Genomic DNA, 57,671 nt, shown 5'->3' on the forward strand with positions numbered 1-57,671 from the left:
ACTGACTTATTAAACCGCCTACGGACCCTTTAAACCCAATGATTCCGGATAACGCTTGGATCCTCCGTATTACCGCGGCTGCTGGCACGGAGTTAGCCGATCCTTATTCTTACGATACCGTCAAGCTCCTTCACGAAGGAGTGTTTCTTCTCGTATAAAAGCAGTTTACAATCCATAGGACCGTCATCCTGCACGCGGCATGGCTGGATCAGGCTTGCGCCCATTGTCCAATATTCCTCACTGCTGCCTCCCGTAGGAGTCTGGTCCGTGTCTCAGTACCAGTGTGGGGGATCTCCCTCTCAGGACCCCTACCCATCGTAGCCTTGGTAAGCCGTTACCTTACCAACTAGCTAATGGGACGCATGCTCATCTTTTACCGTTGTGACTTTAATTGCTGAATGATGCCATTCTGCAATGCTATGAGGTATTAATCCAAATTTCTCTGGGCTATCCCGCTGTAAAAGGTAGATTGCATACGCGTTACGCACCCGTGCGCCGGTCTCTCTACCCGAAGATAAATACCCCTCGACTTGCATGTGTTAAGCCTGCCGCTAGCGTTCATCCTGAGCCAGGATCAAACTCTTCATCGTATATTGTGTGCTTGATTGCTCAAGCTATTGTTATTCGAATCAGTCTCTATCGGTTCTTTTAAATCTCTCGATTATCTTACTCTTTATTCTTTTGTTTTAACATCTCTGCTAAAACGGCTGTCAATTCAATATGTCTACGAACGTGTTTCAATTTTTGTTTCGCTTGTTTCTCAAAGCGGGTGCAAAACTAGAAAAATTATTTCTAACTGGCAAATGTTTTTTGAAGTTTTTTTTAAGAAATTTTCTTTTCTTTTCACTTCTAAAACCTACCAATCTCTCAATGAACTTTCCGTGTTTTGCGGGGTGCAAATGTAACTTCTTCTTTCAAATCCCACAAGCTTTTTTAAATCTTTTTTGAAAATAAATTTTCTCCTTGATTTCGTTTGCTTGTCAGTATTTCAGGGAACGTCTGTCGCTCTTGCGGGTGCAAAAGTAGACCCTTTACTTACATTTACAAGACTTTTTATTCTATAATTTCAATGTTTTGCTAAACTTTTTCTTAACACTCTGATAACACAAAGCTTAGCTTTTCACCAATTTTGCTTTTCATAGGAATTTTCAGCATAGCAATCTGCTTTTCGCAATCTTATCCTTCTAAGATGTATCTGTTTTATGGACTTCGCAGATTTAAGTACTGTTATATGCTGACTCATAAAATTGATTTGACGATTCAACACTTTCTAAGCACATACATACTTTCCTACTCTCGCGCAAAATATTGAAAACCATTTATGCATAGGTGAAACCTTCGTTTCTAATGGTACGCTTATACTATTTATGACCAACAAATCAACAAAAGGCATAAATCTCCTATAGTGGCTATGGTTTGCAGAGAGAAGGGGCAGTTATAAAAACACCTCTTCAGCAAGAAACCTTTTTAAGAAATTACTTTAGACGTTGAATAGTTGCTAAAAGATGTTTTTCAAACGCAAAGCGCGTCGCAGATTGCATAGATCAAAAACTATTGTTTGGAGAAATATTAAATCTAGATATTTGAATTTCCAAATTGTTACCGAATACAAGATTCTTTTATCGATATGCTCAAGTTATTACTACCTGAGATAACAGTAGATTATTTTGAAGTTACTTCGTTATAAAAGACAAGGCAAAACCATACATCTGTATCCAAAGGAGATTAACTCAGAAGCACTGCAGGAAATCAGAATCAAATACCGATTGCAAGCCATAGATCTGGAAAATGAAACAATGGAAAACTCCAAGAAGTCAAATATAAATTTTGAATCTGCAATACCCCCTAACGAGACACTCTTAATCAATTACTTGCCAGGAGTCGATATTTCTTACAGAAAACTAACCCGAAATGGATTAAAAATCAATTAGAGCGCGTGAGGTTATTATTTGAATTATATCCAGATATTCAAAAGAATATAGTGTAATCCTAGAGCTTCACGGAATCTTCAAGAATACAAGGGATAAAATCATAGGCTTTGCCAAACTAGCCAAATGGTATAAAAAGATAAATCAATCTCAGCTTAAGTCTTTTGACACAATTTCCCGAACAATCATACATTATTATCAAATGATACCAATGCATCAGCAGAATCTTTCAACGGAAAAATAAAAGCGTCTAGATCTCAATTTAGAGGAGTCAGAAATATAGATTTTTTCTTATTCAGATCATCTAATCTTTTTGCTTAATCCCCAACTTTTGCACCTGATCCTTTTTCTCTCTCCACAGGTTTTCGTGATCCGTTTTGAGATTGATCAAAATAAATTTTTGTCATAAAACAAAAAAGCCTTTACATCACTGTAAAGGCTTAATTTAAACTGTGGTCCCACCTGGGCTCGAACCAGGGACCACCTGATTATGAGTCAGGTGCTCTAACCAGCTGAGCTATAGGACCGGTTTGAGGATGCAATATTACTACTATTTTTTATTCACTCCAAATATTTTGGGATATGATTTCTATTTAATTTCAATAGTAGTCGCTATATTCTCACAACATAATTGATTTTCAACATCTTATTTCAAATAAAAAAACTACATTTTTTTATCTAATTTCCTGACAAAGCTCCACTAAAACGCCATTTGTATTTTTTGGATGTAAAAAAACCACCAATTTATTATCAGCACCTTTCTTGGGAACATCGTTAATCAACACAAAACCTTCATTTTTTAAGCGATCAATCTCATCATGGATATCATCTACATCAAAAGCGATGTGATGAATTCCTTCTCCTTTTTTTTCTAAAAATTTTGCAATTGGACTTTCCGGATTTGTTGCCATCAAAAGTTCAATTTTATTGGTTCCTGTTTGAAAAAAAGAAGTAGAAACGCCTTCGCTTTCCACCTCTTCCATTTTATACGACGGAACGCCTAATAATTTTTCGAACAACAGATTGGCATCGTCCATGTTTTTAACTGCTATTCCTATATGTTCTATTTTATTTACCATGACATTTAAATTTAAAAGCAATTAATTATAACTACTGATTCACGTAAGTATTAAAATAACCACATTCAGCAATTACATCCTGATAATATTTAGTATCTGAATATTCTTTTTTCAGGGTTTTAAAACTGCTCCAGGCAATAAAATTGATTTTATCATCTTCGGCTTCCCACCAATTTTTTAGTCCGTTATACTTATTATTATAATATTCGTTACGCTCACATTTTGCCAGCATATAAATACATTTCGCTTTTTGTTCTTTTGTCGTCGCGGCTTCAAATGCTTTTTGATAATACATTTTAGGAACGTCACAATTAGTAATCATTTTTTTCATGGAATCCCTAAATGAGTAAGGATTTGAACCATATCCTACAATACTTATTTCATAAAAAGTTCTGCCGTTCCCAAAATGAGTTAAATTATAAAATGCATTCCCAAGCAATAAACTATTGGTATAAACATCTTCTTTTTGAGCCAGTTTATCCTGCATTGATTTTATGGTATTTAAAAAATCAAGCTGAGTATATTTCTTTTTTTGATACGCTGCATGATCGCAATCGTGACAATCTTTAATATTTCCGTTAAACGGATTTCCTAAAAAAGTATAATATTGAACCGAATCTGTTTGCTGAATAAAAGCAATTGCTTCCGGAATTTTATTTTTGAATGTCGACTGAACTGCCTGAAAATTATTAATATCTTTCAGTTTCAAGTTGTAAATCCCTGCTCCTAATTTCTCAATTTCGGTTTTATTTGGCTTAGCCAAAAATGCTTTCATATCTAACAAACTCTTTTCATTATCATAGAACGAGTTTCCGGCACCCCAATAATTTTCCGGCATTTCACCTCCAAACAATTCCACCATTACAGGATTTGATTTTGCACGATAAAGTGTCGCTAAATAATTCTTACTCCATGAAGCTGCATTTTGATAACGAAATTCCTGTCCTTTATATGTTTTTGGAAGTTCATTATACAACCAGTTCAAATCAGCTAAAACTGTTTTTTCGTTTTTATCCGTCAGCTTATCAATTTTACTCATATTATTTACAAAACGAAGCAATCGTAATTGATAATTTGCCAGTTCCGTTTTAGGCATTGTTTTTTCTGCTTTATTCAAATTATTGTCCGCAGCAGCATAATCACCTTTTAACGTTTGCAAATATCCTAATGAAATATCCCATAAATAGGGTTTTTCAGTATTTCCGGCAGCCGCAATTTTAGCTACCAGATCAAAAGCCTTAACGTTAATCTTAGCTTTATTGGCTTCTTTGTTTTCCGCAACAGTTTGTTTTACAGCCGGAGTTTTATAATCGTCCGGATTTGTTTTTGCTTCAAATGAACTATTTATCGCTTGTTCCTGATTATTAACCAAACGCGTTAGCAAATAATTTAAATGTTCACTTTTAGGATCTAATTCATAAATTTTACCTATTGCCTGAGTTTCGTCCTTATAAAATCCGTGAACTGCCCAAAGCGCCGCTTTTTCCTTATTATTTTTAGCTAATGCCAAAGATTTATTCCAGTCGGCATCATTTTGCGGATGAAAACTATACGCCGTAACAACCCTTAATTCGGGACATTTATCAAATACCTGAGCATATAAATAATTTGAAGTTGAATATTTTTTCTGCTTGTAATTTATTCCTGCGATGTAAGAAAGCGCACGATAATACAAAACATTTTTAGGCGCAGATGCTTCTGTTTTATTAAAAAATTCAATTGTTTTTTTCTTATTGCTGCTATAGAAATACGCTTTTGCAGTAAGAAACCAATATCTGTTTTTCAAAAATGAATCTGAAGTCGTATTGTAAACATTCTCAATGGACTGAATCATTTTTAAATCGTCAAAAGTTTTCGCCACAACAGGATCATAACTCCAATAATCGTCACCAATAGAAACGGTTTCTATTTTTTGCGCCAGATATAAAAACTCAATAAAGCTTTTTACTTTAGCATCTTTCAGACTAATTTTCTTTCCCCATTTTAATGAAGTTGGATTTTCCTTTTTGGTTTTAAAAAAAGTGTGAAGCTGCGTAATATCTGTTTTATTCTGGGCAGTTTTTTTGTCAGATGAATACATGTTGGTTTCTTCACCAATCAGGAAATAATTTACTGTAGCAGCATCTGCTTTCCCTTTTAAATAGCCTTCCCAATCTGATTTTATATCATCATTAAATCTTGAATTATGTTGTGTATCAAAACCAATTCCGTAAAAAATATCCCCTGATAAAAAAAGTGGCGAATAGGATTTATCTGTAAATGTTTCCGGAGTAAAATTAGAATTATACCCCATAAAGTCCCAATCATCGCCGCCGGCACAAGCATAAATTATTCCGTATACCGAAAGTAATGCAGCACTAGAAACAAGAAATAACTTGTTTAAAAATATTCTTTTCATAATTTTTAATATTGAATTCGTCTAAATCGTAAAATATAATTTCCCTTGGAGCATCAACCACATTCTCATCTAATTGTTCCGCCATTTCTTTTAAATCTTCTGAAGAAATTGCCTCTGTTTTGAGCAAATCATTTTCTTCATAAAAAACGCCGTTTTTGTAATTGGATTTTATAACCTTAAAAAATATTGGACTTATTGGTTTAAAATTAGCATCTTTTTTCAATTCGCTTACATTTAATTTTGAACGTAAACCTATCACTTTTTGATTCCTGATATGAACTGCCCAGGAATAAATGGGCAAAGCAAAATCAAGATGCAATGGATATTTTTTTAAGCTTTTAAGATATTTTTCTGAAATCTTTTTACTGTAAATTGAATTTAGCGAATCTGGCGCAATTGTTCCCATATTATAATACATCAAAACTCCGGAATCAACATTTGGGATTTTTGTTGTCTTGAAATATTTTACCTGATGCAACCGTATTGTTGCTGAAAGTTTTTTATTTGAAAGTTTTTTGAATTGCTCTATAAATTTAAGATAATTGTCTTTGCTTTTTAAAGTCCAGTCGCAATCAATTTGAATTTCCTGACAGCTAATTTTATTCTTAGCATTAATTTCTCCCACTAAACGAATTGTCTTTTGCGCCAGATCATCAATATCAAGATTTGACCTCAACATAACTTTGTTTTGGATAAAAACTACTGGAACAATATTAAAATTATTGGTATTTTCCTTAAAGTGAACAGGACTAACCGGAAATGGATCTTTGGTTACGGGATGCAAGCCTATATCAAAATATCGGATATAAAGTTTACTAACGTCATTATCCCGCAATACTTCTTTCTCGGCTGGAGATAATTTAAAGATGGTTTTCCAATAATAAAAAGCAACAATTGGCTTTTCGTTTTTACCACAGGAAATCAGTAAAAGAAATAGCAAACCAAAGAAATATCTTCTTATCAAAACCGGGGAAAATTAAATTTGAAATCAAAAGTAAGAAATTATATCCTGTTGATGATTTCAAATTCAAAAAAATAGCGCCGGACAAAAGCTATAAATCCTAATAAATGGATAAAAAATTTCAATTAAAGCAAATATAATCGTTATTTTGTGCAATCAAATTCAGAAACCGTTATGTTGAAAAACAACTTCAGATATATTTCCTTATTACTGGTATTTTTAATGTTGAGCTGCGCTAAAAGAGGGAGCATTACCGGCGGATTAAAAGATACTCTTGCTCCGGTTTTAAGATATAGTTCTCCTAAAAACATGAGCACTAATTTTACAGGAAACGAAATCATTTTAGGTTTTGATGAATATGTAAAACTTAAAAATCTAAACAAGCAGCTTATTATTTCACCGCCAATGAAACATGAGCCGGTGATTTTGCCTACGATCGCAAGTAAAGTTTTTACCATAAAAATAAAAGATACTTTACAGCCTAATACTACTTACAGCTTTAACTTCGGGCAAAGTATTGCAGATAATAATGAGGGAAATGCCATCAATCAATTCAAGTATATTTTTTCGACAGGATCATATATTGATTCGCTGTCAATTAACGGAATTGTTAGAGATGCGTATGAAAAAAACGTAGACAATTTTGTATCTGTAATGTTATATGAAGTAAATGATACTTTTAAAGATTCACTGATTTATAAACAAACCCCGAGATATATCACCAATACATTAGACAGTTTAAGAACTTTTAAATTAGAAAATTTAAAGGCGGGAAAATATTTATTAGTTGCCCTGAAAGACAAAGGCGGCAATAACAGATACAATCCAAAAGATGATAAAATAGGTTTTCTTAAACATTATATTACGGTTCCAAATGACAGCGTTTTTGAACTGGAATTATTTAAAGAAACACTTCCGCTTAAAGCGTTCAAACCAATTCAGGCTTCTGGAAACAGAGTTTATCTTCCTTATGAAGGGAAACAAAATTTTAAAACTTCGAAACCTAAAATTGTGCTTAAAAACAATAATGAAGTTTTAGAAACCGTTGTAACTGCTTTTCCTAAAAAAGATTCTTTGCAAGTTTGGTATAAACCAATAAAAGCCGATTCATTATCAATGGAAATCAGCAAGGATAAATATGATAAAAAGTTTACTTTTAAAGTTAAAGATCAAAAGAAAGACACCTTAAATATTACAGCATTACAAAGCGGAACTCTAAATTTCAGGGAAAGATTTACGCTGGAATCTTCAACGCCATTAGTGAAATTTGACAAATCAAAAATCAGATTAGTCAACAAAGATTCTGTTGCGGTAGATTATACAACAGAATATGATGAATTTGAGCAAAAATTATATCTTGATTTCAAAAAAGAGCCTGTTGAAAAGTACAACATTACTTTTTTCCCGGGCGCATTGACTGATTTTTACGAAAAATCAAACGATACTTTAATCTATAAATTAACGACAAAGGAATACTCTGATTACGGAAACCTGGTTTTGAATTTACAAAATGTAAAACGTTTTCCTATTATTGTTGAAGTAACGAACAAAAAAGGTGACGTTGTTTATGCAACTGATTATTCTGAAGGCAAAACTAAAATTGAGTTCAATTTAATGGTGCCTGAAAAATTTACTATTAGAATAATCTATGATGATAATAAGAACAAAATGTATGATTCAGGAGATTTTTTAAACAAAAAATATGCTGAGGAAGTCTTTTATTTTCAATCAGATGTTGACGTGCGAACGAATTGGGATGTAGATCAGGCAATTGATTTAAGCGTTCCTTTTAATCCGGAAGTAGAGAAAAAACAAGTCGACAAAAAGAAAAAAGAGGACGAGAAAAAGAGAAAAGCATTTTAGATTTTAATCTCAAAAGTATCTTTATCGCTTAAAAAATCGAGTTTTTTTCGAGTTTCTAACATTACATCTTTATCTAAATCTACTATAAAAGTCGCTTCGGTTTCCTGAGGTTCTAATATATAATTTCCTAAAAAGTCAACAGCTTGCGAATGTCCAATATGTTCAAAACTATTGGCGTCAAGACCTATTCTGTTTACCCCAACAACGTAGCTTAAATTCTCGATTGCTCTTGCTTTTAGTAAAGCATCCCAGGCGTTTGTTCTTACTTTTGGCCAATTTGCCACATATAAAAGCAAGTCATAGTTTTCTACATTTCTTGCAAAAACAGGAAATCTTAAGTCGTAACAAACCTGCAGGCAAATTTTCCAGCCCAGATAGTCTACGATTACTTTTTTATCTCCGCTGGTATAAAACTTATCTTCTCCGGCAAGTGAAAATAAATGACGTTTGTTGTAATACTGAATTTCACCTGACGGAAAAACAAAAAACATTCGGTTATAATATTGCTCTTTTTCAACAATAATCAAACTTCCCGTAATGGCGAAGTTTTTTTGTTTTGCGAGTGATTGCATCCACAACACAGTTTCACCTTGCATAGTTTCAGCAACCTGAGGTGCATTCATGGTAAATCCTGTTGAAAACATTTCCGGTAGTACGACCAAATTTACTCCAGAATCGATCTCGTTTATTTTCGATTCAAAGCTTTTTCTGTTTTTAGAAACGTCTTCCCAATATAGATCTGATTGTATAAGTGCTATTTTCATATTTCAAAAATACGAATTTTAAGATTAAAATTAATTTTTGCAAAAAAAACATTATCTGCAAAATTTTCTCAAAATACCGCTAAATATCACTACTCTTTTAGATATTAAAAATACTTCACGAGAAAATATTGCAAAAAATATGCGCTTATTGCAAAAAATATGCAAACATGTAGATTTAATTTTTATATTTGATCGCCAACAAAAACCAAAAAAACATGAAAACCAAACAATTATGAAAACAACGCTCATTTCATTAGTATTTATTGGGGGAATGATTTTCTCAGCAAATGCAAAAGAGGCTGCAATTAAAAAGCACCTTTTTGAACAAAAAAGCAATCAAATTGAGATTACCGGCCAAATTTTAGGTCAGGATGACGGAATGCCAATTGCCGGAGCTACCATTTATGCAGAAAGCAATAATAAAATAGCAACAATATCTGATGAAAACGGAAAATTCAAATTAGAAGTTCCGGAACACGAAAGTCATCTTGTTGTATCTTACATGGGTTACGAAACTTCAAAATTTCCGCTAATCCAGTCTTCAAACTTAACTATAAGATTAAAACCTGCCGAAAATGTTTTAGATCAGGTTTTAGTAACGGCATTAGGAGTTAAAAAAAGCAGTAAATCTGTCGCTTATGCAGTAACCGAGCTTAAAGGAACTGAATTTACTAAAGCCAAAGAAACGAATATCGCTAATGCCTTAGTGGGAAAAATTGCAGGTGTAAACGTGAGCAGTACCGCAACCGGACCTAACGGTTCGAGCAGGGTTGTAATTAGAGGAAATGGTTCGTTGAACGGAAATAACCAGCCGATGTATGTTGTAAATGATTTACCAATTGACAACACTCAACTTAACTTACCGGGAATTGGCAACGGAGCCGGATCCACAAGAATTAATGTAGATCGTGGTGACGGAACATCAGTAATTAATCCGGATGATATCAAAACAATTACGGTTTTAAAAGGTGGAACTGCCGCCGCATTATATGGCGCAAATGCCGCAAATGGTGTAATCCTGATTCAGACGAAAAGAGGATCTGCTCAAAAAGGAATTGGAGTGGACTACAATACTTCGTTTACTTTTGAAACGCCATCCATCATACCAGATTGGCAGTATGAATATGGTTCAGGAGCAAATGGAAAAAAACCAACAACTCAGGCTGAAGCTATTGCAGACGGACGCTGGTCGTGGGGAGCAAAAATGGACGGTACAAATGTTGTTCAGTTTGACGGAGTTGAAAGACCCTATGTTGCCCAAAAAAATAACATTAAAAACTTCTATAATACAGGAACAACATTTATTAACTCGATAGCTTTATCAGGCGGAAATGAAAAAGCAACCGGACGTCTTTCGTTTTCAAACATGGAAAATCAAGGTGTTGTGCCCAATACTGATTTTAACCGAAAAAGCGTCAATATGGCAAGCAATGTGAATTTAACAAACTGGTTGAAATTTGATGTTGTAGCACAATATAATTTAGAGAAATCAAATAACAGAGTTACCGTTTCTGATGCTGAAGCCAACCCAAACTGGGGAACGTACATGATCGCCAACACCGTTGACATTAGAAATCTTGCTCCGGGTTACGATGCAAATGGTGTTGAAGAAGCCTGGAATCCTGTTGCTGTAGCCACAAACCCTTATTTTGTAGTGAATAAAATCAAGAACAACGACACAAAAAACCGCTTTATAGGAATGTTGAATGTAAAAATGAATTTTACACCAAACTTATTTCTTCAAGGCCGAATTGGTCAGGATTTCACGGATTATGAGTTCTTTGGATACATCCCAAAAACAACTTTAAATAATCCTGTGGGATATGCACAAAGTTCCAGAATGAAAATTTCCAACCTGAATTCTGAGGCAATTCTTAATTATACAAAGAAAAACATTTATAATGATTTCTCTTTAAATGCATTAATTGGAGTAAACTCCCGTACTAATTTAAGAGACGAAACTAAAGTGGAAGGTTCTAATTTTGTGTTAGATGATTTTTATGCTTTAAGTAATTTATCGACACTTGCTTACAGTTATCCTTACGGAAAAACCAAAACAAATTCGGTTTACGGAGCAGCAGATTTTGATTATAAAAACATCGTATTTTTAAACGTAACTGGTCGTCAGGACTGGTTCTCTACACTTTCAAAAGAAAATAATACGGTATTTTATCCTTCGGTAGGAACCAGTATTATAGTATCAGATATTATAACAATGCCGGAATTTGTTTCCTTTGCCAAACTAAGAAGTTCATGGGCGCAAGTTGGTGGTGCAACGCCGGATCCTTATGCGTTGAACCAATCCTATTCGATGATTCAGGGCGGACATAATGGTCAGCAATTGCAAGGCCCAACAAGTTCAAGAGTTCCTAATGCGACTTTAAGTCCTTTGACTTCTACAACATTTGAAATTGGTACCGATTTAGGATTTTTCAATAATCGTTTGAATCTTGATTTTGCATATTACAACCGTGCTACTACAAATGATATTGTCGAAACTACAATCTCTAATGCTTCAGGAGCAAATACAGCCTTGTTGAATCTTGGAAAAATGAGAAACAAAGGTGTTGAAGTTTTATTGAGTGGAAAAATCATTAGTTCAGAAAATTTCTCCTGGGACGCAAGTTTCAACGGATCTTATAATGAAAACACCGTTGAAGCACTTACAGATCAGTTGAACTCGATCACAATGGCAACTTCGGTAAACGGATACGTAACAATTACAAGTGATGTTGGTCGCCCATACAGTATTATAAAGGGATACAAGCCTCGTGTAGATGCAAACGGAAATACTGTTTATAATGTAAGCGGCGGATCTGCAACAATCGCACAAGGACCTCTTCAGGAATTAGGTCAGGGAGTTCATCCATGGGCAGCCGGACTTAGCAACGAATTCAAATACAGAAACATTTCTTTCAGCTTTTTGATCGATGGCAAATTTGGAGGGAGTTTATATTCCGGAACAGATTTATACGGAACTCGTATGGGATTGACAAAACTAACACTTGAAGGCCGTGAAAATGGCTTACCGATAAAAGGTGTGGACACAAACGGAAATCCGGTTGATATGGTAATTGCTCCGGAAAACCTTAGAACATATTATGATGGACTAAGAAACATTTCATCAACATTTGTTTACGATGCAAGTTTCGTAAAACTGAGACAAGTAATTCTGGGTTATGATTTACCAATTGAAAAAATAAAAGGATTATCAAAACTTCAGGGAGCTTCGGTTTCATTTGTAGCAAGAAACTTATTTATTCTTTATAAGAAAACACCAAACGTAGATCCTGAATCTGTATTTAGCGCAGGAAATGCTCAGGGTGTAGAACAATTTGGAGTGCCAAAAACCAGAAGTTTCGGTTTAAGTTTAAATGTCAAATTTTAAACTCACTTTATTGCAAATTTTTAAATTAAAAGACATGAAAAAGTTAACCATATTATATATCTCAGGTATACTTTTAGGAAGTATGACAGCCTGTACCAAAGATTTTGAAGAAATCAATACCAACCCAAATGTTGTTGAAAAACCAAATGCAAACTTTATTTTCAGCAAAGCGCAATTAGACGGTTTGAATAATAATTATTTTGCCACCAATATATTGGAATGTGGCGGAATGATTCAGCATTATGCGACTTACAAAGAAGCTTCAGGAGCCGGAGATAAGTATTTGAGTAATGAAGTCTATTATTCTGCTTATTTCAACCAGGTATATCCAACTGCATTAAATGAAACCGAAATTGTAATCAATACTGTAAAAGATTCTCCAACCGATAGTAATAAACTGAATATTGCAAGAATCTGGAAAGCGTATTTATATCATAGAGTGACTGATTTATACGGAGATATTCCATATTCTGAAGCTGCAAAAGCAAATAGCGCACAAGTATTCCTTCCTAAATATGATACTCAGGAATTCATTTACAAAGATTTATTAAAAGAACTGGACGAAGCCGCAACTGCCTTAGATCCTGCAAAAGCAAGTTTTGGCAAAGCCGATTTTATCTATGACGGAGATGTTGCAAAATGGAAGAAATTCTCTTATTCCTTAATGCTTCGATTAGGATTAAGATTAAGTAAAGTTGATCCTGCTTTATCAAAAACATGGGTTACAAAAGCAATTGCCGGCGGCGTAATTTTAAATACTGCCGATAATGCAATTATGAAATATACAGATGGACCAAATGACATTAACAGAAACCCCGTTGGTTTTGATTCCAGAAAGCAGGATTTCACCGCTGGATCTTTTGGTCAGAAAAATGTTGAAGGTGGAAAATTAGGTAAAACTTTCATCGATTTATTAAAAGCAACAGCCGACCCAAGAATTAGTGTTTACGCCGGAGTTTGGCAGGGTACCTCTCAAAATACAACGCTTGCCATACAAAAAGGTTTTCCTAACGGAACTAAAATTGCGCCAACAGCTGCTGAACAAGGAACTTATTCTGAACCAAATCAAAATACCGTTTTTAAATATGATGCACCACTTGTATTGATAAGCAACGCCGAAACGAATTTATATTTAGCCGAAGCCGCAGCAAGAGGATGGTACACAAATGAAACCGATAAAGATTTGTATGAAAAAGGTATAAAAGCATCTTTCTTAAACATGGGAATCTATGGAGTGTCTTATACAATTACAGATGCAACTGCTTATTTAACCCTAAATCCGTTTAATGCAACAGCTTCATTTGAAGTAAAAATGAACCAGATTCACACACAAATTTACATTGCCTTATTTGTAGATGAGCAAGAAGTTTATGCGAACTGGAGACGAACAGGATATCCTGTTTTAATTCCTGTAAACTTTCCCGGAAATGTTACAAACGGCACAATTCCAAGACGTTTCAAATATCCAACCAGCGAATATTCAGTGAATTCAGCTAACTTAGCTGAAGCGATAAAACGTCAGGGAGAAGATAATTTTACAACAAGAATTTGGTGGGATAAATAATAAAATTGGTTATAAAAAAAGTGTAATCCCTACGGGATATCTGTAGGGTGCGACTTTGGTTAATTCTACCAATATTTAACTCCTAACGGAGTAATAAAATATCTCGGAGAGATTACATATTGCTAGAAATCAATTTATTTGTGCCATTTTTTGTCCCGTAGGGACTACTTCTACCAATATTTAACTCCTAACGGAGTAATAAAAAATATCTCGGAGAGATTACATATTGGTAGAATATAGGTTTCAAGATTTTTAATTTTTAATTAAAAAAATAAATGAGCATTTTAATTCTTACGGCATGCATTGCATTTTTAATCGTTCAAATTGCGTGGTTTAAAATCAATCCGTTTATTGCCTTTATCATAACGGCTTTATTAGCAGGTCTTTTTTTAGGCCTGCCAATAAACACTTTGTCACAAACCGTTCAAAAAGGTTTGGGCGAAATGTTAGGATCTATTACTCTGATTATTGTTTTCGGGACCTGTATTGGTAAACTTACCGTTTCGTCAGGCGCTGCAAATGTTATCGCCAGGACAGTTATGGGATGGACGGGCAAAAAATACGTTCGTCTTGGCTTAATGATTACCGGATTTATTGTTGGGATACCGCTATTTTATAGTGTTGGATTTGTTTTGTTAGTTCCATTAATCTTTTCAGTCGCCCATCAATTTAAGCTTTCAAAAGTATATTTGGGAATCCCAATGCTGGCGTCACTTTCAGTTGCACACGGTTTTTTGCCGCCACATCCGTCTCCAATGGCTTTAAGTAGTATTTTAAATGCTGATATCGGACTTGTTTTAGTCTACGGAATCATCATTGCTGTTCCAACTATTTTTATTGCAGGATTGTTATTTTCGAATTTATTAAAAAACATCAAAACCGAATCGGATCATGAGATTCTAAATGTCGAAGAAGTTGTCAACGAAGGCAAACTTCCCAGTTTTTCACTGAGTTTATTTTCTGCTTTATTTCCGGTTTTCGGGTTAACGCTGACTTCTATATTACCCATGATTTCTAAAAATGAAACTCTGGTTAATATCTGCAAAACAGTCGGAGAGCCAAGTATGATTATGCTGATTTCTTTATTGATTTGCACCTACACGTTAGGAATCAGAATGAACCGAAGCATCACATCAGTAATGGATGATTATGCGGTTGCGATAAAAGATGTGGCTTTGATTGTTCTGATTGTTGGTGGAGCCGGAGGTTTAAAAGAAGTTATGATCGTGAGCGGCGTAAACGAAACTATCGTAGCTACTTTAACACAAATAAACATTCATCCGTATTTATTGGCATGGATAATGGCGGCAATCATACGCGTTTGTGTTGGGTCTGCAACAGCGGCAGGATTAATGACTGCCAGCGTTTTACTGCCTTTACTACAAACTACCGGACTTGATCCTAACTTATTGGTTTTATCCGTAGGAGCCGGAAGTTTAATGTGCTCACACGTAAACGACCCAAGCTTTTGGATGTTCAAAGAATATTTCAATATCAGCCTAAAAGATACTTTCAAATCATGGACAGTCATGGAATCTCTAGTATCTGTTTTAGGAATCATTTTCGTTTTTATTTTAAACTCTATAATACATTAATATCATGAATTTATTACCACAAGAAAAATTTGACACTCTTGGTTTGTCTCTTCCACCGGCGCCTCAGCCGCTTGGTATATACAAACCTTATTTAGTTGATGGTAAATATTTATACCTTTCAGGTCACGGGCCTGTTAATGATGATAAATCTTTAATCATTGGCCGAATTGGCGATGACATGGATATCGAAGATGGAAAATTAGCGGCAAGACAAGTTGGCTTAACAATGCTTTCTACAATCGTAACCAATTTTGGAAGCCTCAACAAAGTAAAACGTGTTATAAAAGTTCTTGGAATGGTCAATTGCAATGGCGATTTCCTTAGACATCCATATGTTATAAACGGCTGTAGTGAATTGTTCGCCGAAGTTTGGGGACAGGAAAATGGAATTGGCGTAAGAAGCGCCGTAGGAATGGGATCTTTACCGGATAATATTCCTGTTGAAGTTGAAGCAGTTTTCGAATTATATTAAAAAGATTTTTTCAACCACAAATTACGCAAATTTTCACAAATCAGTACGTGAAAATTAATTTGTGGAAATTTGTGGAATTTGCGGTTAGAACTAATCTGTAGCAAAAAAATTTAAACACATAGAAACATAGATTTTATTGTAACCTATCTAGAGAACATTTTAAAAAGCTCGCTTTCACACATAGCTATGTGTATTAATGCAAGTGAAACGCCTACTATGCGGTTACAAAAACTATGTTTCTATGTGTTAAAACAATTAAGCGTTACGTTTATAAATCTATTGAATCTATAAATCTGCAGCAAAAAACAAAAAATATGAATACAACATCACAAACTAGAATTGCAACTTTTGGAGAATTATTACTCCGGATGAATGTTGCAGATGGAAACCGATTTACGCAGGCCAATGAAATAAAAATTCACATTGGCGGTGCAGAAGCAAATGTTTGTGTTTTACTTTCTCAGCTCGGGATCCAAACCGATTATATTACGAGATTACCCGAAAATGATTTGGCACAATTGGCACTAAACGAACTTCAGAAATACAAAGTCAATACTTCAAAATGTGTTTATGGCGGTGAACGTTTGGGATTGTATTTTGTCGAAGCCGGAAATCAAATCAGACAATCGCAGGTTATTTATGACCGAAGCAATTCCTCTTTCGCCACAATTCAAAAAAATCAGATTAACTGGGATTTGGCTTTCGCCGATGTTACGCATTTTCACTGGTCAGGAATAAGTCCGGGAGTTTCTGAAGAAGCAGGTTTAGCTTGTAAAGAAGGAATTCTTTCAGCGCATAAAAAAGGAATTCCGATTTCTTCTGATTTTAATTTTCGATCAAAATTATGGGAATACGGAAAACATCCTTCTGAAATTATGCCCGATTTGCTTCAATACAGCACAATCACAGTTGCTGATCTTGATGCGATTGAAATTTATTTCGGAATAAAAACTGATCCTACAGCATCGGATGAAAATCGTTTTCAGCAAACATTTGAATTATTAAAAGTAAAAATGCCATTTCTAAAAACCTTAGCAATGAGTTTTAGAAAATCAGATGGTCCGGCACATTTATATAAAGGATTACTGATTCATGAAGGCAATTTCTACCAGACACAAGAACACAAAATACATGTTGTAACAGACCAAATTGGTTCCGGAGACGCTTTCAATGCAGGATTATTATACGGATTATCGAATAAATTATCGGGACAAGAATGCATCGAATGGGCAACGGCCTGCGGCGTAATCAAACAAAGTATTCACGGAGATTTTGCCATAACAAATCTCGACGAAATAAGTCATTTTATTAAAAATGGCTCAAGTAATAGAATTAACAGATAAATAAAGAATATGTACAGCATTTTAAAAGCACAAGGCGTACTTCCGTTAGTCACACAAATCAATATTGAAACAGCCCAGATTGTATTACAATCGGCTGCTGATGCTGGCATAAAAATTATCGAGTTTGCTGCTCGTGCAGATAATGCTAAAGAAGTTTTCACTCAAATGATCGCCTTTAAAAAAGCGAATAATTTAGATGTAAAAATAGCTGTTGGATCTATTTTAAGTGTTGATGATGCTGCAACCTTTCATCAATTAGGTGCAGATTGTATCGTTTGTCCTCACACTGATTTGGAAATTGGAAATTACTGTTTTAAAAACAATATTTACTGGATTCCCGGAGCTGCAACGTTAAATGAAGTACTTCATGCCAATAAACTAGGTGCCGAAATTGTAAAACTTTTTCCTGCAGATAAAATTGGCGGTCCCGGATATGTAAAAGCGATAAGAGCGCCTTTCCCAAATTTGAAAATTATGCCAACCGGAGGTGTGACTTTAGAAGAAAGCAATTTAAAATCATGGTTCAAATCCGGAGTGGTTTGTGTGGGAATTGGTTCTAATTTATTTTCGAAAGAAATGCTTTTGAACTTAAATTATGAGCAATCGCTTCAGGCTTTTCAGAATTTAATTGAAGTTGTAGAAAAAACCAGAAACTAAAATTATGCAAGACAATTGGTGGAAAATTAATTCCGAAATCCGCATTGATACGCCATTTTTAGCTGTTTACGAAGATCGTATTCAGGCAAATATTGAGCGCTTGATTGAATCTGTAAAAGGCGAAACTCAAAAATTAAGACCCCACATCAAGACACATAAAATTGGTGAGATTCTGGATTTGTTTAAAACCTACAACATCAATAAAATAAAATGCGCGACAATTGCCGAAGCAGAATTGGCTGCTCTACACGAAATTCAGGATGTACTTCTCGCCTATCAGCCTGTTGGTGCTAAAAAAGAAAGATGGATTGCATTGATTCAAAAATATCCCAATACTGCTTTCTCGACTATTATTGACAATTTTGATTCGGCAAAAGCTCTGAATGAAATTGCCGAGAAAAATGATTTGAAACTTACTGTTTATTTAGATTTAAATACAGGAATGAACCGAACAGGAATTTCAACTTCTGAAAATTGGAGTGCGCTAATAATTGCAATTACGCATCTCAAAAATCTTCATTTTGCCGGCATTCATATTTATGACGGACATTTAAAAGGTGATTTAGAACACCGCGTTTCTACAGCTTCCAACTTCTTTTTTACTATAAAAGAAAAACTAGAAGCACTTGAACAAAATTTAGATTATAAACTAAAAATTGTCGCCGGAGGTTCTAACACATTTCCGTTTTACTCCTCTGAAGAAAATGTAGAATGCAGTCCCGGAACTTTTGTTTTTTGGGATTCAAATTATCAAATTCATTTACCGGAACAAAATTTTGAGCCGGCGTTAGTTATTGTTGGAACCATAATTTCAAAACCAACGCCTTCAACATTTTGTATTGATATTGGATACAAAGCTGTAGCTTCTGAAAGTCCTATTGACAAAAGATTAGTGATTCTAAATGATGAAAATCTAATACCAACAGCTCATTCAGAAGAACATTTGATTATAGAAAATAAAGGAAAAAACGAGTATGCTATTGGCGACAAAATTTATGCAATTCCTTATCATGTTTGCCCAACATGCGCCCTATATGATTCGGTTCAGGTTATAAATCATGAACATCAAATTTGCGATGAATGGCAAGTCATTGCCCGCAGCAGAAAAATTAATATCTAGCAGCAGAAAAAAGGAGAATAAAGAAAAAAGAAAAGAAAATAGAGCGAAGAAAAAGAGAACAGACCTCATAATAACACTTGTAAAGAGCCTCTGAGCCTTTTGACCTTTGTACCTTAAAAAAAATACTATGTTTATAATAGACGCCCATTTAGACCTGAGCATGAATGCGATGGAATGGAATAGAGATTTAAGAAATGACGTTCCCACTTTGCGCCGTCTCGAAAAAGGAATGACGGACAAACCGGATCGAGAACGCGCCACAGTTTCATTTCCTGATTTACGACGCGGCAATATCGGAATTGTTGTTGCTACTCAAATTGCACGATTTGTAAAGCCGGACAGTATTATTCCGGGTTGGAATTCTCCTGAACAAGCCTGGGCACAAACCCAGGGACAACTGGCGTGGTACAAAGCCATGGAAGAAGCCGGAGAAATTACAGCAATTACCGATAAAAAATCGCTTCAAAAACAAATTGATTTATGGAATGACGGAACGCCAAACGATAAAAAACCTATTGGATATATTTTAAGTTTAGAAGGTGCTGATTCTATTATTGATGTTTCATATTTAGAAAAAGCGCACCATTACGGATTGCGCGCCATTGGTCCTGCGCATTACGGGCCGGGACGTTACGCAAACGGAACAGATGCAACAGGAAAAATGAATCAAAACGGTCTTGATTTATTAAAAGAAATGGAACGTTTGAATATCATTCTGGACGCAACACATTTGTGTGATGATGCTTTCTGGCAGGCTTTAGATCATTATAACGGTCCAGTTTGGGCAAGTCATAACAATTGCAGAAGTCTGGTAGATCACAACCGTCAATATAGCGATGAAATGATTCAGGCATTAATTTCAAGAGGAGCCGTTATTGGCGGTGCTTTAGATGCATGGATGTTAGTCCCGAATTGGGAAAGAGGCGTTTCGACGCCAAAAGGTACGAATTGCAATCTTGAAAGTGTTTTCAAACACATGGATCACATTTGCCAATTGGCCGGAAATGCCAATCATATTGGTATTGGTTCTGATCTTGACGGCGCTTTTGGCACAGAACAAGGTCCGTATGATTTAGATACGATTGCTGATTTACAAAAACTGGTTTTAATTTTTAAAGACAAAGGCTATTCTGATGACGATTTAGATAAAATCTTTCACCAGAACTGGATTAATTTTTTAATGAAAAATTGGGATTAGATACTATGATAGTACGCCAAGAATATTAAACTTGATTTTTCGCCACGAATTTCTCGAATTTTCTCGAATTTCTATTTTGAGACTGCTCAAAAACTAACCGCAAATTTCACAGATTTACACAAATTTTTAATCTGTACAATAAAAATAATTCGCGGTAATTCGAGAAATTCGTGGCAACCTTTTTTATATTATTTTGGTTTAATTTAATATTCTCAACGGATATTAATATTAAATAAAAACTAAACTTGGAACTGCCTTTTTATACGATTGTAATTTTTCGTTGTTTGGATCAACTTCTGTGACAACGTAATCAACCTCAGATAAGTTGGCAATTTTCATTTTTAGAACTGTATCGAGTTTTTCAGAAATAGTCAGAATTGCTGTTTTTTCAGAAGCCTGAATCATTGCTTTTTTTACCTGAACCGTTTCCCAATCAGAGTCTGAGAAACCACCTTCAATATCAAGAGCATTGGTTCCTAATATTAATAAGTCAACTTTAATATTCGCCAATTGGTTATAAACATCTCCGCTCACACACATTTGGCTGTATGAAGAAATGCTGCCGCCAATCATAATAATTTTAACGTTGGGTTTATCCAAAAGTTCAACAGCTGATAAAACCGTAACAGTAAAAATGGTAAGATTTAGATCATCAGGAATCAATCTAATGAATTCGCGAATGGTAGTTCCTCCGCCAATTAACAAAACCATTCCGTCATGAAGCAGACCTAACGTTTTTTGCGCAATGATTTGTTTTGATTCGCCTGCATAAGTTTGATTATTGGCCGAAGAATGGTGATAGGCTTTTGTCATCGCACCACCTTTTACCTTAATCAATAAAGATTCTGATTCAAGTTCATTAATATCACGTCTGACAGTATCTTCTGAAACAAATAATTTTGCCGAAAGTGTTTCAAAACTTACACGAGTATGCAAGTTTATCTCTTTTAGAATAAGATTTTTACGCTCTTCCTTGGTGTAATTCACCACTTCATTCTCAGTATTCATGCAAATATGTTTTTGTTGGAACAAATGTAAACAATAAATGCAATATTATTGCGAAACAAATTACAACGCAAAGTGATAAAAAAGTTAATTACGCTATTTTAAAGACATTTAAAGACCAATATGTTTTGCAAAAAAAACGCAACCTTAACATACAAAACATAAATTTGTTTAACAAACCAAAAAAGCAACCATGCACAAAAGTATATTTCTCTTTTTGATATTCTGTTATTCCTTTGGGAACGCTCAAACTTCTTCGGATAATACCACTATAATTCCTGCTCCAAATTCGTATAAAGCAACGGGAGATAGTATTCGTTTAAACGGAAAAATAAAAGTTGTTTTTGAGAATAATAAAGTTAGTCCCAGGGAGCAAAAAACAGCAGCTATTTTTGAGTCGGCTATAAGCTCGAATACTTCTAACAAAAAAAGCAACATTGAAGTTTTATTCATTGCTAAAAATCCATCAACATCTTTAAAAAAAGAAGCATATAAAATTGTTATTACTCCCAAAAAAATCACCGTTACCGGAAGTGAAGAAGGATTATTTTACGCCGTTCAGAGTCTTTTGCAGCTTTTGCCCAACAAACCAAAAAATCAGGAAATAAAATTGCCTTGCGTAATTATAGAAGATGAGCCCAGGTACAGTTATCGCGGGCTTCATCTGGATGTTTGTCGTCATTTTTTCTCTGTTGATGTTATAAAAGATTTTATCGCACAAATGTCCAGTTATAAGCTAAACAACTTTCATTGGCACTTAACTGACGATCAGGGCTGGAGAATTGAGATTAAAAAGTATCCTAAATTAACCGAAGTAGGTTCTAAAAGAGCACAAACATTAGTGGGAAATAAATTCGAAAGATCACCCTATTTTTTTGACGGAAATCCGTACGGAGGATTTTATACCCAGGAAGAAATCAAAGACGTAGTGAAGTTTGCCGAAGATCATTATGTAAATATTATTCCTGAAATAGAAATGCCCGGTCATGCAACAGCAGCAGTTACCGCTTACCCAAATCTATCCTGTTTTCCAGACAGAAATTACAAAGTAGTTGAATATTGGGGTGTTTTTGAAGATATCTTTTGCGCCGGAAAAGAAGAAACATTTGTTTTCTTAGAAGATGTTTTGACGGAAGTTATGGCTTTATTTCCAAGCAAATATATTCATATTGGCGGAGACGAATGCCCAAAAACAAGATGGAAAGAATGTCCGAATTGCCAAAAAAGAATCGCAGCGTTTGGCTTGAAAAACGAACATGAATTACAAAGCTATCTCACTACCAGAATAGAAAAATTCCTAAATGCAAACGGAAGACAAATTCTGGGCTGGGATGAAATGCTCGAAGGCGGATTAGCACCAAACGCAGCTGTAATGTCATGGCGAGGCGAAGCGGGCGGAATTAGTGCTGCAAGACAAAAACACAATGTAATAATGAATCCTGAACAAGTTTTATATTTAGATTATAATCAGGGATATTCACCAAACGAACCTTTAACAATTGGAAGATTAACGACTGTTGAAAAAATATACAATTACAATCCAACGCCGGTGGATAGTTTAACCGTTGAGGAACAAAAATACATTATGGGCGTGCAATCTAATCTTTGGTCAGAATATTTGACAAGTCCTGCTAAATTAAATTATATGATTTATCCGCGAGTTTTTGCTTTAGCAGAAATTGCCTGGACGGAACCTCAGAATAAAAATTACAACAATTTTATTTTGAACAGAATTCCGCACCATTTAGAAAAACTGGAAGCACAAAAAAGATTGTATAAAGTCCCAACACCTTTTGGGTCAAATGAAACTGCTTTAAGTACCTCAAAATATGTTTTGGATCTAAAACCAACAATCAAAAACGGTCAAATTTTTTATACGATAGATGGCTATAATCCAGATGAAACTGCTGAACTTTACACCAAACCGGTAACGATAAACATTCCGAAAGGAGAATTTAGAATTATAAAAACAGTTCAAATCAGCCCAAGCGGTCGAAGAAGTTCTATCAATAAAATATTGGTTCGAAATCCGGAATTAAAATCGGCTTTAGCTGTAAAACCAACCAAGAAAGGTTTGAAATTTAATTATTATACCGGAACCTTATTCCAGCAAGTAAAAGATTTAGAATTAGTACAACCTGTAAATTCAGGGATTTTTGAAGGCGCCATAAGCAGTGAAAAATGGAAATCAAAAACAGAGCGTTATATCGGCATAAAATTCGACGGATACATCTATATTCCGGAAACGGCAAATTACACGATTTCAACGCTTTCAGATGACGGATCGAAGCTTTTTATCGACAATGAATTAATTGTGAATAACGATTATATTCATTGGCTCAATGAAGCATATGGAGCCGTGAAACTCGAAAAAGGTTTCCATAAAATCAATATCAGTTATTTTGATCAGATTGGAGGAACTACTTTAAACTGTTTTATCCAGCAGGAAGGAAAAGAAAAACTCGAAATAAGCGCTTCACAATTGTATTATCAATAAAAACAAAAGACGCATTTGCCATAGCGAATGCGTCTTTACTGTTCAATTTATTTAGATATTGCTTTACTAATATTTTTAAAATCGTCATCCTTTAAATTATATGCAAAACCTGCACCATAAAAATAATAAACCGAAATCCCTGTTTTAGCACTAACAACGTCTAAATATTTATTTCCGTTCATACTTACATATCGCAAATAGAATATATCTTCGTTACTAATAATCTTCTTTTCTAAATCTTCGTCCTTAATAAACTGATATTTGTATTTGTAATCTTCTACAAGCTTTTTAAGATCCTTTTCATCTCTAAGTTTTTCAGTTCCTTTCCATGGATTATATTCCATCATATAAGCTTCCGGGACATAAAGTGTAATGTCTTTTAGATTTTTAACCTCCGGAGTGACAAAATCATCGTAAAGTCCGGAATGTCCCCCTTCACTGATTATTTTATTTATTTGCTGAAAATAGTTTTTCAACATTCCCAAATTAGTATTTGTAAAACTTTGTTCTGTATACATTCTATCGTACAAACTAGCAATTTTATCATCTGATCTGGCTCCTGCCATCGCGTCTACTAAAAATTTATTATTAACGCTAAGCGGGAATCTTGCGATATAAGTTAGATGTTCTCTGAAAAGCCCACCCAATTTTCTATTATATTTCTTATCATCTGCTTTTAGCTTAGCAAATCCTTTATCGAATTTTTCTTTATCCAAAATTCGTATGGCAAAATTAGTATGAATATAAACAGTGCCTTTTCCGCTTATAGTAATATCTCCAATGAATTTTGCAATTGAATATTTACCATCAGAATAATCTTGCATTACAAAATCTTTAAAGTCAACAACCTTATAAGGAGTAACGGTCCAGACTTCTTTCAGGATTTTTTCATAATCTTCTTTTTTATTCAATTGAGGCAAAACAAAAACTGTTGTTGTACTTTTAAATTTTTCCAGTTCTCCTTTTTCAAAGGGATCATTTGCGCCACGTTCAGAAGCAGTTACTGCTACCTGAGCATAATTTTGAACGCTTAAGGCAAGCATTACAATAAGTAAAATTCTTTTCATTTAATAAGATTTGTTTTTGGTGTATATTATTTTTAGGTGCGGTAAAAATAGTACAAAAAAAACGCATTCAACTTAATGAATGCGTTTATATAAACTAAATATAATATTTAATTATCCTTGTAAGCTTGCTGATAAATACTCACGGTTCATACGTGCTATATTTTCAAGAGAAATACCTTTAGGGCATTCTACTTCACAAGCTCCGGTGTTGGTACAGTTACCAAAACCTTCGTGATCCATTTGGTGAACCATGTTTAATACACGATCAACAGCTTCGATCTTACCTTGTGGTAATAATGCATATTGAGAAACTTTTGCAGCAACGAACAACATTGCCGATGAGTTCTTACAAGTTGCAACACAAGCTCCACAACCAATACAAGCAGCAGCATCAAATGATTTATCTGCATCGTGTTTATTTATCGGAATTGTATTGGCATCAATTGTATTTCCTGAAGTATTTACCGAGATAAATCCTCCTGCGTGTTGAATTCTGTCAAAAGAACTTCTGTCAACCACTAAATCTTTAATTACCGGGAATGCTTTTGCTCTAAATGGCTCGATAAAAATCGTATCACCATCTTTAAACATACGCATGTGTAATTGACAAGTTGTTACACCTCTGTCTGGTCCGTGCGCTTCTCCGTTAATGAATAAAGAACACATTCCGCAAATTCCTTCACGACAATCGTGGTCAAATGCTACCGGCTCTTCTCCTTTATTGATTAATTGTTCGTTAAGAACATCAAGCATTTCAAGGAAAGACATATCTGGTTCGATTCCGTCGATTGGGTAATCAACAATTCCCCCTTTATCCTGGGCGTTTTTCTGACGCCATATTTTTAATGTAAGTTTCATACTGTTTTAGTTTGAAAGTCATAAAGTCGAAAGTCGAAAGTCGCTTGACACATTTTGCCTTTGGACTTTAAGACTTTGGGCTTTCGACCAAATTCTTATTTGTAGCTTCTTTGAACTAATTTAATGTTTTCGTAAACCAGAGGTTCTTTGTGTAATACGGCATCACTTGGTTTTCCTTTGTATTCCCAGGCTGCAACATATGCAAAGTTTTCATCATCACGAAGTGCTTCTCCTTCTTCTGTTTGGTATTCTTCACGGAAGTGACCTCCACAAGATTCATTACGGTGCAATGCATCTTTTGCGAACAATTCTCCTAACTCTAAGAAATCGGCAACACGGGTCGCTTTCTCTAATTCCTGATTAAATTCGTTTGCGCTTCCAGGAACTTTTACATCTTTATAAAACTCTTCGCGTAAAGCGGCAATTTCTTCGATAGCTTCAGTTAAACCTTTAGCATTACGAGCCATACCTACTTTATCCCACATGATTTTTCCTAATTTTTTATGGAAATAATCTACAGAATGAGTTCCTTTATTATTGATAAATCTGTCGATTTGATCTTTTACTTCTTTTTCTGCTGCTACGAATTCTGGTAAATCTGTAGAAATTTCTCCCATTTTAATATCCGGAGCTAAATAATCTCCAATAGTATAAGGTAATACGAAATATCCATCAGCTAAACCTTGCATCAAAGCAGAAGCTCCAAGTCTGTTTGCTCCGTGATCAGAGAAATTAGATTCTCCAATTGAGAAACATCCAGGAATTGTAGTCATTAAATTATAATCAACCCATGTTCCACCCATTGTGTAGTGAACCGCAGGGTAAATCATCATTGGCGTTGTATAAGGATCTTCATCGACGATTTTGTAATACATCTGGAATAAGTTTCCGTATTTACTTTTCACGATTTCAGCTCCTAACTTCGTTACCAAAGCTGCATCATTAGCGTCTAAACCTTTTACGAAAGCTTCTTCAGTTCCGTAACGTTTGATCGCTGCTGCGAAATCTAAGTAAACTGCTTCTCCGGTTTTGTTAACGCCAAAACCAGCATCACATCTTTCTTTTGCAGCACGAGACGCTACGTCACGAGGTACTAAGTTACCAAAAGCAGGATATCTTCTTTCTAAGAAATAGTCTCTCTCAGCTTCAGATAAATCAGTTGCTTTTTTCTTTCCTTCACGAATCGCTTTTGCATCTTCTTGTTTTGCAGGAACCCAAATACGACCGTCATTACGCAAAGATTCAGACATCAAAGTCAATTTTGACTGGTGATCTCCTGAAACCGGAATACATGTTGGGTGAATTTGTGTGTAACAAGGGTTTGCGAAAAACGCTCCTTTTTTATGAATTTTCCAAGCTGCTGTTGCGTTACTTCCCATAGCGTTTGTTGACAGGAAAAATACGTTTCCGTATCCTCCGGAACCCACTACTACCGCGTGAGCAGAATGTCTTTCTATTTCTCCTGTAACTAAGTTACGAGCAATAATACCTCTTGCTTTTCCGTTGACGATAACAATATCAAGCATTTCGTGACGGTTGTACATTTTTACTTTTCCACGACCAATCTGACGGTTCATTGCAGAATATGCTCCTAACAATAATTGTTGACCTGTTTGTCCTTGTGCATAAAAAGTACGGGAAACTAAAGTTCCTCCAAAAGAACGGTTATCTAATAATCCACCATATTCACGAGCCAATGGCACCCCTTGAGCCACACACTGGTCAATGATATTAGCAGAGACTTCAGCCAAACGGTGAACGTTTGCCTCACGTGCACGGTAATCTCCACCTTTTACAGTATCATAAAATAATCTGTAAACAGAGTCACCATCACCTTTATAATTTTTTGCTGCATTGATACCACCTTGTGCCGCAATAGAGTGCGCACGTCTTGGTGAATCCTGAAAGCAGAAAGCTTTTACGTTATATCCCTGCTCAGCCAAAGTAGCCGCAGCTGAACCTCCAGCCAAACCTGTACCAACAATGATAATATCTAAATTACGTTTGTTTGCCGGGTTTACTAAATTAATATGATCTTTATAATCTGTCCATTTGTCCGATATTGGGCCATGTGGAATTTTTGAATCTAATGCCATTATAATTGATATTAATTATTGAAATGATGAAATAATGCGATAATTACGAAAAGTGCCGGTACTACAACGGCAAAACCGTAACCTACTTTACTTAAAAATCTTGAGTACTTATTGTGCATCCCCATTGATTGAAGAGATGAACCGAATCCGTGCCAAAGGTGAAACCCTAATAACACAAATGATACACAATATATTCCAGTACGAATTGGATCATGAAATTTATGAACTAATTCTCCATAATACCTTGTAGCATCTGGCGCAGCACCTGCAATATATTTATAATTAACCTCCGGAAACCAGAAATCGTAAAAATGCAATCCTAAGAAAGCCAAAATAACCAATCCAGAAATAATCATATTTCTAGAACTCCATGAAGCATTTGCAGCTCCATTGTACTTTGCATAAGCAATTGGTCTTGCAGCAGTATTTTGAGCAGTCAGTACAAATCCCATAACAAAATGAAAGATTACTCCGATTGCCAAAACTGGTTGCATTACATATTGAATCAGCGGATTGTATCCCATAAAGTGAGATGCTTCGTTAAAAACATTTTCACTAATAATAGAAATAAAATTTAAGGAAACATGCAGCGCTAAAAACGTGATTAAGAATATTCCCGAAAGAGCCATAGCCACTTTCTTTAAGATGGAAGCATTCAATAGTGCAGATTGTGCCATAAGTGTTTAAGTAGTTTGTTTTAAAAAATTACACAAAAATAACTCAATTAACAAAGAACTACAACCATTTCGTTGTTATTTATAATGATTTTAAAATACAATATCCATAAGTACTTCTACGTAAAAAAAACAACCAACACCACTTAAATTTATTATAAAAATCTATAAATGTACATTTTAAAGAAACAAATTAGCAGAATCATACCTAATCCGGATCGTCTCAAAAATTTATCATATTAATATTTTAAGTAAACTTTTAATTTGTTTTCTTCAAAAGTGTCATTGTTCACCATTTTAATAGATTTAAAAAGTTGTCATTCCATAACATAATTTTACCTTTATCGGCTTCAAAAAAAATGATAATGAAAACAGGAATTGACGCTATCTCTTTTGATGTAGCCAACATACATTTACCCATAAAAACTTTGGCAATAGCCAGAAATATTGAACCCGAAAAATTAGAAAAGGGCCTCGGATTAATCAAAATGACTTTACCGGACATTCATCAGGATGCTGTTGTTTTTGGAGCAAACGCTTTAACGAAACTTATTCTTGAAAACGAAATAAACCTAAACGAAATCAGCCGGATTTACGTGGGAACTGAAAGCGGAATCGACAGCTCAAAACCAATCAGTTCTTTCTTAATTAGTTTAATGGAACAGAAATTTGGAGAAGATTCTCTTGCCGAATGTGATGTTGTCGATTTTACTTTTGCCTGTATAGGTGGTGTTGACGCCCTGCAAAACTGTATTGATTTTGTAAAACTGAATCCCACTAAAAAAGCAATTGTTGTGACAACAGACTTTGCAAAATACGACTTAAACTCTACCGGAGAATATACACAAGGCGCAGGAGCTCTTGCAATGCTTGTTACTTCAAACCCAAGAATCATTGCTTTTGATGAAAATTGGGCAACAAGTACAAAAGGTGTTTTCGATTTTTTTAAACCGTTCAGAACTATCTCAAAAGAACAGATTACACAAAACGAAAACAACGATCCGTGGTTTGATAACTTAGAAACAGAAATCGAAATACATAAAGACCAACCGGTTTTTGACGGTCAATATTCGAATCAATGCTATATGGATCGTACACGAAATGCGTACTTTTCGTTTAAGAAACTAAAAAATACTACCGAAACTTTATACAATACCTGGAACAGCATTATTATGCACCTTCCCTATTCTTTTCAGGGACGCAGAATGTTATCTGAAATTTATGCTTTAGATCACGCTGATAAAATTATTTTAGACAACATAGAACCTGCGGATTACCAAACTAAAATTAGAGAAGTTGGAAAATCTGATGAATATAAAAAGTTTGTAACTGAAAAATTACAACCTGCCGAATTAGCTTCGTCTTTAATAGGAAACCTTTATACAGGATCTATTTTCATGGGATTATTATCGACTTTGGCTCATTATTACGATACAAAAACAGAAGTTGCCGGAACTAAATTCGGTTTCCTGGCTTATGGAAGCGGATCTAAATCGAAAGTTTTTGAAGGAACAATTCAAACAAACTGGCAATCGGCTTTATCCAAAACCAAACTTTTTGAAAACTTAAAAGAAAGTGTAGAAATTGGTTTTGAAACTTATGAAAATCTTCATAAAAAAGAACAAAAACAAAGCATCAGAACTCCTAAAAACGAATGGGTTTTAGATCGAATTGAGAAAGAGATTCCTAATTTAATTGGAGCGAGATATTATAAATGGATTGATTAGGAAATTCCAAAATTTTTAAGTTCAAAATTCCAATAAACACAAAACCGAAGCAGAATTGCTTCGGTTTTGTGTTTATTAGCGCGGAGTTTGTCATTTCAACGAAGGAGAAATCCTCGTAAGTAGCTCTATTCTTAAAGCCAATCTTTGTCGAGCTTATCGCGAGGATTTCTCCTTCGTCGAAATGATAAAAAGCTTACTTAAATTAAAGATTTCAATCCTTTTTATGTTGCTCTGTATAATTCTGTTTCCCTTTAATGGATTGATCTTCTGTATTCATTCCGTTTGCCATTCCTAACATAAAAGCGGTTATTACCACAATAAGTTTTCTTTTTAACCAATAAAGTGGTCGCTTAGATTGCTCTAAACGTGTTTTGTTTGTGTGTTTATACATTTTGAAAATGATAAATGATTAGACATTATTTTATCATCGTATGCGTTGAAGCGCATAAATACTTAGAAATTTTTCTAAGCGTTGTATAAACTTTTACGGTAATTATTTGAAGTGATTATTTCGTTTACAAAAACAGATTGTTTTATAAATGAATTTATTTTTTGATAAAGAAATATTCGCAGTTTTAGAAAAACCCGAACCTGAAAACTATAAATCTGTTTAAACTCAAGAAAATTTAGCGGAATTAAAAACGCAGTTTTTATTTGGGAAATAAAAGAATTGAATACGTATAAACGAGAAGCTATAAAATCTAATTCTCTTTTTAAAACTACAAACGAAGATTGATAATAATCTGCTGATTTTGACTGAGAATTAAAAGTACCATCATTTGCAATCAGGACAAAAACCAGAAAGAGTGAAATGAGATATTTAAAATATTTATTCAAAAGTGCTATTTGGATTTATATTTTTCCGCAAAACGAAAATACGAATAAAAATAAGAATTTCAGTTTATTAGTATTTATTCAATCGCTCCTTTTTCTTTATTTCTGTAAAGCAACAAACCCAATCCCAAAACAAAAATCAAACAACTCAACAACATATAAACGCCATTTTTCAAAACAAAAAACGAAAATCCTATTGCTGGTGAAGCAATAATAACCATTAAAGAACTTACTGTATTTGTTTTAATAGAATTCAAAGCATGAATAGAAAGTCCGACAAATAATAATGACGGACCAACAATAACAAAAGGATATATTATAGAAGGTGTATTACTAATTTGCTGACTTAAAGCTTCTCTAGCGATTTCATTATTTCCAAAACTTGACATTATAAAATCAATTGTACAAAGACCAATATGGGCAATAACGCCCAAAGCCGTTATAAACGAAGCTGTAGAATTCAATTTATTTTCAGGAAATACATCATTAAACGAAAGCAATAAACACGCGCCAATTAAATTAAACCAATGTGCAAAATCAATTGGCGTTTGAAATTCCGGCAAAACTTTAGAAAACAATAAATAACTGGAAATAAAAAATAGTAATCCAAATGTGCAAAGATGTTTTGGTTTCATAATTAAGTTTTAAATTAAGAAAGCAAAACTAAATCATGAAACTTGGCCAGATGCCAATATCATTGACTTAGGTACAAAATGCAAAGTTTTAGGTACGAAATTATAATACTAACAAAGCATCCTTATAATTTTTAGAAACCGGAAGTTCAATTTGAGTCAGAATGATTGTGTTTGTATTTCTCCAGGATTTAAAATGCAGGGGATTTATTAAATGGGAACGATGAATTTGAACCAAAAAAGAAAAATCTTCCTGAACTTTTTTAAGCGAAGACCGAATTATTTTTGAACGAAGCCGATTGTTTTCAGTATAAAAAATCTCTACGTAATTTTGGGCATTCGAAATGCAAACCAGGTCAGCTTTTTTTATTTTCAGAATGTCCAGTTTATTTTCTCCTTTAAAAGTCAGAATATCATCTTTTACCGGAATTAATTTTATTAAATATCGCCTCGCCAGAATAACTACAGGAGTTAAAATCAAAGCGACTTTGATAAAAATTATCGAAAAAAATTCTGTGAAATTATATCCACCTTTTAAAATTGGACTTTTATAATAACCAAAAATTCCAACTAAATAGATCAGATAAAAAAATAGAATACTTAGTATTTCCAAGCTAATATTCCATTCTTCTATTTTTTTGTAAAGTATATTTTGGAGAAAACTAAGAATCGCATAACACAAAAATGCCAGCAAACTAAACCCAAAACTCATTAAAAACCAAGACCTTAAATTTAAAGTTCCGTCATCAAAAGGTTTTATAATAATGGCGAAAATAAAAATCCATAAACTAATAAGAATCCCAACTATTAAATGATGTTTTATGGACGGATTTAATTCTTTCATCTTTTTTAAAGCAATTTTGAATGTACAATATTAGAATAAAAACACAAAAAGAAAGGAAATTACCTCAAATTTATCTTCAAAAAAAAGAAGGTTGCAGATTCTCAAAAAAATCAATTAGAACTGTAAATTTATATTTTTGTAAGTTTTTATTTAAAAAATAATTTGTAATTTTATCAAAGTCGTATCCGAAAAACTTATAGAGTAGGAAAACCCAAAAAACAAATTACTATGAAAAATTTCCAAAAATTATCAAAAGAAGAATTGAAATCAATCAATGCTGGTAATGGTACACCCTGCGTACCATACCCAATATGTGAAGGTGAAGAAAAAACTTTTTTAACAATAAACTCATGCGGTTGGTACATATACCAAACATCAGGAAAAGGTCACTGCATGGAATATGGACTATCATAACAAAATAATCAATAATTTATTAAAACTGCTATCTATAAGATCGCAGTTTTTTTTATGCCTAATGTTTTCATTTCCGGAAAATTCACTTATAAATTGTAAATTTATTATGTGTTAAACCAAAACCCAGATTCTCATAAATCATCACATTTTCAACTCGCCGTTTATTTGTAGTAACTTCAATACTTTTCAAATTATTTCGATCCGCATAGTCTATTATTTTTTCTATCAATTGTCGACCAATGCCCTTGCCTCGATAATTTTTATGAATAAAAAACTCCTGAATTTCTCCCACTAATCCGCAATGATGCAAAAGATTTTGGGTATGAAAACTAATAAAACCTACACCCTCTTTCTCAATTTCGGCTATTAAATAAAAATTCTTTGGGTTCGAAATGTTTTCATGAAAAATTTCCCTGAATACTTCAAAATCTAAAACTTCATTTTCAAGTTCGTTTATTGCTTTGTAAACAAAATCTAAATCTTGTTTTATAACTTTCCGAATTTTTACATCTGATTTCATAACTTTTTTATACTTTTAAAAATACGCATTCAAATCAAGACGCTCAAACTTCACTTTGTATTTCTCAACGTATTTATTCCAATTTGTTTTATGCTTTTCATTATTGTACATTAAAGCTGCATGATCAACAACTTCTTTACTAAAATGATTTCCAAAAACGGCATCCAAATATTGAATTCCGGAATCAATTACCCGTTTTAAAACCGACACTTTATCTATTCCGTTTTGTTTGCAAACTTTATCAAGCCATAAACCTTTGCCAATTTTTACATATTCTTCCAATAAACTTTCAGAAATAAATTCAGACGGAACATCATTTATATTGGGTTCGTTTTTACCATTTTTAAAGACGGTTAAAATCAATTCTTCCGAATAAAATTCACTTGGAATCAGCGAAATCAACGTTCCGCTTTGAGCCGCTGTATAACAAAGTTCTCGTGTTATAAACTGATCACGAATTTTCTGAATTGCAAATCCATTTTTAGTTACCAATTTTTCGCAAAGTTCTGGCGTAATAAACTCCTGATCGACATAATCCAAAGCATGAAATGTAATTTTCAAAGCCAATTCAAACAATTCTGCGGTTTTAAATTGAGGCGGAACTATTTTTAAATCTCTATAATTTGACTTTACCCTATTTTCCCAATATTCATAAGTTTTCGCAGACGGATTATTTTGTTTTAAAACCAATTCTCCAAGTTCTAATTCCCTTTTTAATTCTTCAAAAGTTTCTATCAACTCATTATTAAGATATTTTCGCAATTCAATTGAGATACTATTTTCGCCAGAATCCTCATCATATACACATTCATTTTTCGAATCTAATTCATCTGTTTTATCATTGTAATAAAACAAGTTATTTTTTCGCTCTGAAAACGTTGTATAATGATCGTCGACAATAAAAATGGGAGATTCAATAATCCCGGAACATTTAAAATTTCCGTGATTATAGGATGTCATCACCAATTCTTTGGCTTTGACATTTCCTTGCATTTCAACATAAGCACCGCCTAATAATAAACTTTGGCAAGTAACATTTCCAGTAATAAAAACATACGGTCCATAATCTCCTTCGGCATTTATTATGGTTCCGGTTGTACAGAAATTTCCGTTTATTAAAATCCCCTCGATTCGTATGGAATCCATTTCTTTTAATGACAGATTCAATATATTCGAAAGCCATTTTTTTTCTTTATCCTCATAAAGATCCAAATAAAAGTCGCCTTCGAAATTTACATTTTCATTCGAAACTAAAAAGAAATCCTGATCGTCCCATTCGTCAAAATAATCAAATCCTTCCTGATCGATTAGAAAGGGGAATTGCGATTTTACGTCTTTTATTGTTATTAGTTTAAAACTTGAATGCTGCATTTTATTTTTATTAATCTAAACTGATTTTTTTCTACTATCAAGATTACGCAATTCTATTATAAAAATCAACAAGAGTCAGAAAAATTGTATTTTAGGCCATGAGAAACAAATCGCAAAATGTATTTCACAAACAAAGACTTGTTTCCTACCGAAACCAAAAATGTAACAGAATTTTAAATATCTTTGAACTATGAGCACAGATACAAAACCAAAACATATTGGGCGAAACATTAGCCGAATCAGGGAACTTAGAGATATGAAACAAGACGCACTTGCAATTGCAATGGGTGTAAGTCAGCAAACTATTTCTATTATTGAAGGAAGTGAAACCGTTGACGACGAAAAACTAAAAACAATAGCCGGACTTTTGGGCGTTACTCCTGATGTTATAAAGAATTTTTCGGAAGAAGCCGTTTTTAATATTATGGGAAATACATATGACAATGGCTCATCAACAATAAATCATAATAATTGCACATTTAATCCTCTTGATAAACTTCTTGAAGCTTTTGAAGAGAATAAAAAGCTTTATCAACAATTAATTCAGGCTGAAAAAGAGAAAGTTGCTTTTTTAGAGAAATTGTTGAGCGAGAAAAAATAATTTCTACGAAAGATATATTTATAGAAAAACCGAAGTTTGATTGCTTCGGTTTTTTTTATCTTATAGATTAATGATTTTATTGATTTACTTATTACTAAAAATATGAATTATAAATTCGTATTAATCGTGATTTTTATCTTTTTGATTAATATCCGTTAATTCAAATAAATTAAATCCCGTAAGATTTTCATCTATTTTTTTTAATGCATCTAGATTTACGTTTGCCTTTTTAAGGATTTGTAGTTTTAGTTTACGTTGTATTTCAAAATCTTTATTCATAAATTTAACTCTTAAAAAAAGCCTTTCATAGTTACTATAAAGAGATAGAAAATAAAAAAAAGGAATACTTAAAACAGTAAGTAAAATTGGTAAAACTAATGCATTAAGATTATGAACGCTTAGAATATTTTCATTATAAAAAATAAATTTATAAATAGCGAAAATAACATAAAACAAACCAATTAATGCAATAATTCCTTTGGTTAATTTAAAGACAGGCTTATATTGATCTTTGTTTTCTGAAATTAAATTCATTAAAAAAATAAAAGTGAAAACTGGAATAATAATCATTTCTGTAATAAAACTAAAAGTATAAAAATTCAGAAAAAATTCTAAGAAAATAATTAGTTTAAAATTATTCTTTAGAACCTTTAAAAAAAATGATATTTCTTTTGCTTCGTTTAATTTAAAAAATGACATTAACCCAATACTAAAAAACCAAAACAGAGTATCTTTTAGCAAAGTAAAATTCCAAACATAATAATATTTCAAAAATAAAACCATACATAATGTATAAAGAATGAGTAGTAAAACTGTAGATAAAATTTTTGTTACAAAAAATGATTTTACAACTTTAAATCCCGAATGCCTAACTTCCTTTTTTAAATTTATTACAACAAGAATAATTATACCCCACGTTATTGTTGCTAATTCACGATTTGAAAATATTTCTTTGAGCTCATTCATTACCTACTTTTTATACAATAATAAATTAATAAGCACGAATATACAAAACAGCTATTTAAACCCGAACATCTCGCGAAAATCATATTCGCGTGAGGGATAGAGGCGGTATCCTTTTATGAAGTGGAACGGAATAAAAGATATAGCCGAAAGCCCGACCCGGAGGGGCACGCCATTATTAAGATTCTGAGGATCTGAGAATCTAAGTTGCTGAGTTTTCTCAGTATTGTCATTCTGAGGAACGAAGAATCGCACTAGAAACTCGACAAAGATTGGCGATTCTCTTTTTGGAGTTTCTAGTGTGTTCTCTCCTTCGTCGAGATGACAAAACTTTGCGTTTATTAATCTTTGTCGAGTTACTTGCGAAGATTTCTCCTGCGTCGAAATGACAAGATTATGTAAGATTTTGTGCCTTCACTTCCGATAATATCTCCATTTAATAGAAAAACTTTGTGCCTTAGCGCCTTGGCGGCAAAAGGCAAAAACCCAAACAAATAAGAAAACTTTAATAATTCAATTATACGCCACTTCTTCAAAAATCACTAATTTTGAAATTCGAAGTTCAAAAATTAAGTTATTATGAAATATCATCAAATAAACAGCGCTCTTTTTGTAAAAAATCGCAGAAAATTCACGGCAGAAATGAAACCTAACAGTGTTGCCGTTTTTAACTCAAACGACATTTATCCGGTTAGTGCTGATAGTACTTTGCCATTTGCGCAACACAGGGATATTTTTTATCTGAGCGGAGTTGATCAGGAGGAAAGTATTTTACTTTTGTTTCCGGATGCGCCTTACGAGAACCAAAAAGAAATGCTTTTCCTGAAAGAAACTAACGATCATATTGCTGTTTGGGAAGGTGAAAAACTAAGTAAAGAACGTGCTTTTCAGGTTTCAGGAATTAAAACGGTTTATTGGTTGCAGGATTTTCATAAAGTTTTGAACGAAATGATGACCTATGCAGATACAATGTACATTAACACAAACGAACATTACCGTGCAACAGTAGAAACTGAAACTCGCGAAGCTCGTTTTGTAAAATGGTGGAAAGAGCGTTATCCTGCACATAATGTTGCGAAAAGCAACCCTATTTTGCAACGCATTCGTTCTGTAAAAGAAAGCGAAGAGATTGATTTAATCCAGAAAGCTTGTGATATTACTGAGAAGGGTTTCCGTAGATTATTGCCTTTCGTGAAACCAAATGTTACCGAATATGAAATCGAAGCTGAACTGGTTCACGAATTCATTCGTAACCGTTCTAAAGGTTTTGCTTATACGCCTATTATTGCTTCGGGAAATAATGCGAATGTTTTGCATTATATCGAAAACAATCAGCAATGTAAAGCCGGAGATTTAATTTTATTAGATGTTGCGGCAGAATATGCTAATTACTCCAGCGATATGACAAGAACAATTCCGGTTTCGGGAAAATTTTCTGATCGTCAGAAAGCGGTTTATAATGCAGTTTTGAAAGTTAAAAACGAAGCGACAAAAATGTTGACTCCGGGAACACTTTGGAAACAATATCATGTTGAAGTGGGCAAAATCATGACTTCGGAATTACTTGGTTTGGGCTTAATTGATAAAGCCGATGTTCAGAACGAAAACCCTGAATGGCCAGCTTACAAAAAATATTTCATGCACGGAACTTCTCATCATATGGGTCTTGACACGCACGATTATGGTTTACTTCACGAACCTATGAAAGCGAATATGGTTTTTACGGTTGAACCTGGAATTTATATTCCTGCAGAAGGTTTCGGAATCCGCTTGGAAGATAATGTGGTCGTTCAGGAAAAGGGAGATCCTTTTAACCTAATGCGCAATATTCCGGTTGAAGCAGATGAAATCGAAAGTTTGATGAATTCCTGAGAGACTAAAAAAGAAGAAAGATTATAGAGAAAGACGGCTGACAGAAATGTTAGCCTTTTTTTTACCATATAATTGATATCAGTTCATTTTAGTTTTAAAAATAGTCATTCGGCAACTTTAAATGAACTTATATCACTTATATGGTTTACTATTTTTTATGCTTAGTTTTCTCTAAAATTGAGCTGAATAATCGTCTATAAACTAAAATGAACTTATATCACTTATATGGTTTAATATTTTTTCCTTAGTTTTCTCTAAAATTGAGCTGAATAATCGTCTATAAACTAAAATGAACTTATATCACTTATATGGTTTAATGATTCATGTTTTTATGTTTCCTTTAAATGAACTGAATAACTTATAATTTTAACTCGAATGAACTTATCTTTTTTATATGGTTTAGGGTTTTCTTATATTTGTAATTCAACTTTAAAACATCATTTTGAAAAATATCCAATATAAAAACACGAAAATATCTTTTACTGATTCCGGCGAAGGAACTGCGATTGTATTGCTTCACGGCTTTCTGGAAAATAAAAAAATGTGGAAGGAATATGTTGATCTTTTCTCCGAAAATTATCGCGTTATCACAATAGATTTATTGGGTCACGGCGAATCTGATTGTTTAGGATATGTGCATTCTATGGAGGATAATGCAAATGTTGTACATGAGGTTTTAGATCATTTAAAAATCGAAAAAGCAACTGTTTTAGGTCATTCTATGGGAGGTTATGTTGGTTTGGCTTTCGCCGAATTATTCCCGAAGAACATTAATAAATTGGTTTTATTAAATTCCAGCTCAAAAGCAGATAGTCATGATAAAAAAATAAATCGAAATCGTGCCATAAAAGCAGTAAAACAAAATTATGTGAACTTTGTAAGTCTGGCGATTGCCAATTTATTCAGCGAAAACAACAGAACAAGATTAGCTGATGAAATTGAGAAAGTAAAAATTCAGGCTTTAAAAACACCTTTGCAAGGAATTGTAGCTTCGCTTGAAGGAATGAAAATCAGAAAAGACAGAGAATCATTATTGAAACAGGATTTATTTCCTGTATTACTGGTTTTAGGTAAAAAAGATCCTGTTTTAAACTATGAGGAAAATATTGCTCAAATAGAAAATACATCTGCAAAACTGGTTTCTTTTGACGATGGACATATGAGCCAGATCGAAAACAAGGAAGAATTAAAAACTGTTTTATTAGATTTTTTCGAATAAAATCAGTTTTACTACAAAAAGCAAAAAAGGCCGTTCAAAAAATTTTGAAACGGCCTTTTTCTCATTATTGGGGGCAAAATTATAGTTTTGAAATAATGTCTTTTTTAAATTTAGCTAAAGTTGCTCTTGTTAATCCAAGGTTTGCTTTATTTGAATCAACTGCTAAATAAATAAAATATTTACCATCCTCAGATACATCTATAATATGTATTTGATCTGTAAGTGTAATTAAGATATCATTGATTTTTTGATCTAATCCTAAAGCTTTAATAGCGTTTAATTTTGCTTTTACAACTTCTAAATTATAAGCAGATGCTAATTCCGGGTCAAAATCTGGATTTAGAGAAAGTGAGCAATAAGACATTCCTGTTTCAACTTCGGTTACTGAAACGGCAATAAATCCATTTACATTCTCTTTTAAATCGTTTTGAAAATTCTGTAAAAAATCTGACATGTTTTAAATTTTAGTTTAATTAATTATTGAAAACGGTATCCATTTTGCGTAACAAAAGACCCATTTTGCTTATATCTTTAGAAAGCAGTGCAACACAGTTATCATCTTCGTCTTTATTAGCGACTACAATACCATCTTTATTTTTAATCATTACCTGTTTAAGATCTCCGTTATTCACATCTTCAGACATCTCTAAACACATTTTTAATATCATCCCAATCATTGCAGCCACGTTTCCATCATACTCTAAATTAACCGATTCCAACAAGATTCCATCTATGTTAAATGTTAACCCAGATTCAGCTCCAGTTTCCTCGACAAGTGTATTCAAATCTATCATATTGCTATTATTTCATTTTTAAGAAGGTTCAAAGATATTTTAATAATATATTATTGCCTGATAAACACTTGTTAAAAAAAAGTTGCCCGTAACCATTTGAATTACTTTTATTTATCCTATAATGTTTCTTTATTTTTTAAATAAAATTTGTAAAAAAGAACAATAAAAAAAGTGGAATTGTTTGAAAAATTTGGATTCTGTTTGAGATATGTTAATTCATATCTTAACACTTGTAACAAACAGCGTTTACTGGGAGTTTTTCATAACTTTGCAAAAAAAATTGAACGATATGAAAACTGTTGACGAAGTACGTTTTGACCTAAATGTAAAATTAATGAAATTTAGAAGGTTTCGTTTTGAAAACGGAAGTATAAACAATTCTAACTTACAAGAACAAGCAAAAAAAGGATTTTTCAAAAAAATCTTTAGTTAGAAAAAATCTCTATAAAAAAGCTGAACTGGTTAGATATCCTTTATCAACAAGTTCAGCTTTTTCTTTGATAGAATGGGTTTTACCATCTTTGATCAAAATCAATTGTGTCGAAATTTTAATTATGTTTTGATAATTATGGTCTGTAATCACAATTCCTTTTTTGTACGAATTGGTTTTTATCAATTCATTGACTATTTCTACCATTATTGGCGACAATCCGTTATAAGGTTCGTCAAGTAAAACAAATTTTGAAGCATTAAATAAAACGATTTTAATTTCAAGATATCGCAATTCTCCACTTGATAAATGATTTATTCGTTTACCTGAAATCGACTGAATAAACTCATCTTCATAGAAAAATTTTAATTTTTGTTTATCGACAGATAATAGCACCGCCTTTTTTACGGAGAAATGATTGGGAATGAATTGTTCCTGCGAAAGATAACTAATATCATTTAATAGAACATTTTGGTTGTTTTTTGATACCGAATCAATCCGAATGCATTTATTTGGAGCAGATAATACTCCGAAAATAATTTTTAGTAAAGTCGATTTTCCGGAACCATTTCTTCCCAATAAACCTATAATGTCTGAAGTTTCACATTTCAGGTAAACATCTGAAAGAATAACTCTTTCGCCATATTTCTTTTGGATTCCATCCACTTCTAAAATATGCCTTTTCAAAATATTTTCTTTATTAAAAAAGTTATGACACCTATCAAGATTGCTGTTCCAAAGGTAAAAAGATAGCTAAAAACTAAAAGTTGGATTTTCGAAATTCCATTATTTGCATAAAACAGATATTCATTTTTACGATATAACTCTTTAAAACCTACACTCATTAAAAAACCAAAACTTAAAAACAGAATAAAAAAATAATCAAAACCTCCCAACAAAACAGCAATAGCACAAACAGTTAAATTGATAACTAAAGTAGTTTTAAAAAATTCGAATATGTTTTGTACTTTTTTAATCTCTTAATTTATTTTTTCTTCGAAAGGAATAGTAGCGTCAAAAATTTCTGACAACAATATTACGATTTCTTCTGCATAATTATTCAAAATTTCTTTAGTAACGGTATAATCCAATTCTTTTTCTTCTTTAAATCCAAAAGGAAGAAAACCGGACTTCAGGTTTTTAAACGAAATAATCCCAACTTCAATTGGTAAATCTCCCGCTTCTTTTTCAAACATAAAGGCATACGCCAAAACCTGAATAATTTTATCGTTTTTAAGCTCCTGTGTTAATCCGTTCCAGGACTTAAGTATAATATTCGTTTTTTCAACTTTTCCTGTCTTATAATCGATAATTCTTACTTTTCCGTTACGAAGTTCAATTCTATCAACATTTCCTTTAATTAAAACCGGAAATGGCAGCTTTGGATGATGCAATTCACGCTCATATGTTTTTTCTAAAGCGATAATCTTAATTGCATCTCCGTTTTTAATAGATTCTGATTCCATTTTTAAGAAATTAGAAACATTCCGTTTTGCCACTTCAAATGCCAAAAGGTTTCTACCTTTTTTAATTTCTCCTTCCTTATAAATCATTTTGAATTGCTTTAAAACTTCTCCATCTAATAGTTTAAAACAATTTTCGAGATCAGTTTCGGAGATAAATTTCCCCACAAACGGATCATACAATGCTTTTAAAGTTTCATGAATAATAGTTCCCAAAGTATTCAACGCAATATTCTCTTCAACTTCATCAACCTCCCGAATACGAAGAATTTTCTGGAAATAAAACTGAATCGGATTCCGAATATAACTCGTTAATGCCGAAGGTGAAAAACCTGCAGTAGCAATTTCTTTTAAACGTGCCATCACAGCTTCAGATTTTGGAACCGTCATTGGCGTATATGCCAAAGTTGGCAAAACAGGATTATAAATATCAAAAGTTAAATTATGCTTGTGTTGTTTCTCAACTTCTAATTGCGTTATAAATCTACTTCGTTCGCCGGCATCTAATCCGTCATTTTCAGTATTATAAATCAGATAAATATTTTTAGCTCTTTGTAGTAAATGATAAAAGTGATACGTATAAATAGCATCTTTTTCTTTAAAAGTTGGCAGACCTAATTCATTTTTGACATCATAAGGAATAAAAGAATTTTGAGATTTCCCTGCAGGAAACTTTCCTTCATTCATAGAAGTTACAATTACCGTATCAAAATCCAGAACACGACTTTCGAGAACTCCCATAATTTGCAGTCCATGCAAAGGCTCACCTTCAAACGAAACTTCAGCAACATCAATAATTTGCTTGTAGATAGCATGCAAAGTGTCGATATTATCAATATGATGATGTTGTGAATAATAATTAATTAATTTATTAATCACTTTAAAAACAGCAAAAACAAAAGCCTTTGCAATTTTTTCTTCCTCATTATCATTACTGAAATTTTCTTTTATCAAAAGCAAAAGTGCCGATACGTTTTCAAGAACCGCAATTGAACCGTTTTCCCATCTCTGAAACAATAATTCAAACAATCGTGTTGGACTAGAATTTAATTCAACAACTCTATTATGGGTAATAAAAGTGTAATTATTCTCTTTTATAATCCTTACTAAATTACCAGCATTTGCATAAGGTTCTACTAACGGATGCGTTAAAATATCAAGTACATCCTTATAATAAAAAACATAACTATCGCCTTTTCTGGAAAGGGCATTGGTATGCATTTTGAATAATTTTGCAATCAATATTTGAGATGGATTATTTTTTCCGGAATATCCCATGGTAATATTCAAACTCCCTACTGATGAAGGCAGTGAATATAAAATTGGCATCAGTAAATTTTCCTCACCCAATACAATAGCAACTTTATCCAGAGAAGTCATAGGATTTTCGTTGATAATATTTTCAATAATACTACCTGCTAATTTGGCCTGCCCAATAGTTTTAGGAGTTCCTATTACCTTAATATTTTTAGATTGAGAAAAATCATCTACGATCCATTCAAAAATATTTGTTTTATAATGTTTCCAGCTTTCTTTAAAACGTCGAACAAAAAGTCCGGCATCATGATAAGGATCATTTAAAAATGTCTGGTCCACATCCCAATAAATTTTAGCCTGATCCAGCGCTAAAAGGTGTTGTACTATTTTTTCTTCGGCAGCGTTTAAAGCATTGAAGCCGGCAAAAATAAAAGTGCGGTTTGAAATAGTATCTGAAAAGTGATTTAAGTTATTTACTGCTTCTCTATAAATCAAACCCTGATAGCCTATGGATTTATTCAACAAATGATTGTACAATGCATCATAATACATTGGCAGCAGTTTCCAGAAATCTATATAATTCTCTAATAGTTTGGTACTATTTTCAACTTCAATTCCCCATTTTTTTATGTCTTCAATATCTTTCAAATAGGATAAAACATGACTTGGATCTAAAAGGTAACGATCTATTTCATTAAAATCCTGCAAAAGTGTTTTTGCCCAATTGGCGAATAATTCGAACGATTGCTGGTTTTGCTTATCAGTAACAGAAAGATAAACTTCATAAAATTCAAATAAAAGTTCAATTGCGTCTACGGATCGTATTGACGCCACATCTTGCACAAAGTCTTCGATACTAATTATTTCAGGTGAAAGAATTGTATTTTTAGTTTCATTTTTTAAAGCTTCGATTAAAAAAACCTTAGCCCTTTTATTAGGCAAAATAATAGTTGTTTCAGCAAGATTCGCCGAATAATCCTTAATTATAACGGATGCTATTTTGCCAAGAAAAGAAGTATTTATCATTTGATAAAAATAAAAAAAGCCATTCAATTAAGAATGGCTTTTAGCATTTATTTACGAAGGTAAATTAGATTTTACCAGCATATTTAGAACCGATATGTTTGATTTCAGTTCTTCTGTTTTGTGCTTTACCTGCAGCAGTTTTATTGCTTGCAACTGGTTGAGACTCACCAAAACCTTTAGATTGTAAGTTATCAACGTTAACTCCTCTTTCGATCAAAGCGTTCATAACTGCAGCAGCTCTGTCTTCAGAAAGTTTTTGATTCAATTTATCAGAACCATCGCTATCAGTGTGACCTTCAACGCTAAATTTAGCATTTGGATAGTTGATAAGGATTTGTTTGATTGCATCTAATCTAGCTAAAGTTTCTTTGTCTCCAGTTTTGAAAGTAGCTTTACCTGAGTTAAAGTATACCGCTCTAGCTTGAACTTTAAGATCTTCTAACGCTTCAGCAGTTACTTCAGGACAACCTCTGTTTGAAGCAGGACCTGCAACTGTAGGACAATCATCATCTTTGTCAAGAACACCATCTTTGTCAGCGTCTAAGAAAGGACAACCACCATTTTCTTTAGGACCAGCAACTGTAGGACATTTGTCATCTTTATCAGCAACACCGTCTCCGTCAGTATCAGGACAACCTTTTAAAGCAGCTAAACCAGCAACATCTGGACAAGCATCATCTTTATCAGCAATTCCGTCTCCGTCAGTATCAGGACATCCGTTTAATGCAGCTAAACCAAATACATCTGGACAAGCATCACTAGCGTCAACGATTCCGTCTCCATCAGTATCAGGACATCCGTTGAATTGTTTTAGACCAGCAACATCTGGACAAGCATCATCTTTATCGTAGATTCCGTCTCCGTCAGTATCTTTACCTCCGAATTTGAAAACTAGACCTGCAGTGTGTTGAAAGTGAGATGGAGCATCTGGAACACCAGCTGCATCTTCTCTATCACCACTAACTGACCATTTGTATCTTGTAGCAAGCTCAAGACCAATAGCATCTGTAAACCAGAAAGTTACCCCAGCACCTGGATTAACTGTTCCGTAGCTGCTATCACCAAAGAAAGTGTAACCTCCACCAACAGATAACGAAGGATCAATTACTTTAGATTTGATTAATTCCTGGAAGCTATATTTAATAGTAGCATCAATTCCATAATACATCAAATCACCAGGATTAGTTACAACGTTACCTCTTGAATCATGCCCTGCAGCATTTGGATTGAAGGTAACATATTTATCAATTTTGTTTACAGATCCTTGTAAACCAACAGAGAAACCACTACCTACATATCTAGACACACCAATGTAAGATAAAGAAGGAAGAATATTCCAGTTGTCTTTAGCAGCGAATGCTTGAGAAAAGTGTTGATCAAAGAATCCACTTCCTGATCCAGAACTTGTTCTAGTATCAACGGCATTAACTCCAAAAGAGATAGCCCATGGATTGTTACTGTCTTGTGCGTGAGAACTTAAACCCATCACCATCATCACAGCAACTAAAAGTTTGTTAAGATGTTTCATACTTAATTTTTTTAATTACAATTTAGTTAATTACAGACAAAAGTAACACCAAAATTTTTAAATACAAAATGAAATGTTAAAAAAAACCTACAAAAATTCCAGCAAATGGGAATTATATAACTTTTAACAAATGTCCGACAACTTTAAATGCTTCTATTGCCCTGTCTAAGTGGTCTTTGGTATGTGCAGCTGATAGCTGAACTCTAATCCTTGCCTTATCTTTAGGAACTACGGGAAAGAAGAATCCGATTACATAAATCCCTTGTTTTAAAAGCTCATCAGCCATTTTTTGAGATAATTTTGCATCATATAACATTACTGGAACAATTGCAGAATCTCCATCAATTATATCAAAACCGGCTTTTTTCATTCCGTCCTTAAAATAATTTGTATTCCATTCTAATTTATCTCTTAAAGAAGTATCTTTTTCTAATAATTCAAACACTTTTATAGAAGCTCCAACAATTGCAGGCGCCAAAGAATTTGAAAATAAATAAGGTCTTGAACGCTGGCGCAGTAATTCAATTATTTCTTTTTTAGCAGTTGTATAACCACCCATTGCTCCACCAAGGGCTTTTCCAAGTGTACCTGTTATAATATCAACTCTACCCATTACACCTTTGGCTTCTAGCGTACCTTTACCAGTTGCACCAATAAATCCTGCAGCGTGACATTCGTCCACCATCACCATTGCATCATATTTATCCGCCAGGTCACAAATTTTATCCAATGGCGCCACAACACCATCCATAGAAAATACACCATCGGTAACAATTATTTTAAAACGAGCTCCTGCTTCATTAGCTTTAATTAGCTGTTGTTCTAAATCTTCCATATTGCTGTTTTCATAACGGTAACGCGCTGCTTTACACAAACGTACACCATCAATAATTGAAGCATGGTTTAAACTATCAGAAATAATTGCATCATTTTCACCTAACAATGGCTCAAAAACTCCTCCGTTAGCATCAAAAGCTGCGGCATAAAGAATTGTATCCTCGGTACCATAAAATTCAGCGATTTTTTTCTCTAAATTTTTATGAATATCCTGAGTTCCGCAAATAAAACGCACTGACGACATTCCGAAACCATGGGTATCCATAGCATCTTTTGCAGCTTGAACTACTTCAGGATGTGATGAAAGTCCCAAATAATTGTTTGCACAAAAATTAAGTACCTTTTCACCTGTCGAAATAGTAATTTCAGCATCTTGTGCCGAAGTTATAATTCGTTCCTTTTTAAAAATTCCGTTCTCTTCAATAGTTTGCAACTCACTTTGCAAATGCTCTTTTATTTTACCGTACATTTCTATTTATTTAAAACGTTAAAAATTAACAACTTAAACCTGTTAAGATGTTAATCATCCTTTAACATCTGATTAATTTCTTCACAAATTTACCACATCGATTTCTGTTCCTATATACACCAAAGCCTTTTTTAACACTTTGTATCCTAAATCCTCAATGGCATCCTGATATTCTTGAATTTGTTGTGCGTATTTTGAATTTATTACTCCCGTTTTATAGTCCAAAAGATAAGCTTCTCTATTCTGAGTTAACACAATTCTGTCCGGTTTTAAAATACGACCTTCTTTCTGCACTATTGTCTGCTCATTCAAAACTGTATAATTTCCATCAAAACAAACACTTAATTCGGGATGATTTACAATTTCGCCCAATGTTTTCAAAACTAATTCCGTCTGATCAACCGTTATCAGTCCATTTTCCAGCGCTTTGGTCACCGCCAAATCAATATCTGATTTATCTTTAACAAAGGCCAGAATCTCATGAATTATATTTCCATAAGATATTGCTTCCTGCTGATGCGTTCCCCACATCAAAGCTTCACGTTGTGCTATCCTTATATTTTTTGGATTTAAAACTTCTGAAACAACCGGTATCGTTTTCACTAAATCAAAAGAATCAACAAATTTCGAAAGCCTGGCTTTATTTCCAAATTCATATTCTAATTTTTCAGGATCATAAACACCTTTATTCATTAAATATTTAATAAAAAAAGAAGCCATATTATTGGGGAACTCACCGTCTTTTCTTTCTTTTAAAGATTGCGAAATTACATATAACTGTTCTTCAGCCCGCGTTAGCGCAACATATAATACATTAATATTGTCCAGTAATTCTTCTTGTTTTTTCAAATTAAAAACTGCCGAAGCACTTTCGCCAAAACCTTCAACCGCGCTGCTGTTATCAATTAATGCTTTCGGAACACCTAAATCAGCATCTTCGGTATCAAGCCATAATTTATCTTTTGGTTTTCGATTATAATCTTCTTCCGCAAAAGGCATGATAACAACCGGGAACTCTAACCCTTTCGATTTATGAATGGTCATTATTCGCACGGCATTATTTCCCTCGGGAGATGGAATACTAAATTTCTCTCCGTTTTTATCCCAGTAGCTTAAAAAATCCGCAATTCCCGCCTGATTTCTAATATCGCGCTCTAACACAATATCCAGAAAAAACTGTACATAAGCATTTCCTTCTGAAATCATTACAAATTTTGAAATGATAATCTCGACCGCTTCGTAAAGTGACTTTTTCCGAATATTTTCAAAAGACAACGAAACATCAAAAGTCAATAGCCACTTTTCAAACTCAACTTCAATCCTTTTTGACATTCCTGCAGCAATAAAATCATGAATTGGCATTTGAATATCTTTGCCCGAAGCTAAAAAATGCAGAAAATTTGCTTTCGATTCTAAATCGGCACTATTGTTTAAATATTTCAATAAATGAACAATCAACCGAACTTCTGTTGCATTTTGAATCATCAGGGTTTCTGAAGACAAAAGCGGAATATTCTGCTCAGTTAAATAATTTGCAATTGCAATTCCCTGATCTCTTTTACGAGTCAGAATTACAATATCTTTATATAAAAAACCTTCACGAACTACTTTCTGAATAGCATTTAAAGTTGCCAAAACATATAAATCTGATTTTTCTACAACTTCTTCTTCATCTGCAAAATCATTTTTTTCAATTATCGGAAGGAAAGAAATATTCACATAACCTCCTTTTTTTGAATTTGAATTCTGAAAACTATGATTTTCGTATAAATCTTTATAATCTTCATTTGAAAACTCGGCCGAAATCAAACTAAAAAAAGCATTATTAAAATCAATTACTTCGCTATAACTTCGATAATTGGTATCTAAATGTTCGACTTTTTTTTCATGATTAAAAAAAGAAGTGCCTTCCTTTCCTAATTCAATAAATTGCTCAGCTTTTCCTCCTCTCCATCGATAAATGGATTGCTTAGGATCGCCTACAATCATCAAAGTTCCTTTATTACCAAAATCATCCTGTCCGGAAAGTGAATTATGAATTAACGGAATCAAATTTTGCCATTGCATTTCTGACGTATCCTGAAATTCATCAATAAAAAAATGACGATACTTTTCTCCCAAACGTTCATAAATAAAAGGTGCGGGCTGGTTTTGAATTTCGCGATGAATTATGGCGTTAAATTCAGAAATTGATAAAATATTTTGTTCGGATTGTATTTTCGCCAATTCATTACTAACCGTGTTTAAAAGCGAAAGCGGTGTTATATTTTTTAGAAATGCTTTATAAAAATCCCTCTTTTCAAAATTTTTATAAATCTTCTCTAAAACCTGCAGCAGCTCCGGAATAATATTTTCGATTAACGCTTTATCTTTTGCCGTTTTATTAATCGCAATATCATCAAATTCATGAAAAGTTTTATTTCGTGGATTAAATTTTCCATCGCGAATACTTTCTAGGTGATTCGGAAAAGTTCCGCGGGAAAATGATTTTAAATCAATTCCGTTTTTATCGATTAAAGCAAGTGCATCAACTGCAAAATTTTCATTTTCAGACTCTAATTCTTTGCAAAGAGCCTGCATTTTCTTTTTTATTATTACAAACTCTTCGATTGATGTATCCTGAAAATGAGAAATCTCATTTCTGTTATTTTCATTTAAAACCAGTCTTCCAGTTTCCAGAATTTCACGCGAAACGTCCCAACTTTTATCATCGTCGGTTTTTTCCATTGTAAAATCAATCAGCAATTTTGTCAAAGTTTCATCCTGGCCTGCCTGAGCAATAATGGCATCAACGGCTTCAACCAATAAATTTTCAGTATCTAAAGTGACCTCAAAAGTCATTGGCAAATTTAAATCATGCGCAAAAGCACGAATTACTTTATGGGTAAATTTATCAATTGTAGAAATATCAAAAGCCGCATAATTATGAATAAGATGCTTGATTATATTTTGGGATTTTGTTTTGATCTTAATAATCGAAAGTCCGGTGTCACGGGATAAATCTTCCATTAAATCTACTGCTTTCGCGGAAGGCTGCTCTTTTGTAAACTCAGACAAACTCCCAACAATACGGCTTTTCATTTCATGAACCGCTTTGTTAGTAAAAGTTATTGCGAGAATATTTCGGTAAGCATCGTTTTTAGGAGAGGAAAGAATAATTTTGAGATATTCCTTAACTAACGTATAGGTCTTTCCTGAACCTGCTGATGCATCATAAATAGAAAAAGACGGACTTTGCATAAGTTCAGTTTTATAAAGCAAAAATAGCACAATAAAAGATCAAATCCCAATAATGTAAAATTCCAAATTCCAATACTTGCAGGCAATGAATGCTTCAAATATTGGAATTTGGAATTTATTTATTTTTTGATTTTAAAATAATTATGCTGTTTTAGGGAAAGCTCTTTTATTAAAGAACAACAAAATACCAACTCCTGTAGAAATTGCCATATCAGCAACATTAAAAATAGCATTAAAAAAAGAAACTTCTTCTCCGCCCCAAACAGGAAACCAAGTTGGTAAAGTTCCTCTCCAGATAGGAAAATAAAACATATCTACCACTAAACCGTGAAACCATGTTCCATAAGGTTCCGGTGAAAAAAGCGTTGCAAGATTACCATGACTGTCATCAAAAATAACTCCGTAAAAAACTGAATCGATAATATTTCCGGCCGCTCCTGCAAAAATCAAAGCAATCGAAACTATCAAATAATTTGAATGGCGTTTCTTGATTGAATCAGACAACCAATAAGCAATTCCGAATACTGCGAAAATCCTGAAAACGGTCAGAATCAATTTTCCATATTGTCCTGGTATTTTTGTTCCCCAAGCCATTCCTTCATTTTCAATAAAATGAATTTTGAACCACTCAGCCCCCATCACTTTTACCTCTTCACCTAAAAAAAAGTTGGTTTTTACATAGATTTTTGAAAGCTGGTCAACAATTAAAACTAAAAATATAAGGAAATACGCTTTTCGTAATGACATTTTATTAAATTTTGATGCGCAAAAGTAACAATTTAATCAAAAAAAACGCCCCAATAGGAGCGTTAATTCTTTTATAATATAAATCTGAGTAATTTAAAATCACTTTTCATTATTACAAGATCTACTTTTTTACATTTTGTTGTGCTGTTGCCTTGGGCGTATCACTAAAAAATTCAGAAATTGATTTAAACAAACCTTTTCCTTCTTTTCCTGACGCTGTTTTTTTTGCTTCAGCCTTTTTTATATCGGCTTTAAGCTTAATACGAATTTTTTCAAAATCCTTCATTCTGCTTTCTATGTCAGAGTTTATTTCTTTGATTTTCAATACTTTAGCCATTATGTAAGTTTTTTACGTTAAATAAATAAAATAATTAATGATTTGGTATTACAATGATACAGAATTTAATTTATATTTGTTAATAAAAATTAACACTTGTTTAGAACAAAAACTCATATTTAGCTCAATACCCCAACAAAACCTAGTAAATTTAACAACTTTTCCAAATCTCACAAATATGAATGAAATCACAACTACTCTAAACGATTTCCTGGTTAATACTAAATCTTCTGCTGCATTAATTTTAAATGGAAAAGGAAAACTAATCACTTCCCTGCATCTTGATTACGCAGATAGCGTTGCCGCAATGAGTGCAGCAATTTTCTCAATGAGCGAAAAACTTTTAATTGACCTTGATAAAGGTGCCCTGAAACAGCTCTTTTTAAAAACCTCCGAAGGTGTTGTTATTGGAAATAAAATAAGCGGCACTAACTTTTTAATTGCTTTTTCAAGAGATGGCAGCAATCTTGGTTTATTAATGCGATCAACAGATGAAGTTGCATTAGAACTAAGTAAGAATTCCCTATTAAAATAACATAGATCTATTAACCCAACAAACCCACCTAAATTATGAGTAATGACTTTTTAAACGTGTTTTTAAATGAAATGAAAACCAACGTAAATGGCTTTATTGCTGTTGCCGTAACCGAAATTGAATCAGGATTAAGCTTTGGAAACCTAACAATAGATCCTTCATTTGATCCGGAACTTGCTGCAGCTTACAATCTTGAAGTTGTTAAAGCAAAATTAAGCGCAGTAAAAGCTTTAAATTTAAAACAAGATATTGAAGATATTTTGATTACACTTACTAATCAAATTCACATTATCGACATATCTCCAAACAAAAAATTCATGATTTATCTTGCAGCAGATTCCTCAAAAGCAAATTTAGGAATGACAAGAGCTATTTTAAGAAAACACAAATTAGAGCTAGAGAAAAACTTAGCTTAGTTTTTATCTTATTTTTTTAATTAGAACTATTCTGAAGCAGGATAGTTCTAATTAAAATTATTGTTTTTTATTGCCCCAAATCAAAAACTTATATCTTCTTACAAAAAAGACATCTCCAACTCCGGATCTTCTTTATTACTTATAATTAAATTCTTTCAAAAGCTTTATAATCATATGAGGCTTCATTTCAACAAAACATTAAACAAAAAAAACGCCCCTGAAAGGAGCGCTTATTTTATTTGATATTAATTATCGCTGCAAGTTTTTTGCTTCGATACTCATTGTAGCGTGAGGAACGATTTTTAGCCTTTCTTTTCCAATTAACTTTCCTGTAACTTTACAAATACCGTAGGTTTTATTTTCAACACGGAATAATGCGTTTTTCAGGTCACGTATAAACTTTTCCTGTCTGATAGCCAACTGTGAGTTTGCTTCTTTAGACATTGTTTCGCTTCCTTCTTCAAATGCTTTAAAAGTTGGAGATGTATCATCTGTCCCGTTATTTAAATCATTCATGTAAGCACTTTTTATTAAATCCAGATCGGCTTGTGCTTTTTGTATTTTATTTTGAATTATTTCTTTAAACTCTGCCAAATCAGCGTCAGAGTATCTTGTAATTTCATCTATCATGGTATTTTATATTATTTTGAAATTAATATCATTGTTTTAATATCATCAAATTCAATTTCTGTGCCGTTTTCTAAAGCATCCACAAAAACTAAATCTTCTGTTAGTGTCTCAGACTTAATATAGTCTACATTTTTCAGAATTGCTTCTTCTAAGATTCCGCTTCTTTTTATTTGAACTTTAATTTTATCAGTAACTTCAAATCCAGAATCTTTACGGATATTTTGAATTCTGTTAACCAACTCTCTTGCGATACCTTCGTTTTTCAATTCTTCAGAGATTGTAATATCAAGCGCAACTGTGATTCCGTTTGAGTTTGCAACCAGCCAACCTTCAATATCCTGAGATGTTATTTCGACATCTTCTAATGATAAAGTTACATTATTTCCAGCAATAACAATATCTAAGGTCCCTTGCTTGTCCAACTGATTAATCTGGTCTGCCGAAAAATTTTGTATTTCCTTGGAAATCAATCCCATATCTTTACCAAAACGGGGTCCTAATGCTTTAAAATTAGGTTTAATCTGTTTTACCAAAATACCTGAATCATCATCCAAAAGCAAGATTTCTTTAACGTTTACCTCCGCTTTTATAAGCTCTGAAATAGCCTGAATTTCGGTTCTTTCTTTTTCGTCAAGTACCGGAATCATTACCTTTTGCAAAGGTTGACGTACTTTGATTTTTTCTTTTGCACGAAGCGATAAAACCAAAGATGAGATGGTTTGTGCTTTCTGCATTTTGCTTTCTAACGTTTTATTAACAAAGTTTTCGACAAATTTTGGAAACTCAGCCAAGTGAATACTGGCATATTGCTCAGATTCTGTAGAAATCGTTAAATCACGATACAATTTATCCATGAAAAAAGGAGCGATTGGAGCGCTTAATTTACTGATCGTTAACAGACAAGTATAAAGCGTTTGATACGCAGCAATTTTATCATGAGCATATTCTCCTTTCCAGAAACGACGACGGCATAAACGAACGTACCAGTTGCTTAAGTTTTCCTGAACAAAGTCAGAAATAGCTCTTGCGGCTTTTGTAGGCTCATAATCCTCATAACACTCATCAACAAACTTTATTAAGGTATGTAATTCAGATATAATCCATTGATCGATTTCCGGTCTTTCGTTTAACGGAATTTCCGCTTCAGCGTATTTAAAACCATCAATATTGGCATATAACGAGAAGAACGAATAGGTGTTGTATAATGTTCCGAAGAATTTACGACGAACCTCAGCAATTCCTTCAAGGTCAAATTTCAAATTATCCCAAGGGTTGGCATTCATGATCATGTACCAGCGTGTGGCATCAGGACCATATTCTGCAATGGTTTTAAAAGGATCAATAGTGTTCCCTTTACTTTTAGACATTTTGATTCCGTCTTTATCTAAAACCAAACCATTTGAAACGACGTTTTTATACGCTACTTTATCAAAAACCAAAGTTCCGATTGCGTGCAGTGTATAAAACCATCCACGAGTCTGATCGACACCTTCTGCAATAAAATTCGCAGGGAAATCTTTATTCTCGTCAATTTTATCTTTATTCTCAAAAGGATAATGCCACTGTGCATAAGGCATTGCCCCAGAATCAAACCAAACGTCAATTAAATCGCTTTCGCGTTTCATTGGCTGGCCTGAAGCCGAAACTAAAGTAATCTGATCGACTACATTTTTATGTAAATCGATTAAATCATAATTAGATTCAGACATGTTTCCGATTTCAAAACCTTTAAATGGATTTTCTTTTTGAAAACCTGCTTCGATAGATTTTTCGATCGCATTGTACAATTCTTCAACAGAACCAATAAGAACTTCTTCTTTTTTGTCTTCAGTTCTCCAAATTGGCAACGGAATACCCCAATATCTAGAACGAGATAAATTCCAGTCGTTGGCATTTTTAAGCCAGTTTCCAAAACGTCCTTCACCAGTAGACTTAGGCTTCCAATTGATAGTTTCGTTCAGGTCGAACATTCTATCTTTTACATCGGTTACTTTAATGAACCAAGAATCTAGTGGATAATATAATAACGGCTCATCAGTTCTCCAACTGTGTGGATAACTATGTACGTATTTTTCAACCTTAAAGGCTTTATTTTCTTCTTTTAATCGAATAGCGATTTCAACATCTACAGAACGTTCCGGAGCTTGTCCTTCATCGTAATATTCGTTTTTTACATATTTACCGGCAAGATCTCCTAAATGCGAAGTGAATTTTCCTTGTAAATCGACTAAAGGAACTGGTGTTCCAGTTTCGTCAAGAACTAACATTGGCGGAATTTCCGGTTTAGCTTCTTTTGCAACTTTAGCATCATCAGCACCAAAAGTTGGGGCTGTATGTACAATTCCTGTTCCGTCTTCGGTAGTTACAAAATCTCCTGCAATTACTCTAAAGGCATCTTGTGCATTTTGATATGGCAATACATATTGCAATAATTGTTCGTATCGAATATCTACTAAATCAGCTCCTTTTGCTTCAGCTAACACTTTGTATGGAAGCTTTTTATCACCTTCTTTTACATTATCAAAATCTCCATCGTCTTCACTTGCAAAAAATCCTTTCCCGAATTGTTTTCCAACTAAATTCTTAGCTAAAACAACATTTACAGGTTCAAAAGTATATTGATTGAAGGTTTTTACTAAAACGTAATCGATTCTTGGACCAACTGTTAAAGCTGTATTTGATGGTAATGTCCAAGGCGTTGTTGTCCATGCTAAAATGTGATATTCCTCCCCTGACCCCTCCGAAGGAGAAGAACCAAGACGAAATGCTTTTTCTATAGAGTTTTCAACTCCCTTTCCTTTGGAAAGGGCTGGGGATAGGACTTTAAACTGCGCCACAATCGTAGTATCTGTTACATCACGATAAGCTCCCGGCTGATTTACTTCGTGAGAAGACAATCCTGTTCCTGCTTTTGGAGAATAGGGCTGAATTGTATATCCTTTGTACAACAAACCTTTATCGTAGATTTGTTTCAAAAGCCACCAAACAGACTCCATATATTTTGGTTTATAAGTCACATATGGATCTTCCATATCTACCCAATATCCCATTTTTTCGGTCAAATCATTCCATACGTCGGTATAACGCATTACGGTTTTTTTACACGCTTCGTTATATTCTTCGATCGAAATTGTTTTACCAATATCTTCTTTTGTAATTCCAAGTTCTTTTTCGGTACCTAATTCTACCGGTAATCCGTGGGTATCCCAACCCGCTTTTCTTTTTACCTGAAAACCTTTTTGAGTTTTATATCTGCAAAAAATATCTTTAATCGCACGTGCCATCACGTGGTGAATTCCCGGCAAACCATTTGCTGAAGGCGGACCTTCAAAAAAGACGAAAGGCTCTGCACCTTCGCGAGTTGTTACGCTCTTTTCAAATATATTTTCTTCCTTCCAAAAATCAAGTACTTCTGACGCTATTGCTGGCAAGTCAAGTCCTTTGTATTCAGTAAATTTTGTGCTCATTTTATCCTTTTCTTAATCGAGGTGCGAAAGTAAGGAATTTTGGATTATTGACCACCACTTTATTAAAATTTCACAAACTTTTGTTGGGATAATTGGTACAAAAACAAAAGAATTGATTAGTTTCCGATACTAATCTCAAATAAATGAGTCAATAAATCAGAAACCAATCAATTCTAATTTTTCTTTTTCAAGAGACAAAAAGACTATTTAAATCCTCCGAAATAAACTTCTTTCATGAAAATTCTATTTCCAAAAACAGGATTAACTTCTACTTTTTCACGGATTTCCTGATATTGTGTTTCTCCATTAAAATCTTCGATTTCATAATTAACCTTATGCGGAATCTTTCCTGAATTTAATGCTGCAACAGGACGATAATCTCCAAAAAGTCTTTTCTCGAAAAAACTTTTATTCCCGTTGTCAAATTCTGTTTTTTCGGTAGAAACAATATTAAAATTCTCTTTATCAATAAAAACATGATAATCTGTTTTAGGAATTGTTCTGTTACCTGAACTTAACGTTTTTTCAAAATAATTTAAGTGATAACACAATCTTCCTTCATACATTTCATCTTCCAGAACTTCAAAATTATTCCACAAATCAAGCCTTAGGTCTGTTAGAAAATTTATTAGATCGACATTCTTAGACAAATTAGTGTAATCGTAAGTTGATGATTTCGCCCATTTAGCATTCAAACCACTTTCGCGATCGTCATGAGTCCAGGATTCCGCACCATTCACAATTTCATAATAACTTTCAGGCATTTTCTTTCTAAGAAGATAATTGGAGTTTGTGGCCCATTTTTCTTCTGTCTGTGGTACTTTATTTCCTTCTATAGAAAGCTTAGAAAAGAAATGTGCTTTTTCGACTTTTTTCAGCGCCTGACTTCCTCCTAAATTATCCACCACTTTAGCCAGCAAATTGGCGTTAAGCTGATAAGCAATGGAATCAAGCATATTATATCTTTGTAA

General features: G+C 33.4%; 47 protein-coding genes, 1 tRNA gene and 1 rRNA gene (1 of these 49 running past the window's edge). 20 read left to right on the forward strand and 29 right to left on the reverse strand.

The genetic code is table 11. From position 1 onward, the window contains the following. Positions 1-590, reverse strand: a 16S ribosomal RNA gene (locus ACHRVX_RS06090); the annotation flags it as partial. A 1,077-nt stretch (positions 591-1,667) separates the two neighbouring features. On the opposite strand from ACHRVX_RS06090, the gene ACHRVX_RS06095 reads away from it, so the two are divergent. After that, positions 1,668-1,931 (forward strand): hypothetical protein, encoded by a 264-nt coding sequence (locus tag ACHRVX_RS06095; protein WP_395330296.1) that lies wholly within the window; start codon positions 1,668-1,670, stop codon positions 1,929-1,931. A 237-nt stretch (positions 1,932-2,168) separates the two neighbouring features. Further along, positions 2,169-2,249, forward strand: a complete 81-nt coding sequence (locus tag ACHRVX_RS06100; protein WP_395331618.1) for a hypothetical protein — start codon at positions 2,169-2,171, stop codon at positions 2,247-2,249. Between the two features lie 132 nt (positions 2,250-2,381). On the opposite strand, the gene ACHRVX_RS06105 is transcribed toward ACHRVX_RS06100, so the two are convergent. From ACHRVX_RS06105 to ACHRVX_RS06120, 4 genes are all read right to left on the reverse strand, one after another. Beyond that, positions 2,382-2,455, reverse strand: a tRNA-Ile gene (locus tag ACHRVX_RS06105). Between the two features lie 147 nt (positions 2,456-2,602). Then, entirely contained in the window at positions 2,603-3,007 is a 405-nt protein-coding gene (gene mce, locus ACHRVX_RS06110) for a methylmalonyl-CoA epimerase (RefSeq protein WP_395330298.1), read from the reverse strand. Between the two features lie 31 nt (positions 3,008-3,038). After that, entirely contained in the window at positions 3,039-5,405 is a 2,367-nt protein-coding gene (locus tag ACHRVX_RS06115; RefSeq protein ID WP_395330300.1) for a hypothetical protein, read from the reverse strand. After that, positions 5,365-6,369 (reverse strand): hypothetical protein, encoded by a 1,005-nt coding sequence (locus ACHRVX_RS06120; RefSeq protein WP_395330302.1) that lies wholly within the window; start codon positions 6,367-6,369, stop codon positions 5,365-5,367. The genes ACHRVX_RS06115 and ACHRVX_RS06120 overlap by 41 nt, the downstream gene beginning before the upstream one ends. A gap of 171 nt (positions 6,370-6,540) precedes the next feature. Between ACHRVX_RS06120 and ACHRVX_RS06125 the strand changes: the two genes are divergently transcribed. Next, a complete protein-coding gene (locus ACHRVX_RS06125; protein ID WP_395330304.1) occupies positions 6,541-8,229 on the forward strand; it encodes an Ig-like domain-containing protein in 1,689 nt (562 codons plus the stop codon). Here the strand turns inward: ACHRVX_RS06125 and ACHRVX_RS06130 are convergent. Beyond that, positions 8,226-8,993: a nitrilase family protein gene (locus ACHRVX_RS06130; protein WP_395330306.1), complete on the reverse strand. Its 768-nt coding sequence runs from the start codon at positions 8,991-8,993 to the stop codon at positions 8,226-8,228. The genes ACHRVX_RS06125 and ACHRVX_RS06130 overlap by 4 nt on opposite strands. A gap of 232 nt (positions 8,994-9,225) precedes the next feature. Here ACHRVX_RS06130 and ACHRVX_RS06135 point away from each other — a divergent pair, with 232 nt between their 5' ends. The 8 genes from ACHRVX_RS06135 (at position 9,226) to ACHRVX_RS06170 (ending at position 20,330) form a co-directional block, all read left to right on the forward strand. Continuing rightward, positions 9,226-12,381, forward strand: coding sequence for a SusC/RagA family TonB-linked outer membrane protein (locus ACHRVX_RS06135; RefSeq protein ID WP_395330308.1), 3,156 nt, complete (start codon positions 9,226-9,228; stop codon positions 12,379-12,381). Between the two features lie 34 nt (positions 12,382-12,415). Then, the gene (locus ACHRVX_RS06140) at positions 12,416-13,945 is read left to right on the forward strand and encodes a SusD/RagB family nutrient-binding outer membrane lipoprotein (RefSeq protein WP_395330310.1); all 1,530 of its coding nucleotides are present in this window, start codon (positions 12,416-12,418) and stop codon (positions 13,943-13,945) included. Between the two features lie 275 nt (positions 13,946-14,220). Next, on the forward strand, positions 14,221-15,540 hold the full coding sequence (locus ACHRVX_RS06145; protein WP_395330312.1) for a GntP family permease: 1,320 nt from the start codon (positions 14,221-14,223) through the stop codon (positions 15,538-15,540). Between the two features lie 4 nt (positions 15,541-15,544). Then, a complete protein-coding gene (locus ACHRVX_RS06150; protein WP_395330314.1) occupies positions 15,545-16,012 on the forward strand; it encodes a RidA family protein in 468 nt (155 codons plus the stop codon). 314 nt (positions 16,013-16,326) lie between these two features. Next, positions 16,327-17,355, forward strand: a complete 1,029-nt coding sequence (locus ACHRVX_RS06155) for a PfkB family carbohydrate kinase (protein ID WP_395330316.1) — start codon at positions 16,327-16,329, stop codon at positions 17,353-17,355. Between the two features lie 9 nt (positions 17,356-17,364). Next, the gene (locus tag ACHRVX_RS06160) at positions 17,365-18,012 is read left to right on the forward strand and encodes an aldolase (RefSeq protein WP_395330318.1); all 648 of its coding nucleotides are present in this window, start codon (positions 17,365-17,367) and stop codon (positions 18,010-18,012) included. Between the two features lie 4 nt (positions 18,013-18,016). Next, positions 18,017-19,132: a D-TA family PLP-dependent enzyme gene (locus ACHRVX_RS06165; protein WP_395330320.1), complete on the forward strand. Its 1,116-nt coding sequence runs from the start codon at positions 18,017-18,019 to the stop codon at positions 19,130-19,132. A 127-nt stretch (positions 19,133-19,259) separates the two neighbouring features. Continuing rightward, positions 19,260-20,330, forward strand: coding sequence for a dipeptidase (locus tag ACHRVX_RS06170; RefSeq protein ID WP_395330323.1), 1,071 nt, complete (start codon positions 19,260-19,262; stop codon positions 20,328-20,330). Between the two features lie 228 nt (positions 20,331-20,558). On the opposite strand, the gene ACHRVX_RS06175 is transcribed toward ACHRVX_RS06170, so the two are convergent. Beyond that, positions 20,559-21,338, reverse strand: a complete 780-nt coding sequence (locus tag ACHRVX_RS06175) for a DeoR/GlpR family DNA-binding transcription regulator (RefSeq protein WP_395330325.1) — start codon at positions 21,336-21,338, stop codon at positions 20,559-20,561. Positions 21,339-21,528: 190 nt separating this feature from the next. On the opposite strand from ACHRVX_RS06175, the gene ACHRVX_RS06180 reads away from it, so the two are divergent. Beyond that, positions 21,529-23,832, forward strand: a complete 2,304-nt coding sequence (locus ACHRVX_RS06180; RefSeq protein WP_395330327.1) for a family 20 glycosylhydrolase — start codon at positions 21,529-21,531, stop codon at positions 23,830-23,832. Positions 23,833-23,879: 47 nt separating this feature from the next. On the opposite strand, the gene ACHRVX_RS06185 is transcribed toward ACHRVX_RS06180, so the two are convergent. From ACHRVX_RS06185 to ACHRVX_RS06200, 4 genes are all read right to left on the reverse strand, one after another. Next, a complete protein-coding gene (locus ACHRVX_RS06185) occupies positions 23,880-24,899 on the reverse strand; it encodes a hypothetical protein (protein ID WP_395330329.1) in 1,020 nt (339 codons plus the stop codon). Between the two features lie 111 nt (positions 24,900-25,010). Further along, positions 25,011-25,757 (reverse strand): succinate dehydrogenase/fumarate reductase iron-sulfur subunit, encoded by a 747-nt coding sequence (locus ACHRVX_RS06190; RefSeq protein ID WP_072964183.1) that lies wholly within the window; start codon positions 25,755-25,757, stop codon positions 25,011-25,013. A gap of 95 nt (positions 25,758-25,852) precedes the next feature. Further along, the gene (locus ACHRVX_RS06195) at positions 25,853-27,853 is read right to left on the reverse strand and encodes a fumarate reductase/succinate dehydrogenase flavoprotein subunit (RefSeq protein ID WP_395330331.1); all 2,001 of its coding nucleotides are present in this window, start codon (positions 27,851-27,853) and stop codon (positions 25,853-25,855) included. Positions 27,854-27,864: 11 nt separating this feature from the next. Continuing rightward, complete coding sequence (locus ACHRVX_RS06200; RefSeq protein WP_395330333.1) at positions 27,865-28,530, reverse strand: succinate dehydrogenase cytochrome b subunit; 666 nt, start codon at positions 28,528-28,530, stop codon at positions 27,865-27,867. A gap of 362 nt (positions 28,531-28,892) precedes the next feature. Between ACHRVX_RS06200 and ACHRVX_RS06205 the strand changes: the two genes are divergently transcribed. Further along, positions 28,893-30,254 carry a hydroxymethylglutaryl-CoA synthase family protein gene (locus tag ACHRVX_RS06205; RefSeq protein WP_395330335.1) on the forward strand — a complete coding sequence of 454 codons (1,362 nt, stop codon included), beginning with the start codon at positions 28,893-28,895 and terminating at the stop codon, positions 30,252-30,254. Positions 30,255-30,465: 211 nt separating this feature from the next. Here the strand turns inward: ACHRVX_RS06205 and ACHRVX_RS06210 are convergent, their stop codons facing one another. The 3 genes from ACHRVX_RS06210 to ACHRVX_RS06220 all read right to left on the reverse strand — a co-directional run bounded on the left by ACHRVX_RS06210 (position 30,466) and on the right by ACHRVX_RS06220 (position 32,564). Next, a complete protein-coding gene (locus tag ACHRVX_RS06210; protein WP_395330337.1) occupies positions 30,466-30,645 on the reverse strand; it encodes a hypothetical protein in 180 nt (59 codons plus the stop codon). Between the two features lie 520 nt (positions 30,646-31,165). Further along, the gene (locus ACHRVX_RS06215) at positions 31,166-31,723 is read right to left on the reverse strand and encodes a hypothetical protein (RefSeq protein WP_395330339.1); all 558 of its coding nucleotides are present in this window, start codon (positions 31,721-31,723) and stop codon (positions 31,166-31,168) included. Positions 31,724-31,823: 100 nt separating this feature from the next. Beyond that, positions 31,824-32,564: a LytTR family DNA-binding domain-containing protein gene (locus ACHRVX_RS06220; RefSeq protein WP_395330341.1), complete on the reverse strand. Its 741-nt coding sequence runs from the start codon at positions 32,562-32,564 to the stop codon at positions 31,824-31,826. Between the two features lie 228 nt (positions 32,565-32,792). Here ACHRVX_RS06220 and ACHRVX_RS06225 point away from each other — a divergent pair, with 228 nt between their 5' ends. Next, the gene (locus ACHRVX_RS06225) at positions 32,793-32,978 is read left to right on the forward strand and encodes a hypothetical protein (RefSeq protein WP_395330343.1); all 186 of its coding nucleotides are present in this window, start codon (positions 32,793-32,795) and stop codon (positions 32,976-32,978) included. An 82-nt stretch (positions 32,979-33,060) separates the two neighbouring features. On the opposite strand, the gene ACHRVX_RS06230 is transcribed toward ACHRVX_RS06225, so the two are convergent. Together ACHRVX_RS06230 and ACHRVX_RS06235 are read right to left on the reverse strand one after the other, a co-directional pair. Beyond that, complete coding sequence (locus ACHRVX_RS06230) at positions 33,061-33,498, reverse strand: GNAT family N-acetyltransferase (protein ID WP_395330345.1); 438 nt, start codon at positions 33,496-33,498, stop codon at positions 33,061-33,063. A 15-nt stretch (positions 33,499-33,513) separates the two neighbouring features. Beyond that, positions 33,514-34,869: a polymer-forming cytoskeletal protein gene (locus tag ACHRVX_RS06235; protein ID WP_395330347.1), complete on the reverse strand. Its 1,356-nt coding sequence runs from the start codon at positions 34,867-34,869 to the stop codon at positions 33,514-33,516. Between the two features lie 190 nt (positions 34,870-35,059). Here ACHRVX_RS06235 and ACHRVX_RS06240 point away from each other — a divergent pair, with 190 nt between their 5' ends. Continuing rightward, positions 35,060-35,470, forward strand: coding sequence for a helix-turn-helix domain-containing protein (locus ACHRVX_RS06240; RefSeq protein WP_395330349.1), 411 nt, complete (start codon positions 35,060-35,062; stop codon positions 35,468-35,470). A gap of 120 nt (positions 35,471-35,590) precedes the next feature. On the opposite strand, the gene ACHRVX_RS06245 is transcribed toward ACHRVX_RS06240, so the two are convergent. Beyond that, complete coding sequence (locus ACHRVX_RS06245) at positions 35,591-36,040, reverse strand: hypothetical protein (protein WP_395330351.1); 450 nt, start codon at positions 36,038-36,040, stop codon at positions 35,591-35,593. 972 nt (positions 36,041-37,012) lie between these two features. Between ACHRVX_RS06245 and ACHRVX_RS06250 the strand changes: the two genes are divergently transcribed. Both ACHRVX_RS06250 and ACHRVX_RS06255 read left to right on the forward strand, forming a co-directional pair. Further along, positions 37,013-38,305, forward strand: coding sequence for an aminopeptidase P family protein (locus tag ACHRVX_RS06250; protein ID WP_395330353.1), 1,293 nt, complete (start codon positions 37,013-37,015; stop codon positions 38,303-38,305). A gap of 442 nt (positions 38,306-38,747) precedes the next feature. Beyond that, positions 38,748-39,524 (forward strand): alpha/beta fold hydrolase, encoded by a 777-nt coding sequence (locus ACHRVX_RS06255; RefSeq protein ID WP_395330355.1) that lies wholly within the window; start codon positions 38,748-38,750, stop codon positions 39,522-39,524. A gap of 79 nt (positions 39,525-39,603) precedes the next feature. Here the strand turns inward: ACHRVX_RS06255 and ACHRVX_RS06260 are convergent, their stop codons facing one another. Then, entirely contained in the window at positions 39,604-39,978 is a 375-nt protein-coding gene (locus ACHRVX_RS06260; RefSeq protein ID WP_395330357.1) for a hypothetical protein, read from the reverse strand. Between the two features lie 19 nt (positions 39,979-39,997). Then, positions 39,998-40,318, reverse strand: a complete 321-nt coding sequence (locus tag ACHRVX_RS06265) for a hypothetical protein (RefSeq protein ID WP_395330359.1) — start codon at positions 40,316-40,318, stop codon at positions 39,998-40,000. A 289-nt stretch (positions 40,319-40,607) separates the two neighbouring features. Between ACHRVX_RS06265 and ACHRVX_RS06270 the strand changes: the two genes are divergently transcribed. Further along, the gene (locus tag ACHRVX_RS06270) at positions 40,608-40,751 is read left to right on the forward strand and encodes a hypothetical protein (protein ID WP_394774896.1); all 144 of its coding nucleotides are present in this window, start codon (positions 40,608-40,610) and stop codon (positions 40,749-40,751) included. A 9-nt stretch (positions 40,752-40,760) separates the two neighbouring features. Here ACHRVX_RS06270 and ACHRVX_RS06275 read toward each other — a convergent pair whose 3' ends face one another. The 7 genes from ACHRVX_RS06275 to ACHRVX_RS06305 form a co-directional block, all read right to left on the reverse strand. Beyond that, entirely contained in the window at positions 40,761-41,435 is a 675-nt protein-coding gene (locus ACHRVX_RS06275; protein ID WP_395330362.1) for an ATP-binding cassette domain-containing protein, read from the reverse strand. 293 nt (positions 41,436-41,728) lie between these two features. After that, positions 41,729-44,494, reverse strand: coding sequence for a PD-(D/E)XK nuclease family protein (locus ACHRVX_RS06280; RefSeq protein ID WP_395330365.1), 2,766 nt, complete (start codon positions 44,492-44,494; stop codon positions 41,729-41,731). 64 nt (positions 44,495-44,558) lie between these two features. Beyond that, positions 44,559-46,022: an OmpA family protein gene (locus tag ACHRVX_RS06285; RefSeq protein WP_395330368.1), complete on the reverse strand. Its 1,464-nt coding sequence runs from the start codon at positions 46,020-46,022 to the stop codon at positions 44,559-44,561. A 112-nt stretch (positions 46,023-46,134) separates the two neighbouring features. Continuing rightward, a complete protein-coding gene (gene kbl, locus ACHRVX_RS06290) occupies positions 46,135-47,328 on the reverse strand; it encodes a glycine C-acetyltransferase (protein ID WP_395330370.1) in 1,194 nt (397 codons plus the stop codon). Between the two features lie 81 nt (positions 47,329-47,409). Then, positions 47,410-50,568, reverse strand: coding sequence for a UvrD-helicase domain-containing protein (locus tag ACHRVX_RS06295; protein WP_395330372.1), 3,159 nt, complete (start codon positions 50,566-50,568; stop codon positions 47,410-47,412). A gap of 141 nt (positions 50,569-50,709) precedes the next feature. Then, on the reverse strand, positions 50,710-51,315 hold the full coding sequence (locus ACHRVX_RS06300) for a lipoprotein signal peptidase (RefSeq protein WP_395330374.1): 606 nt from the start codon (positions 51,313-51,315) through the stop codon (positions 50,710-50,712). 121 nt (positions 51,316-51,436) lie between these two features. Continuing rightward, a complete protein-coding gene (locus tag ACHRVX_RS06305; RefSeq protein WP_395330376.1) occupies positions 51,437-51,640 on the reverse strand; it encodes a hypothetical protein in 204 nt (67 codons plus the stop codon). A gap of 190 nt (positions 51,641-51,830) precedes the next feature. Between ACHRVX_RS06305 and ACHRVX_RS06310 the strand changes: the two genes are divergently transcribed. Further along, positions 51,831-52,187, forward strand: coding sequence for a roadblock/LC7 domain-containing protein (locus ACHRVX_RS06310; RefSeq protein WP_395330378.1), 357 nt, complete (start codon positions 51,831-51,833; stop codon positions 52,185-52,187). Between the two features lie 35 nt (positions 52,188-52,222). Beyond that, positions 52,223-52,603, forward strand: coding sequence for a hypothetical protein (locus ACHRVX_RS06315; RefSeq protein WP_395330380.1), 381 nt, complete (start codon positions 52,223-52,225; stop codon positions 52,601-52,603). Between the two features lie 249 nt (positions 52,604-52,852). Here ACHRVX_RS06315 and ACHRVX_RS06320 read toward each other — a convergent pair whose 3' ends face one another. The 3 genes from ACHRVX_RS06320 to ACHRVX_RS06330 all read right to left on the reverse strand — a co-directional run. Further along, positions 52,853-53,233 carry a TraR/DksA C4-type zinc finger protein gene (locus tag ACHRVX_RS06320; protein WP_007807070.1) on the reverse strand — a complete coding sequence of 127 codons (381 nt, stop codon included), beginning with the start codon at positions 53,231-53,233 and terminating at the stop codon, positions 52,853-52,855. Between the two features lie 11 nt (positions 53,234-53,244). After that, positions 53,245-56,700, reverse strand: a complete 3,456-nt coding sequence (gene ileS / locus ACHRVX_RS06325) for an isoleucine--tRNA ligase (protein WP_395330382.1) — start codon at positions 56,698-56,700, stop codon at positions 53,245-53,247. Between the two features lie 203 nt (positions 56,701-56,903). Beyond that, positions 56,904-57,671, reverse strand: partial view of a hypothetical protein gene (locus ACHRVX_RS06330; protein WP_395330384.1) — the 3' end only. It continues 1,152 nt past the right edge of the window; only the last 768 of its 1,920 coding nucleotides appear in the window; its start codon lies beyond the right edge, outside the window; its stop codon occupies positions 56,904-56,906.

It is taken from the genome of Flavobacterium sp. FlaQc-47 (assembly GCF_044006475.1).
In the GTDB taxonomy this organism is placed as follows: domain Bacteria; phylum Bacteroidota; class Bacteroidia; order Flavobacteriales; family Flavobacteriaceae; genus Flavobacterium.

Bases quoted from the DNA above. Each gene is read 5' to 3' on its own strand.
- mce (WP_395330298.1), bottom strand. From the start codon at position 3,007: ATGGTAAATAAAATAGAACATATAGGAATAGCAGTTAAAAACATGGAC.
- ACHRVX_RS06115 (WP_395330300.1), bottom strand. From the start codon at position 5,405: ATGAAAAGAATATTTTTAAACAAGTTATTTCTTGTTTCTAGTGCTGCA.
- ACHRVX_RS06125 (WP_395330304.1), top strand. From the start codon at position 6,541: ATGTTGAAAAACAACTTCAGATATATTTCCTTATTACTGGTATTTTTA.
- ACHRVX_RS06130 (WP_395330306.1), bottom strand. From the start codon at position 8,993: ATGAAAATAGCACTTATACAATCAGATCTATATTGGGAAGACGTTTCT.
- ACHRVX_RS06135 (WP_395330308.1), top strand. From the start codon at position 9,226: ATGAAAACAACGCTCATTTCATTAGTATTTATTGGGGGAATGATTTTC.
- ACHRVX_RS06140 (WP_395330310.1), top strand. From the start codon at position 12,416: ATGAAAAAGTTAACCATATTATATATCTCAGGTATACTTTTAGGAAGT.
- ACHRVX_RS06145 (WP_395330312.1), top strand. From the start codon at position 14,221: ATGAGCATTTTAATTCTTACGGCATGCATTGCATTTTTAATCGTTCAA.
- ACHRVX_RS06150 (WP_395330314.1), top strand. From the start codon at position 15,545: ATGAATTTATTACCACAAGAAAAATTTGACACTCTTGGTTTGTCTCTT.
- ACHRVX_RS06155 (WP_395330316.1), top strand. From the start codon at position 16,327: ATGAATACAACATCACAAACTAGAATTGCAACTTTTGGAGAATTATTA.
- ACHRVX_RS06160 (WP_395330318.1), top strand. From the start codon at position 17,365: ATGTACAGCATTTTAAAAGCACAAGGCGTACTTCCGTTAGTCACACAA.
- ACHRVX_RS06165 (WP_395330320.1), top strand. From the start codon at position 18,017: ATGCAAGACAATTGGTGGAAAATTAATTCCGAAATCCGCATTGATACG.
- ACHRVX_RS06170 (WP_395330323.1), top strand. From the start codon at position 19,260: ATGTTTATAATAGACGCCCATTTAGACCTGAGCATGAATGCGATGGAA.
- ACHRVX_RS06175 (WP_395330325.1), bottom strand. From the start codon at position 21,338: ATGAATACTGAGAATGAAGTGGTGAATTACACCAAGGAAGAGCGTAAA.
- ACHRVX_RS06180 (WP_395330327.1), top strand. From the start codon at position 21,529: ATGCACAAAAGTATATTTCTCTTTTTGATATTCTGTTATTCCTTTGGG.
- ACHRVX_RS06185 (WP_395330329.1), bottom strand. From the start codon at position 24,899: ATGAAAAGAATTTTACTTATTGTAATGCTTGCCTTAAGCGTTCAAAAT.
- ACHRVX_RS06190 (WP_072964183.1), bottom strand. From the start codon at position 25,757: ATGAAACTTACATTAAAAATATGGCGTCAGAAAAACGCCCAGGATAAA.
- ACHRVX_RS06195 (WP_395330331.1), bottom strand. From the start codon at position 27,853: ATGGCATTAGATTCAAAAATTCCACATGGCCCAATATCGGACAAATGG.
- ACHRVX_RS06200 (WP_395330333.1), bottom strand. From the start codon at position 28,530: ATGGCACAATCTGCACTATTGAATGCTTCCATCTTAAAGAAAGTGGCT.
- ACHRVX_RS06205 (WP_395330335.1), top strand. From the start codon at position 28,893: ATGAAAACAGGAATTGACGCTATCTCTTTTGATGTAGCCAACATACAT.
- ACHRVX_RS06210 (WP_395330337.1), bottom strand. From the start codon at position 30,645: ATGTATAAACACACAAACAAAACACGTTTAGAGCAATCTAAGCGACCA.
- ACHRVX_RS06215 (WP_395330339.1), bottom strand. From the start codon at position 31,723: ATGAAACCAAAACATCTTTGCACATTTGGATTACTATTTTTTATTTCC.
- ACHRVX_RS06220 (WP_395330341.1), bottom strand. From the start codon at position 32,564: ATGAAAGAATTAAATCCGTCCATAAAACATCATTTAATAGTTGGGATT.
- ACHRVX_RS06225 (WP_395330343.1), top strand. From the start codon at position 32,793: ATGAAAAATTTCCAAAAATTATCAAAAGAAGAATTGAAATCAATCAAT.
- ACHRVX_RS06230 (WP_395330345.1), bottom strand. From the start codon at position 33,498: ATGAAATCAGATGTAAAAATTCGGAAAGTTATAAAACAAGATTTAGAT.
- ACHRVX_RS06235 (WP_395330347.1), bottom strand. From the start codon at position 34,869: ATGCAGCATTCAAGTTTTAAACTAATAACAATAAAAGACGTAAAATCG.
- ACHRVX_RS06240 (WP_395330349.1), top strand. From the start codon at position 35,060: ATGAGCACAGATACAAAACCAAAACATATTGGGCGAAACATTAGCCGA.
- ACHRVX_RS06245 (WP_395330351.1), bottom strand. From the start codon at position 36,040: ATGATTATTATTCCAGTTTTCACTTTTATTTTTTTAATGAATTTAATT.
- ACHRVX_RS06250 (WP_395330353.1), top strand. From the start codon at position 37,013: ATGAAATATCATCAAATAAACAGCGCTCTTTTTGTAAAAAATCGCAGA.
- ACHRVX_RS06260 (WP_395330357.1), bottom strand. From the start codon at position 39,978: ATGTCAGATTTTTTACAGAATTTTCAAAACGATTTAAAAGAGAATGTA.
- ACHRVX_RS06265 (WP_395330359.1), bottom strand. From the start codon at position 40,318: ATGATAGATTTGAATACACTTGTCGAGGAAACTGGAGCTGAATCTGGG.
- ACHRVX_RS06270 (WP_394774896.1), top strand. From the start codon at position 40,608: ATGAAAACTGTTGACGAAGTACGTTTTGACCTAAATGTAAAATTAATG.
- ACHRVX_RS06280 (WP_395330365.1), bottom strand. From the start codon at position 44,494: ATGATAAATACTTCTTTTCTTGGCAAAATAGCATCCGTTATAATTAAG.
- ACHRVX_RS06285 (WP_395330368.1), bottom strand. From the start codon at position 46,022: ATGAAACATCTTAACAAACTTTTAGTTGCTGTGATGATGGTGATGGGT.
- kbl (WP_395330370.1), bottom strand. From the start codon at position 47,328: ATGTACGGTAAAATAAAAGAGCATTTGCAAAGTGAGTTGCAAACTATT.
- ACHRVX_RS06295 (WP_395330372.1), bottom strand. From the start codon at position 50,568: ATGCAAAGTCCGTCTTTTTCTATTTATGATGCATCAGCAGGTTCAGGA.
- ACHRVX_RS06300 (WP_395330374.1), bottom strand. From the start codon at position 51,315: ATGTCATTACGAAAAGCGTATTTCCTTATATTTTTAGTTTTAATTGTT.
- ACHRVX_RS06310 (WP_395330378.1), top strand. From the start codon at position 51,831: ATGAATGAAATCACAACTACTCTAAACGATTTCCTGGTTAATACTAAA.
- ACHRVX_RS06315 (WP_395330380.1), top strand. From the start codon at position 52,223: ATGAGTAATGACTTTTTAAACGTGTTTTTAAATGAAATGAAAACCAAC.
- ACHRVX_RS06320 (WP_007807070.1), bottom strand. From the start codon at position 53,233: ATGATAGATGAAATTACAAGATACTCTGACGCTGATTTGGCAGAGTTT.
- ileS (WP_395330382.1), bottom strand. From the start codon at position 56,700: ATGAGCACAAAATTTACTGAATACAAAGGACTTGACTTGCCAGCAATA.